This is a genomic window from Rhizobium atlanticum (assembly GCF_030182485.1).
Taxonomy (GTDB): Bacteria; Pseudomonadota; Alphaproteobacteria; order Rhizobiales; family Rhizobiaceae; genus Rhizobium.
Map to the genome: position 1 here is coordinate 57,672 of NZ_JAQJCJ010000021.1, position 57,671 is coordinate 115,342.

Genomic DNA, 57,671 nt, shown 5'->3' on the forward strand with positions numbered 1-57,671 from the left:
GTAACGACGGTCACCTTGTCATCCGTCTTGATGATGTTCTTTTCCACCGCTTCGTCGCGAAGCTGCTGGATGGCAATCAGAACATCCTTTTGCTGATTGGTGAGCGCATCCGCCAGCGATTGCGTCCAGTCGAGGTCCTCGCTCATCATCTTGACGATGTCGGGATAGTTGAGCAGCGAAATGACGCTGCCGTCCCAATCGCTCTTCGGCTTGAGATCGGAATTCTTCTTTTTTGCCTCCAGGAAACGCTGTGCCTCGATGATCTGCAGCGGAAAGAGCGAGGCAGCCGAAATTGCTGCGACCAACTCGTCCGGATAAAGGGCAATGCGCGCCACGAGCACTTCCAGTTCATCGTCCGACAGAAGCGCCGCAGCGGGCTGTTCGGCAGCAGTCTGGGCCGGCGATGCCGCTGGTGCAGCCGCCTGGGCGCGCGCGGGCAAGGCCGGCTGCAACGCGATGATCGCGACAGCCGACAATCCAGCAATGACTTGGCCAGCGAGGAGCTGGCCAAGTGGGAACCGGCCCCCAAACACTTTGCGGGAAATGGCTTTCATCGCATCGACCTCCCTTGGATCAAACAATGACGCATGCCTTTATGAAGACTTCGGCCTGATGAGAGGCGGTCGCCCCAGCACGACGACTTTCGATTGGGCGATTGCCTCCCCCATCTCTTTCAGCAGAGCCTCTAGCAGGCTCGCATATTCCTGCCGCCGCGCCTCTCGAACCGCCTCCGGCAGACCTTCGAGATGCGCCAGAGCCTGGGCGGCGGCCGCGAGATCCTCACACATGCTGTGAAAGGACTCGTTGACGTAGAAAAGCCGCTGTACCAGCCGCGTCTGGTTGGGAAAATAAGTCTCGGCCGTCTCAAGGGCGGATAGATATGTCGAACCTTTATCTCCCGACGCCATCTCCACCCCCGCCGCCGACTGCGCTCAGCAAATGTTAAGACTATACAACAGCCGCACCCGCGGCTGACGTAAAATACGCGATCCTCTACGGTAGCCGGCTGTTGAGTCACCGGGGGAATTCGAGGCAATGGCCGAATGGCAGGAATCTAGACGATCGCGTCGCGCCGCTTCTCAGGCGCTGACGATCACCGCAAGGGCCTGGCGGCTAGCGATCCGATAGAGATTACACGATGCTACGAGCCTCCACGCCGAAACGGGCCTAATATCGACCGTTGATAGAGATAAGGTGAGGCCAGACCGGTCGGAAGGAGCGGCCGTGTTTCGACTATCTTGCCTTGAGCCTCCCTGTTTTCGTCGTCACCATCCTTGTCTGAGACGTGATGGCGATCGGCGTTCAGATCTGATTGCTAACGTATCAAACCACCCTCATCAGCACGCCGCGAACGCTGCCAAACGGGCGGTCTCAACTCGCGGTCTTGCGATTTGGCTATCGTAGTTGACGCCACCGTGCGGCCAAGCGGCGCGACGATCGGGAAGAACAACGGTAAGAGCATAGGAGCCAGCGGTGATAGGTAGCATTCCGATGTTGCGGGGCCTGAGCGGTTTCAGCTGGGATTGGCTTCGCAGCGATATCCCGGCCGGGCTGTCGGTCGCTGCGGTCGGCCTGCCAAGCGCCATCGCCTACCCGGCGATCGCCGGCCTTCCGCCGGAGACTGGCATCTATGCCAGCATTCTTGCGCCGATCGCCTACGCGATTTTCGGTCCGTCGCGGCTGCTGATCGTCGGGCCCGACGCGGCGACGATGACGGTGCTTGCCGCTGCCATGGGCGCCATCATCGCGGCCTTGCCTGCCGGTACCGCTGTCGATCGGGTCGCGATCGCTTCGGCGCTTGCCATCGGTGTCGGCCTCTTCTGCATCGCTGCGAAACTATTGAAGCTCGGCGTTCTCGCGAGCTTCCTGTCCCGGCCCATTCTGGTCGGGTTTTTCGCCGGGGTGTCGCTTTCGATCCTGGTCGGACAGATCGGCCGCTTCACCGGAGTGAAGATCGAATCCGACGGGCTGATCGCGCCGCTCGTCGAAATGCTCGCCAAGAGCGGCCTGATCCATTGGCCTTCGCTCATCCTCGGCCTTGCGATGTTTGCGCTGCTATGGATCGTCCGGGCGCTGCACTTGAAGGTTCCCGGCCCGGTTCTCGTCGTAGTGGTGTCTGTCGTTCTGTCGGCGATCTTCGATTTCCGCGGGCAGGGCATCGCCGTGGTCGGCGACTTGCCAAGCGGCCTGCCGGCCCTCTCCCTGCCCGCGTTTCATCAGATGCCTCTCGACAAGATCGTGCTCGGTTCAGCCGCGATTTTTCTCGTCAGCTTCGGTGCGGGCATAGTGGCGGCGCGCAGCTTCGGCTCGCGCACCGGCGAGGAAGTCGATGCAAACCAGGAACTGATCGGCCTTGGCGCGGCCAATATCGCACCTGGTCTTTTCGGTTCATTTCCGATCAGCGTGTCGGATTCCCGCACAGCCATAAACCTGTCGACGGGAGGTGTCTCTCAACTTGCAGGTCTGGTCTCTGCCGCGACGCTGGTTGCGGCGCTGGTCTTCCTGAATGATGCGCTGCGCATTCTCCCGATCCCGGCGCTGGCGGCCATCCTTGCAACGGCGGCGATCAGCCTCATCGATGTCGATGAACTCAGGAAGATCTGGCGCATCAGCCGCATCGAATTCATCTTCGCGCTGATCGCGATGTGGGGCGCGATCAGCTTCGGCGTCCTCAATGGGGTGATTGTCGCTATCGCGGCGACCTTCGCCTATCTCCTGCGTCAGACGATGTTTCCGCGTGACGACCTTCTTGGCCGCATCGAAGGGCGCCACGGTTTCTTCGATCTGCAGCGCTTTCCGGAAGCCCGTCCCATCCAAGGCGCGGCCATCTTTGCGGTCCAGGGCAGCATCCTGTTCTACAACGCCGATTATGTGCGCTTGCGCATGATTTCGGTGATCAAGGCGCTTCCCCCCGAGACCCGATGCCTGGTCCTCGATGCAAGCGCCATCACATATATCGACAGCACCGGGGCGACCGCACTCGAGGCCGTGGCCGAAATGCTTGCCAAGCGCAACATCCTCTTCGCGATTGCCGATCTTAGCGATGAAAGCCGCGCCATTCTCGGCCGTGCCGGGGTCATCAAGGCGATCGGCGCCGACAATCTTTTCAACGGTAGGGAAGAAGCCTTGCGGGCGCTGATCGGCGATATCGACCAGACCGACCGCACCGTTTCGGCCGGCAACGCATCCCAGTGACAGAAGGAGGGAGAGCCATGGACGAGAATTATGAGCCGAGACAGGCCGAAGTGGAGCCAACCCGCAACGGCAAGGATAAAAAGAAAAAGAAATCTTGGGATTATGAGAAGGAGATCAACCGGCTGCAGGTGGAACTGGCGCATCTTCAGGCCTGGGTGAAAAAGTCGGGCGCAAGGATCGTCATCATCTTCGAGGGGCGGGACGCCGCCGGCAAGGGCGGCATGATCAAGCGGATAACGGAGAGGGTCAGTCCTCGGGTTTTCCGCGTCGTGGCGCTGCCCGCGCCCACCGACCGCGAGAAGTCGCAGATCTACATGCAGCGTTATATCGCTCATCTGCCGGCGGCCGGTGAAATCGTGATATTCGATCGCAGCTGGTATAACCGGGCCGGCGTCGACCGTGTCATGGGCTTCACCAGCGAGAAGAAGGCGCAGCGCTTTCTCGAGCTTGCCCCTCGCTTCGAAGCGGCGATCGTCGAGAGCGGCGTCATTCTGCTCAAATATTTCCTGACGGTCAGCGAGGAGGAACAGGAGCGCCGCTTCAGGCGCCGGATCGACGATCCCCTGCGGCAATGGAAGCTCAGCCCGATGGATGTCGAATCCTACCAGCGCTGGTGGGATTATACGCGCGCCTATGACGATATGCTGCGGATGACCGACTCCAAACACGCTCCGTGGTGGATCGTGCCTTCCGACGACAAGAAGCGCGCCCGGATCAACTGCATCTCGCACATCCTGCAGTCCATTCCTTATGAACGGCTGAAGTTCGACGAGCCCGACCTGGGCAAACGGCAAAAACGGCCGGCCGATTTCACTGAGGATCGCAGCGTCCGCCATGTCGTGCCTGACATGACATCGTAGGGCATGACGGTCCGGCCTGTAACCCGACGGATGCGACGATGGAGCAGACAGCCGATACGACAACGCAAGGGACCGGCGCAGGTCAGATTTCGATAGAGGCGAGAGTAAGCGATCTCGTCCGTCTGGGCATTATCTGCCTTTTCGCTTATTGGACGATGACGCTGATTGCTCCTTTCGCGCTTATTCTCATCTGGGCCGCCATCCTCGCCGTCGCTCTCTTTCCGATGTTTGCGACGCTCTCGCGACTGATCGGAAACCGGCCGGTGATCGCCGCCATCGTCATCGTCGCCGGTTGCCTCGTCCTGATCATCGCGCCGCTCGCCCTTGTCGCGGTCAATTTCACCGACACCGCAGAGGCGTTGATCGGCAAGTTACGAACGGGAGAATTTACCCTGCCGGCAGCGCCTGACGCCATCAGGGATTGGCCGGTTGTCGGTGAGCGGCTCCATGACATTTGGAACCGCCTTGCCGGCGATCTGGCTTCGACGATCATCAAGTTTCAGGCGCCCATCCGAGAGGTCATGGGCGCAGTGGTCACAAAGCTTGCCTCGATCGGCGGCGGTGTATTGAGTTTCGTCGTCTCTATAATGCTCTCCGGCCTGTTCCTCACCCAGTCAACGCGCCTGGCGGCAGCGATACAGATTCTGGCAAGCCGGGTCGCGGGCGACAAGGGCGTTGGTTTCGCCCGGCTGTCGGGAACCACGGTCCGGAATGTCTCACGCGGTGTCATCGGCGTGGCTTTCCTGCAGACCCTGCTTTGCGGATTGTGTTTTGCCATCTTCGACGTTCCAGCGCGTGGAGCGCTCACCTTCGTCGTCTTCATCCTGTGCGTCATGCAACTCGGGCCAGCGCTGGTGCTCCTTCCCCTCGTCATCTGGGCGTGGTTCTCCTGGCCATTCGCCAGCGCCTTTGCCTTTACCTGCCTTGCCGTGCCGATCTCGATCGTCGACAACATCCTGAAACCCATCCTGATGGCGAGAGGCCTCTCGACTCCCATGCCCGTCATCCTGATCGGCGTGATCGGCGGCACTCTGTCCCACGGGCTGCTGGGGCTTTTTCTGGGGCCGGTAGTGCTCAGCGTCTTCTACGAGCTGCTGAGAGCCTGGGCCTGGCCTGCGGCAATGACGGAAGGATCAGAACATGATCGCGCGCCGGCCCTTGAGGTCGAGCGCGCCGGATAGTCTTCTTCGGCGTGTCTACCTGTTGGTACAGTAGACCACGACCTCCTGCTCTATGTCGCGACAGAGCTCCTCATATTCCGCAACGAGCCTGTCTTCTCTCGGGCTCTGGGTCCGGAACCGATCCAGCGCATCGACTGCAAGATCGTAGGCCTCGAACAGTTCTCCGAGGGTCTCGTTGGTTATGTCCGCCAGCAGATGGCGGATATCCGGAAGCCGCAACATCAGTTTTCTGCGGCCGCGTTCTTGGCTCATGAACTAGCTCCGCACTGGTACCGCGTCCTGCAATTGATACGAAGTCAGAAAGGTGCCGGATTGTTCCCGTGGTAACATTAACTGTATCAGAAAGACAACATTAGTTCGGTAGCGGACAATCGGCGCCGCTCATCCGCGTCAAGAACGGTCCGCGCCCAAATTTGGGGCGTTCTGCGCGAATCCCAAAGCAAAACTTGCAACCAAAGGCTGGCGCGGTATGATGTATTAGAACGGGCTTAGATAATGCGTGACTTGTCGTGGGGCGATCATGAGGAACGCAAAGGTCAATGTTTTGGGCAGTCTCGAGCCGACGGTTGATGAAATCTGCCGTCAGGTCGAGCGAATTCTCGCAAGCGAGGAATTTCATGCGCCGAAGCGGGGGCGGGATTTCCTCGAGTTCGTCGTCAACGAGACGCTCGCCGGCCGATCGGGGTTCCTGAAAGCTTTTACGATAGCGAATGTTGTTTTTGGCCGCGAGGCTTCATTTGACCCGCAGAATGATCCGGTCGTCCGGATCGAGGCCGGTCGGATCAGAAAGGCGCTCGAGCGTTATTACCTCGTCGCAGGCCGCACGGACGAGGTCGTCATTACCGTGCCCAAAGGCGCATATGTGCCCCATTTCGAATATGCACAGGAAGTCCCGCCTCCGTCCTCGATAAATCCGGAAGAACCTCAGGCTGCAGAGCTCAACGTCCAAGACAGCCCTCGTAGCACGATGCGTGCTCCGACGCTCTCGGCAGCTCGGGGCTTCGGGATCGTCATATCAGTGGGGTTTGGGGTCTTCGCCTTGGCCCTTGCAATTGCGCTGTCTGTTTGGAACGGGCGACCGACTGCGACGCTGCCGCTGGCGAGCGCCCATCCGAAGGTGCTCGTCGAATTCTTTTCCGAAAGCGGTTCCGCCGGCGCCGGTTCGGACATCGCTCGCGGCCTGAGGGACGATGTAATCGGTCAGCTTGCCCGGATCGACGACATCATCGTCGTTGCCGATCCGCTACGCGGCGGGCAGGCCGCCGTTGCCGACTACTCGCTCCACGGCAATGTCCAGCTCGACAAAAGCAGGTTGCGCGCCTCAGCGAGGCTCGTGCGCCAATCGGATGGCGCGGTCATCTGGGCCAGAAATTTCGATGCCGATCTTCAAGCCGAGAACAAGCTCGTCATCCAAGCCAACATTTCCCGGCAGATTTCCACCGCTATCGCGCATCCTAATGGCGCCATCCTTCAAACCGAGACGGATAAGATCGTCGGACCAGCGCAGAATGGCGACCAGGATGACTATGCCTGCACGCGCGCCTATTACAGCTACCGTCAGGCCATGACCGCGCAAAGCCACGCTGCCGCACTGGAATGCCTCCGGCAGGCGACACAGCGTTTCCCCGATAACGTTGCTCCCTGGACATTGCTTTCCATGGTCTATCTTGATGAGGTGCGGTTTCGCTACAAGCTCAGCACCCCCTCTTCGGTTCGACCGCTCGAAATGGCAAACGCTGCGGTGGAGAGGGCGGCATCACTCGCGCCCAGCGATCCCCGGGTTCTGCAGGCACTGATGTTGGTGGGCTTCTTCCAGGGAGATGTCGACAAGGCGCTGAAGGCTGGCACGGCGGCCTACGCCGCCAATCCCAGCGACGTCGAAGTCGCGGGCGAATATGGCTATCGACTGGCGCTTTCCGGGAAATGGCAGTCAGGCTGCGAACTACTCTCGATCGCCCTCAACAGAGGCGTCGGTCCCAGCGGATATTATGAAGCCGGCATGGCGCTCTGTGCATTCATCAAAGGCGATCTCGAACAGGCGGAGCGCTGGTCGCGAAAATCCGATCTCGGCTCGAACCCTGTCCATCGTCTCGTCCTGCTATCCATTCTCGGGGCCGCCGGCAAGACCGAGGAAGCCGAAGCGGAAAAGCGCTGGCTTTATACCCATGCGCCGGCATTGATGGTCAATATCCGCGAGGAAGTTTCGCTGCGCTTGCAACGGCCTGAAGATCAGGAGCGCTTGCTGAACGGATTGCGTGCCTCGGGGCTTGATATCGACGCCACCGCGGCAAGATAAGGCGCTTATCGATCGGGCGGTGTGGTGCTCTGCTTGCGGCTTTCCGCAATTTCCAGAGCGATTTGCATGGCGATCTCGTCCTCGATATCGAGAATGGTCCGGCCTTGGAGCTCGCGATCATATCGATTTGCCCATATGACCGTGCCGTCGGCGCCATTGATCAGGCGGACATGCAGATGAAGGGCCGATCCCTCGATAACCACGCTTCCCTGCAGATTGAACTGTGGAACGATCGGTTGGGCACCTGGCCGATCGGGCCCGAGCACGACAAGATTTTCCGCTCTCATCAGCTTCGTCAGCAGCTGGTCTGCTAAGCCTTTCGCAAAATTTAAGCCTTCGGAGCTGCCGCCGAGAGCCGCGAAGGGCTCGACGACGATGCTGGCCTTGCTTGCAAGCGTCGACGCGGCGGGCGCCGGCGGCGCCTTTGGCCTTGAAAAATAAGATTCCAACGGGCGGATGATAGCCAGAATCGCGATCACGCCCAACAGCGCCGGTAGGCCAATCGGCAGCAGAAGATCGCGGTAGGCGATCGGCCGATCAAGACCGCCCTGCTTGTTTCCGGGGTTTTGCGAATTCGTTCCAACGCCGGAATTCGAGGTGCCATTGGTGCTTGAAAAATGCGGCGAATAGCCTCCTTTGGGGATGGTTATCCCGATCGGATCGCTTCTTCCGCTGACGAGGTAATATCGCTCGAGCGCGCGGCGAATCCGCCCCGCCTCGATGCGCACGACCGGGTCATTCTGCGCATCGAAAGAGGCGTCGCGCCCGAAAACCGCCTGCGCAATCGTATAGGCCTTGAGCTGTTCGCCGCGTCCTTCCAGCATCTCTTCGACGATATATTGCAGGAAACGCCTCCCACGCTCGGGAGCATGAAATTCGGGACTGGCGAGGATGCGATCGAGCTGCTCGCGAACGGCTGCGGGATCGTGATGTGCGGGGCTGGTTCTTCCCTCATCCGATACCATCGAGCCCTCCCGCGACGCTACCTGTTGCCTTATACACCCGCTGATGGCTCTGGACTTCCGTAGCAATACGTAACTGAGCGGCACTCCCGGGCGCGTCTTGCGCAATGATTGAGAACTAAGTCCGGCCGCCGGCGACGCCGTTGCAATAGCGCAGCAGAGCAGGAATCAAGGCTTCTGGTCGTCCGCATTCAGAGCTTTCACCGTAACGGCCGCGACGACGCCGGTCAGCACGATGCCCGCAAAGCCGATCACCAGCGCCAAAATCCGCGACGTAATATGTTTGGGGGTAAAATCGCCGTAGCCGATCGTCAGGCCGGTGACGAAAGTGAAATACATCGCTTCGTCAATGCGCCAGTTTTCGATACGCCAGATTGCAAGCCCGGATCCGACCATCAGGGAGACGATCCCTGACACGATTGGCCAGATCACACGAAGCTGCGTTGCGAGCGCGATGAAAAACAGGCGCCGCATCCGTCTATGGCTCGATTTTCGGCCAGCTCTTACCGACACCTTCCGGCCTTCCTGCAGTTGGATCAGGGCATTGGTCAGACTTACGCAGCATTATCGCCGGCAACCGAGCCTCACGTCGATCTCGCGCAGTTTGTTTGCCAAGCCATTATGCGGCCTCAAGAGCCCCGATCGGGCAAAACATACAAAGTCGTGGCGAAGATCATGTAAACCATCAGCACCAATATGCCGACGAACCACGCGGAACGCCCGCTGTTGGTGACGAACATCGCCGTCATGGTCGCCAGCAAAACCATGACGACCACGCCCGGAGAAAACTGCAGATCCATCGGCGTCGGCCCGATGACGTAGCTCAACAGCACCAGCACGGGCGCCACGAAAAGGGCTATCTGCGAGGCGCTTCCAAGCGCTATGCCCACGCTCAGGTCGAGGCGGTTCTTGCGTGCACCGGAAAATGCCGAAGCCATTTCGGCTGCGCCGCCCACCAGTGCTACTACGATGAAACCGACAAAGGCGGACGTCATTCCAAAAACCTTGGCAGCCTCCTGCACCGACTCGACGAAGATTTCGCTGACCAGGGCGACCAGTATCGTCACACCGGCGAGTGTGGTCAGCGCCACCCCGATCGGCCACGGGGTTTCGTCGGTCTCGGCGTGCTCGGCGGCAGCAAAAAACTCCCGATGCGTCTTGAGGGTGAACAGCAGTCCCAGCGCGTATCCGACGATAAGCAGGACCGCCAAGCCTAAGCTGAGCTTGTTGATCACTTCCGTAGCCGAGGTCGAATCCATTGACGCAACCGCCGATGGCATCAGCAGGCCGATCGTGGCGAGGAAGAGCAGACCGGCCTGAAGACGCGCATTGGCTCGGTTGAATTCCTGGCTGTGATGTTTGAGGCCGCCGAGCAAAAACGATGCCCCCAGCATGAACAAGGTGTTGGTGACGATCGCACCGGCAACCGATGATTTTACCAGCGTATATTGGCCTGCACTTAAGGCCGTCAGCGCGATGACGAGCTCCGTCAGATTGCCAAGCGTGGCATTGAGCAGCCCGCCAGCGGCGTCGCCGGTTTTCGCCGCAACGGATTCGGTAGCGTGACTGAGGAGCCCAGCCAGGGGTATCACGGCAAGCACCGACAGGATGAAGAGCACCGTATGAGCCTCGGGGGCAACGCCCGCAGCGACGAAGACCACCGGCACCGCGGCGAGCAGCCACAGCATGGGATTGTGACGGATTTCTTTCCAGAGAAGACTCACCCCGTCGCTCCCGTTCAGTTGCTTCAGCCGTTCAGCGGGTTTGCAGATCAATATGGCCCGCTCCGGAGCACGCCACGTGTTTGGCGGCTCGATCCGTCGCAGTGCTATTCCGGCAGCGCTGTTTGCTGGAAAAATGTCACGGTCCCTTCGTCCGGCGGCCCGAACCAGGTTGTGAAGAATGTCCGGAAATCCGGCCCGGCATAGGCCTGGCTGAGCGCGCGATCGACGGCAAGGCGGAAGTCCTCATCGCCGCGCGCGAGCTCAAGGCCGAGCGGTTCGTAGGTGAAATGGCGCTGCAGGACGATCAGATTGCCGGAATTGTCACTGCGGGCGGCGGCATCCATCAGGATCGGCATGTCGCCGAAGAGCACCGCCGAACTGCCATCTACGACGCGCTCGATCCCCTGCTGGTAATTGTCGACCGGCGCAGCCGTCGCAGCGAGTTGAAAAGTCTTGATCCTGTCGCTTAGCCAGCCTTCGCTCGTCGTGCCGGCAATTGAGGAGAAGGTCTTGTGCTCGAGGATCGTGCGCGCCGGTGAACCGCGCCAGACGGGGCGGGTCGAAGGTTCGCCATACTGCAGCACTTCCCGCAAGGCCAGCGGCGAGCTGGCGCTCAGGAGCGCGCCGGTGCCGCTCGGGAAGATCGGGATGGAAAACGACACCTGCTGCCGGCGCGTCAATGTCACCGGCTCCGCACCGCAGACAATATCAGCGGTACCACTCTCTATCGCTCGTGTCTTGACGTCGCCTGAAAGCGAAACCCATTCGACATCGAGCTTCGGCAGGTTCAGCTGTGCCCTCAGGCTATCGGCAATCTTGTTGCAGAGGGCGACGGCATAGCCATCCGGCCGTCCCTGTTCGCCATTGAACGAAAAGGGCCTCGCATCCGGATCGTAGCCGAGCTTCAGCGCGCTGCTTGTTCTGACGCGATCGAGCGTCTGAGCCTGCGTGGGCGTGCTGAGGGCAAACAAAGCCGTTGCGGCGAGGGCAGAGGCTGTGATACCCGCCCACCGAGCATTTTCTCGTGACATGTCTGATCCTCCTCTGTTACTCGGCCGGAAGCCGGTTCGTGCCGCTGGCGAAACGCGGGGCGATCAAGCCGTAGATGATGAAGCCGATGCCTGTGACGATCATGCCGCCGAGCACCGCATCCTTTCCGGAGGCATAGATGGCGAAGACGCTGTAGGCCATCCCGACCAGGGCGATGGTCGCATTCAGCCGGTATTTCGGCTGTGGCACGCGGGCAGCCTTCATCATGACGAACAGCGACGAAAGCGCGATGATATAGGGCAGTACGTTGGTGACGACGGCGAGGTTGACGAGCGCTGAGAACTGTTCGCTCAAAGTCGGCGATATGGTCATTAAGGCAAGGAATGTCTGCACGATGCCAAGAATGATCATGCCGGCCATGGGAGCCCCCATCTCGTTCACCCGCGAGAATATGGATGGGAACATTCTCTCATCGGCGGCGGTTTTCGCCGTCTGCGCGATCGTAAACTGCCATCCGAGTAGCGAGCCCAGGCATGCCAGCACGGCAAGCGCCATGACGATGGAGCCAATGGTGGAATTGAACATGGTGGCATAGGCGAGTGCGAAAGGTCCCGTTGAGGTAGCAAGATCCGCATTCGGCACGATGCCTTGAATGACCGTCGTCGACAGGATGTAGATGACGGCGGCGCCCAGCGTGCCGAACATGCAGGCGAGCGGTACGTCACGCTTGGGATTTTCGACGGCATCGGAATTCTGCGCCGCGGACTCCATGCCGAGGAAAGCCCAGAGGGTAAGCGAGATGCTCGATCCCATTCCCTGCCCAAGTGTCAAGCCTTGCGGGTTCCAGGCGGCGGCGAAGGTACTGGAGCTGAACCAGAGCCAGCCGAGGATCGACAGCAGGCCGACGGGAAGGATGACGCCCCAGACAGTGACCGAGCCGATGCGGCCGGTAATGCGCGGTCCACCGAAATTGGCGGCCGTGGTCAGCCACAAGAGCACGATCAGCGCCAGGCAGGTCATGATCGGCGTCGAGGTCAGCACCGGAAAGAAACCGGCAAGGTACCCGACGGCCGAGATGCCGATCGCCACATTGCCGACGGCAAGCGACAGGAAATACAGGAAGAACACCATGAAGTAGCCGTCCTTCCCATAGGCATCCTCCGCATAGGCGGACATGCCACCGGGGCGCTGGTTGAACAGCCCGGCCTGGGCGAAGCCATAGGCGATCGCCATCGAGCCGATGGCGGTCACGAGCCAGGAGAGCAGCGAGATCGCCCCGACCTGCGCCATATTGGCAGGCAGCATGATGATCCCCGACCCCATCATGTTGACGGCGACGATAAAGGTGAGCTGCACCAGGTTCATCTTTTTCTTGGTTGTGGCCTCGGCCGCAAGATGCATCGTGTTGTCGGTCATGACGAAATCCTCCCTAAAGCGCGTTGCGATCCTGCAGGTTGGCTTGGCTCACGCTTTAACTCTCTGTTTTCACACATGTCGTTTCCGCAAAAATCGCTTCGCACTTTTCATGACTGCTCCAGCCCTACTCGCGCACGACATATGTGTGGAACTTGATCCGCCCATCGATCCGCTCCTGGAACACGCCTTGGACCTCGTAATTGAAGCCGGGGAAGCGGTTGAAGGATTCTTCGAAGGCGAGGAAATAGTCCCGCATCGGCCGCGCCCTCTCGTCCCAGCGTTCTCCAGGCACGATCACGCCGATACCGGGCGGATAGATCAGCGCCAAGGTTGCCGAGATGCGGCCGGCGGCTTCCGTCAGCGGCACATAGTCGACATTGTTGGCGACGAGTGCCTCATAGGCCTGTTTGGGTGCGATTGCCGGTTCCGGGAAGCTTTCGGAGCGGAAGCACAGGCGCTGCAGCTCCTTGACACCCGCCTCGCGATAGAAGGAATGCATCTCCCTGCAGACCTGGCGGACGCTGTAGCCGGCATAACGCTCGCGATTGGCCGCAAAGACGGTCGGCAGCACTTCTGGCAAGGGTGCGTCGCGATCCCACAGGTTTTTGAACTTGACGAGCTTGGCGACCAGCGTGTTCAGCTTGCTCTCGTCTTCAGCCGGCGTCAGCAAAAAGAGCAGGCTGTTCAAGTCGCATTTTTCCGCCACGACCCGCTGCTCGCGCAGATAGTTGGCGACGACGGTCGCCGGAATGCCGAACTCGCGATATTCGCCGGTCTTCCGGTCGATGCCGGGTGTCAGTATTGCAAGCTTGTTGGGGTCGACCATGGTGTAGCCGGGCGCGTAACCTGAATAACCGTGCCAGCTCGCCTCTGGATCGAACCGCCAGCATTGCTGCTCGCGTTTCAGCACCTCCGTCGGGACGTCTTCCCACTTGGCGGCGGCAAGATCGCCGGTGTGCTTCGAGCGCGAAACCGTCACCCTGTCCGGCACGAAAGGATCGAAGAACCACTGCTCTTCCGGGTGCGCGGCCTTGGTTTCGTAATGCTCCACGAAACCGCGCAGCTTCTTGCGAACCTCGATCCCGAGTTCGATGCAGCGGTCCCAGAGCATCTCGCCAGCCTTGCCCTCATGCACCTTGGCATTGACATCGAGCGAGGCGAACAGCGGGTAGAAGGGAGACGTCGACACATGCATCAGCAGCGATTCATTGAAGCGCTTATGTTCGACGAAGCGGCGCTGGCCGCTGATATGTTCGTCGCGTTTGTGGATCTGCGATGCCTGCGAGAAGCCGGCGCCCTGCTTGTGCACCGATTGCGTGGAGAACAGCCCGGGCATGTCAGCCCTGAGATCCTTGAGACGCATCGGGCTGTGACCCTCAAAGAGGGGGTGGAAGGCGTTGTAGCCGATCCAGGCCTCGTCCCACAGCACGTAGTCGCAGAGATGGCCGAGCTTCTCCATCACCTGGGCGACATTGTAGATCGTGCCGTCATAGGTCGCGAGCTGGATGCAGGCCAGACGGAAAGGCCTCTCCGCCTGCGCACGGCTCTTGTCGGTGACGAGTGGATGTTCCTCTATCTTTTGCCGCAGCCAGGCCTCGTCCCAGGCCGCCCAGTCGACAGCGCCGATCATGCCGAAGGAGTTGCGGGCGGTCGGCAGAAAGATCGGGATTGCGCCGGCCTGTACGAGGGCACCCTGGTGCAGCGACTTGTGATTGTTGCGATCGAAGAGCACGAGATCGCCGCTGCGCAAGACCGCGTTCGCTACCACCTTGTTGGAGGTGCTGGTGCCGTTCAGGATGAAATAGGTGCGGTCGGCGCCGAAGATGCGCGCCGCCGCTTTCTGAGCTTCGACGGCAGGCCCTTCATGGATGAGCAGATCGCCGAGATCGACATCTGCATTGCAGAGGTCGTTGCGGAAAATGCTTTCGCCGAAATATTTGAAGAAGAGCTGGCCGGCCGGTGACTTTCGATAGAACTGGCCGCCCTGGTGCCCTGGGCAATCAAAGGCGATATTGGCTTCGCCATCATAGGCCATCATGCCGCCGAAGAATGGCGGGAGCAGCGATTTGCCGTAGTTGACGGCGCTGGACACGATCTGCTTGGCATAGAAGACTGGTGTCTGCTGACCGAGATAGACGAACCCATCCACTTCGCCAGCCATTTCCACGACATCCATATCCGCGATGGTCAGCGTATCGGCCATCGCCCAGATCGGCGTGCGAAAACCGATCCCCCTGACGCAGCGAAGGAAGCTGCGTGCCGAGAGCAGCCGCCCGTCCTCGACCGAGCCGATATAAGCGCCGACGTCGGCATCCTCGGATACATCGGCTGAATAGTCGCCCCGCACTTCCACCTCGAAGCCCTGGGCGGTGATCTGCGCCACGAGCTCCTGCGCCTGGGGATTGTCGCGGTCGACGACGGCGACGATTTTCAGCAGCTTGTGGAACGGTATGGCGACCGTTGGAGACTTCACATCGCGCGGGATCATTCTGGCGCCTCCTCTGCAATGCAATCGACGAGATAGCGGCGTCCGCCGTCGCCGGGAGCGAAGCGAAGACCATGGATATCGGTTTCGAAACCGGGGAACTTGCGATCGAAATCGCGGGCGTAGAGCAGGTAATCCTGAATCGATTTCGTCGATTGGGTGATCCTCTCGCCGGGCATGATCAGCGGAATTCCCGGCGGATAGGGAACGATCATCACGGCGAGGATGCGGTTCATGAGATTGTTAATCTCGACGCTCTCGATCCTGCCTTTGACCAGCCGGTCATAGGCGTCCGCCGGACGCAATGCCATTTCGGGCAGGGCAGTGTACATCGCGCGCTGCGCCTTCGGGACGTCATCTTTGCGGTAGATCGCATGGATCTGCGCGCAGAGATCCTTCAACCCCATGCCGGCATAGGCTTCCTGATGCGCGGCGGCGAGCGCGGGCAGCGCTCGCGTCAACGGCGCGTTGGCATCATAGAGATCCTTGAAATTGAGGAGCTCAGTGATCAGCGTGCTCCATTTGCCGCGGGTAATACCCATCGAGAAAAGCACGAGGAAGGAATAGAGACCGGTTTTTTCGATCTCAATGCGCCGCGACGACAGGAACTTGGTGATAACGGCAGCCGGTATGCCGTGCTCATCCATCACTCCGCTCGCCGACAGGCCCGGCGACAGGATTGTGACCTTGATCGGGTCGACCATGACATGGTTTTCGGCAAGGCCGGCAAAACCATGCCAGGCATCATCCGGCTTCAGGACCCAATCGGCACGGGTATCGCTCGGCGTCTGTCCGGCAGCCGTCGGCTCCCAGACGTCAAACCACCAGGTGCCTTCCGTCTGTTTCCTCACCGCGTTCATCGCCCGGCGGAAGCTGATCGCCTCATCGATCGTCTCCTGCACCAGGGCGCGGCCGGCTGGCTGTTCCATCATGGCGGCCGCGACATCGCAGGAGGCGATGATGCCATATTGCGGCGAGGTCGAGGTATGCATCATGAAGGCTTCGTTGAAGCGGGTGATGTCGAGACGCTTGGTCTCGGCATGCTGGATATGGATCATCGATGCCTGGGAAAGGGCGGCCAGCAGCTTGTGCGTCGAGTGCGTGGCAAAGGTGATGGCGTTCTTCGACCGTGCCGGCTGGTTTGACGATATCCCGTGGAAACCGTCGTAGAATTCGTGGAAGTTGCCATAGGCGTACCAGGCTTCGTCGAAATGCAGCACCTCCACCGCGTCGCCGAGCGACGCCTTGATCGCATCGACATTGTAGCAGAGGCCATCATAGGTCGAGTTGGTGATGACCATCAGCCGGACTTTGCCGCTGGTCTGTCCGGCAAAAGGGCTGGCGGCGATCTTGCCGGCGATGGCTTCAGGCGTGAACTGATCCTTGGAAATCGGACCGATGATGCCGAGCCCGTTGCGCGACGGCGTCAGATAGATTGGCGTGGCGCCCGTCATGATGAGGGAATGCAGGATTGATTTGTGACAGTTACGGTCGCACAGGACGAGATCGCCGCGCCCGACCATGCCGTGCCAGATGATCTTGTTGGCAGTCGACGTGCCGCCGACGACGAAGAGGGTTTCATCGGTGCCGAAGATGCGCGCGGCATTGCGCTCGCCCTCGGCGATTGGCCCGACATGATCGAGAAGCGAACCGATGCTGCCGACCGATACGGAAATATCCGATCGCAGCGTATTTTCGCCGAAGAACGTGTAGAAGAGCTGGCCCACCGGACTCTTGCGAAACGCAATGCCGCCGCCATGGCCGGGCGTATGCCATGAATAAGCGCCTTCGAGCGTATAATCCATCAACGCCTTGAACATCGGCGGCGGTAGCCGGTCGAGATAGTTGCGGGCAGCCTGCGCGATGGCGCGCGCCATGAATTCGGCCGAATCCTCGAACAGCCGAAAGAAGGCATTGGCATGGCGCAATACCGGCGTCGGCACGTCTTCCGCCGTCGTGTCGTCGCCGAAGAGGAAGATCGGCAGGCGGTCGTTCCTCTGCCGCTTCGCGGCGAGCACCTCTCCCAGCACCTGCCAGCGCGTTGTCTTGTCTTCGGTGCCGTCGACGGAGACCAGCCAGCAGGACTCTGTGTTGAAGACATGGACGAGACGGCGGGCATCTTCATAGGAAACGCCGGAAACGATCCGGAACCCTTCCCTTTCGATGGCGGCAGCGAGGTCGCGCATACCGCGTCCGGCAGCGCTCTTGCCGTCAAAATCCTCGTCGATAACGGCTATCGGAAATGCCATCTGGAATTCCATGCGTTCCTCCAGAACCGGACGTCAAAGGCTGCGGCCGCCATGCAGCCCGCGTGCATCTCAGGTTGGAGGATCGTACATGACGGGTCGTGCAGCGTCCTTGATTGCAATCAAGGTGACCCGAAGCATTTCGACGTCGTCGGGGGAACTTGGATTTTGATTAGGCTATTCGGCCCACTCCGCATCGGCGGTGAAGGCGATCGTCAGCCAGCGATTGGCGCTTTCGTCGCCGATCGCGTTCCCTATCTCGTCGCGGAGCGCGTCCCACTCCTCCACGGTCTTTGCAGGAAGCCCTTGAGGGACGATGAAATAAAGTTCGATCTGCATCGCGCGGCCGACCCGGGCAACATAGGAGCGGTGGTAGAGGAAGCCGAGGCGGCGGACCGTTTCCGAGGCGACACGATCGACGTGCTCCTGGAGGTCGACAGGGGCGATCAGCAGGATCTCCGTCAACGACCTCCAAACGACGCCAATCGGAAGCGGAATCATGATGAGGCAAACCAGCGCCAGAACCGCCGGGTCCATATAGCTAGCAAGCCAGGCAGCCGGGGTCGCCTGCACGGCCATGCCAATCAGGAATGCAATGAGCAGGGCAAGCGCAATGCCGCCCGACATGATCCAGGCCTTGATGTCGAGCGAGATGAAATCGGATTTGGTGTGGGCATTCACTCTGACGCCGAGGAAGGCCATGGCGGCGCAAACGAGCAGGGTCGCCGCAGAATAGGCGATCGCCACGCCGAAGCGCAGTTCGTGACCGCCGTTTAAGATGCTGATGATCGCGCTGATCAGCGCATAGATGCCAACCGTCATCAACAGGCAGCCGTTGAGCATCAGCACGATGGGCTCGAGATGCCAGAATCCCATGGTGAAACGGTTCCGGATTCTGCCGGATCGAGCGTCGCTCTGCGTCGACTTCAGGATCAGGCTGGAAACCCAGAGCGCCAGTCCGGTCATCGCCGCATCAGCCAGCGAATAAACGCCGTCGAAGGCGATCGAGAAGGAGCCGGAAAAAATGCCGAAGACGACGCCAAGCGTGGCGACCACGACGGTCGCTGCAATCGATGTCCGGAGAAACCCTTGCTCGCTTAACACTTGCCCCGCCTCGACATCCGCAGCCCCAATACTCAATCTAAGCATCGGCCCGAAAACCGGAAGCGATTTTCGAGCCGAGCGCTAGTACTTACGCTGGTCGCTGAGGCGCGGTTTGAAACGGTGGGGTCGACAAGGAGGCCGTGTGGCCTGCTGCAGCCTGAAGTTAGCCTGGCGGAGACCGGTCATTTTGTGTAGAAAGTCATGTTGCCATTGCGGGCCCGCGAAACCCATTCGATGTCGTTCGCAGTGAGTTTCTTCGTCTTGAGCTGCGCTACGAGCCATTTGTTCGAGCGAATCGCGTCTCTTATGGCTTTGACATGCTCTTCGCTTCCCGGTGTAGGATGTGAGCCGGTCTCTGAAAAATCTGCAACTCGATAACTGACGATCGTGAATCGCCTGTCGTGGTAAGCTCGCACCGCGTCAGGCAGGTTCTCGCTCCAGTTCATCCTCCGATATTCACGTCGAGTCTGTTGAGCCTCGACCGGCGCAATCCCAGCGACGGCAGTTACTACGGCAAGTCCAATTATCATGGCCATCTTCATCACTCTAACTCCCGAGGACTGATTGATGTTCGGTTGCGGAAGATAGCTCATGCGCAGGAGCTCGGCATTGAGTAGGATCAATGATCCTCCAACAACTGGACTACGGACAGCAACCAGATTTTCCGAAAGCGCGACGCCTGAGGTCAACGCAACTGTTCAGGCGGTCGCCCCACTACGCATTGAACCGGATTGCGGCGCCCATCCTTTGAGTGGAAGATTGTCACCGAGAGCCGATGTCCGAGGCGACATCGGCACCGGAAAGGGCATCTCTCGGAGGGAACCATGACAACCTCGCCAAATGGCAAGAGCCTCGGACTTGCTGCCTGCACCGCCATTGTCGTCGGCAATATGGTGGGATCGGGCTTTTATCTTTCACCGGCCGCGGTTGCGCCCTATGGCAACCTTGCGATTGTCGTCTGGATCATCATGGGCGCCGGCGCGATTTGCCTGGGTCTGACCTTCGCGCGTCTGGCGAGCCTCGTGCCCGCTGTCGGCGGCCCCTACGCCTATACCAGACTCGCCTATGGCGATTTCGCCGGCTTTCTGATCGCCTGGGGTTACTGGATCTCGATATGGACATCTCTGCCCGTCATCGCGATTGCCTTTGCCGGCGTGATGGTCGATCTCTTCCCTGCTCTCGCCAACCGCTTCGCCGCGACCGTGTTGACGCTCGGTGTGATCTGGGCGATCGTGCTGGTCAATCTTCGCGGCGTTCACGCGGCGGGTGTCTTCGCGCAGGTCACGACTTACGCCAAGCTGCTGCCGTTCGGCGCCGTTGCCATTATCGGCCTTCTCTACATCGATACGTCGCATTTCGCCGAATTCAATCCGAGCGGTCAGCCGCTACTGCAGTCCTTTGCGACACTGGCGCCCCTCACCATGTTTGCTTATCTGGGGCTGGAATCGGCGACCGTTCCAGCCGGCGACGTGGAGAACGCGGAGCGGACAATCCCGCGATCCACCGTGCTCGGCATTTCCATCGCCGCTGCCCTCTATGTGCTCGGCACGATCGTGGTGATGGGCCTCGTACCGCGAGAACAGCTCGCTCAGTCTGTCGCGCCATTTTCCCAGGCGGCGGGGATCATGTGGGGACGCACCGGCGAGTTGGCGATCTCGCTTGCAGTTCTGGTCTCCTCGATCGGCGCGCTCAACGGCTGGACCCTGATGATGGGGCAGGTTCCGATGGCTGCTGCCCGCGACGGACTGTTTCCGCCGCTGTTTGCCCGGCTCTCCCCACGAGGCGTGCCGGCGTGGGGCATGATCATCTCGGCCTCCTTCGCAACGCTCCTCGTGCTCGTCCAGGCGCTCGGTTCCGAAGGCTTTGCCGCCGTCTATCGGCTGATGGTCGGGCTCAGCACCATGGCCGCCGTCGTTCCCTATGCTTTCTGCGCGCTTGCCGGAAGCCTTGTCGCGGGCATGACTGATGGGCGAATGCCGCGAGTGAGCGTGATCGAACTCATCGCGTTCCTCTTTGCGATCTTCACCCTTTACGGCTCCGGCGCCGAGCCGGTGCTCTACGGCCTCGTGCTGCTGATGCTCGGCATCCCCGTCTATGTCTGGCAAAGACGCAATGCGGCTGGCGCGACAGACAAGGAGACGGCAGCGAGCGCCGTAACGCAACCGCTGCCGTCTCAGGATAAGTTTGCCTGATCGACCAGGCCCTCAGGCATGCCAGCTCAGGGTGTCAAAACGCTCGTTGATGATCGTCCCGCGGTCGCCGCGCACCATCCCGGCGATTTCGGCAAGAGAGCCGATTGCGGCCGTCTTGCCGTTTGCCCGGGCAAAATGGCAGGCAGCATCGACCTTCGGGCCCATAGAGCCGGCCGGGAAGGTGAACTGGGCGAGATCGTCAGGACGAGCGCGGTGGATCGCCTTCTGTGACGGCTTGCCCCAATCGATGCACACAGCCTCGGCATCCGTCGCCATGATCAAAAGATCGGCCTGGAGTTCTCGCGCCAGCAGTTCCGAGCACAGATCCTTGTCGATCACGGCCTCGACGCCGATCAGTTTTCGATCGGCGCCCTTTTCGTACATCGTTGGAATTCCGCCGCCGCCGGCACAGATGACGATGGTGCGCTGCTCCAGAAGCCAGCGCACGGGCCGGATCTCGAAGATGCGCTTCGGCGCCGGCGAGGCGACGACACGTCGCCATTTTTCGCCGTCCTGCTTGAACACCCAACCCTTCTCCGTGCGGATCCGATCCGCCTCGCCCTTGTCGTAGACCGGCCCGACGAATTTGGTAGGGTTCTGGAAACCGGGATCCTCGGCGTCGACTTCAACCATGGTGAGAAGCGTTGCCAAGGGCTGCTCGAACGGCAGGAGATTGCCCAGCTCCTGCTCCAGCATATAGCCGATCATGCCCTCGGTCTCGGCGCCGAGAACATCGAGCGGATAGGCCTCTTCTGGTTTGTAGGCCGCCCCCTGGAGCGCGAGCAGCCCGACCTGCGGCCCGTTGCCGTGGGTTACGACGATCTCGTGTTCGGCCGCCAGGGGCGCGATCGCCTCAGCGGCGATGCGCGCGTTCCGCCTCTGGGTATCGGCGGTCATCGCTTCCCCGCGCCGGAGAAGCGCGTTGCCGCCAAGCGCAATGACCACACGCATGCTAATCTCCCAAGGTTGCAACGAGTAGGGCCTTGATCGTGTGCAGGCGGTTTTCTGCCTGTTCGAAGGCGACGTTGGCTTCGGATTCGAAGACGTCGTTGGTCACTTCGAGCCCGTTCTCCATGCCGTAATCTTCGGCAATCTGCTTGCCGAGCGTTGTCTCGGTGTCGTGGAATGCCGGCAGGCAATGCATGAACTTGGTCTGCGGATTGCCGGTCGCCTTCATCAGGTCCTGATTGACTTGGTAAGGGGTGAGCAGCTTGATGCGTTCGCGCCAGACGTCCTTCGGCTCGCCCATCGAGACCCAGACGTCGGTGTGGATGAAATCAACGTCCTTGACCGCCTCTCTCGGATCTTCGGTAACCAGGAGCCGCGCGCCCGAGGCCTGCTGCAAATCCCTGGCGATCTTCATGTATTCTTCCGAAGGCCACAGCGATCTCGGGCCGCAGATGCGCACATCCATGCCGAGTAGGCAGCCCACGATCAGCAGGGAATGCCCCATATTCGAGCGGGTGTCGCCGACATAGGCATATTTGATCTCAGCGATCGGCTTGTCGCTGTGCTCGCGCATGGTCATGACGTCTGCGATCATCTGCGTCGGATGATACTCATCGGTCAGGCCATTATAGACCGGGACGCCGGCGTATTTTGCCAGCGTCTCCACTCCCTTCTGGGCGGAGCCGCGATATTCGATCGCATCATACATGCGCCCCAGCACCCGCGCCGTGTCCTTAAAGGATTCCTTGTGGCCGATCTGTGAGCCGGACGGATCGAGATAGGTCACGTTGGCGCCCTGGTCCGAGCAGGCGACTTCGAAGGCGCATCTCGTTCTTGTCGAGGTTTTCTCGAAGATCAGGCAGATTTCCTTGCCCTTCAGATGCTCCTGCTCGGTGCGGGCATATTTGGCCCGCTTCAGATCGCGGGCGAGATCGAGGAGATAGCGGAATTCCCGCGGCGTATAGTCCTGCACGGTCAGAAGCGATCGATTGCGCAGATTGAAACTCATGGTCTTGCTCCGTCGTCTGGTTCGTGGATGGAAGGTCAGTAAGCGGGGTCGCGCCAGATTGGGCACGTCATGCAGTGCCCGCCACCACGGCCACGTCCGAGTTCGGAGCCGCGAATGGTGATGACCTCGACACCCGCCTTGCGCAGCAGCGTATTCGTGTAGGTGTTTCGGTCGTAGGCGACGACAACGCCGGGTTCGAGTGCAACGACATTGTTGCCGTCGTCCCATTGTTCGCGTTCGGCCTGATAGGAATTGCCGCCGGTCTCGACGGTTCGTAGCTTCGGCAGGTCGAGCGCTCCGGCGACGACATCGAGCATCGGCGTATTTTCGGGATGGATCTCGAATGTGCCGTCGTCGTCCTTGGGATGCATGCTGTAGCAGCGGATCTGGTCGACCACCTCGGCAAACAGCGTAACGACGTCGCGGTCGCAGAAGCTGAAAACCGTATCGAGATGCATTGCCGCGCGGCTCTTCGGCATCAGGCAGCCGATCACCCGTTTCGCCGCCTTGCTTCTGAAAAGGGCCTGAGCCACCTGGCCGACGGCCTGATAGGTGGTGCGCTCGCCCATGCCGATCAGCACCGTGCCGTTGCCGATCGGCATGACGTCGCCGCCTTCCATCGAGGCGTTGGCGAATTGATGGTCGGCATCACCCCACCAGATCTGGAAACCGCCGCCCTGGAAGATTGGATGAAATTTGTAGATGGCACGCTGAACCAATGTCTCGGCACGCCGCGCGGGCCAAAACATTGGATTGCAGGTCACACCTTTGTAAATCCAGCAGGAGGGGTCGCGTTGGAACAGCGTGTTGGGGATTGGTGGGATGACGAAATCGCTTTCCGGCAAGGCGCTGAGCATCAATGCCTTGGCCTTGACATCGGGGAGGTCGGAGATTGCGATGCCGCCGATCATGAATGCGGCAAGCTGTGTGGCCGGCATTTCGTCGAGCCATGGCCGCATCGCCTCGGCAACCTGCGAGCCAAGCACGTTCGGGGTTATCCGCCGATCGAGAATGAAATCGCGCGCCTGCTTGTTTGAGAGCGTCTGACCAAGCAGATCGTGGAGCTCGAGAACCTCGACTCCTCTTTCCTGCATCTTCAAGACGAAATCGTAGTGGTCCTTCTGCGCCTCATGGACCCAGAGAACATCGTCAAAAAGAAGATCATGGCAGTTTGCAGGCGTCAGGCGCTGATGAGCCAGGGATGGTCGACAGACCATGACTGTTCTCAGCTTTCCGACCTCAGAATGAACACCGAAACCACGCATGTAGTCCTCCTTCCAGCCATAGGGGATAGCGGCCGCGCGGCCGGCTCTTTGAACCGCATCAGAATATTTTGGCCGGTCCACTCATGTCATTGATTGCAGACAAGGTGCGGTGCAGCATTTGAGCCTGGCGCCGCCCAGCACCTGGAAGCGCTCAGTGAAGATCGGACAGATCATTTCGCGGTATCTGCCATGGGCGCCAATGGGTGGGATGAACGTCCAAGATCTCGCCCGTCAGGGCATTGGCCCATCCGCTTGTGAAGCGCTGGCAGGGAAAAACCAGGGCATGGATACCATCGCCGTCTATGACGGCGAGCTCGATATCCTCGTCGAAGGGCGCTTCGACCACCAACCGCCACATCACCGATCCCTCCCCGATGATGCACGAGCGTCGATCGGATACGGTGCTATTCTTAGGCAACCCGGTTGCTCGTCCGGAACAGCTTTTCCAGCTGGCGTTTTGCGGGCGGCGGCGTAACAACATCATCATCCCGCCCTTCCGATCTTCCTGCTCATTGGTGGCCGTGTACCAATCGCCTATAAGAGTAGCGGAAGAATGAGGCCGCGGCATTGAGCCGGATCAATGCAAGCAGCCGATCAAAACCGAGGCAGGTCAGGCCTTTCGACCGGTCATTTGCACGGAGATACCCATAGAGGCTACGCGATACTACACCGACCCTTTTTCCAAAAGTGGTAATCTCAAGTCTTGTGAGAGGCAAAAAGCCCGTCAAGGGGCTGACCGGCTCAAAGGGCGGAGGAAACCATCGTGACTATCAAGATGGAGGCGCCGCATGTTGACGAATGCGATAGCACTGAACCGGACGTCGCGGGAAGGACCTCGTTCATAGAATCTCGCATGACGCGCCGCGACCGGCCAGGCGCTTTGGGCGAGGAGGATGACGGACCGTCGACGGACTGGATCCGGCAATTCTATCAACAGCTGCCTGACGCGGTATTCTTCGTCACCGATTGCCACCGAATTTCGGCCTGCAACAGGGCTGCTGTGGCGTTGTTCGGTTATGAGGAAGACGAATTGCTGGGTCAGAGGATCGACCTTGTCTGGTATCCGACGCCGGATGTACCGTTGAAGGGACGTTGGGCGGACCGCGGAGTGGTGCGGGCCGGTATGGCGATGACCAGAAGCGGCGTTCAATTTCCAAGCGTCCTGACGATCATCAGAGAGCAGGGTGGCAAAGGACACTTCTCTGCGGTGATCTTCGAGGACTTCCGCACCGAGCGCGAGACTTTGCAGCGTGTTCAGGAGCTTCAGCGTGAGCTTGCCCGTGTCGCCAGAATAGTTGCGCTCGGGGAGATGGCATCGACCCTGGCTCACGAACTTGCCCAGCCGCTGACATCGATCGCGGCATACGCGCAAGGTTGCGAGCTGCTTGTGAGGAAGGATCGTCGTGGCCACGGCGAAGAACTCCGTGAGGCCTTGTCCGAGATTACGCAGCACGCCCTGTGGGCGGGAAAAATCGTGCAGAACATCGGGGAATTCGCGAAGCGCGGCGCCGAAGAGAGAAAGATTGAGGCGATGCACGCGCTCATCCATGAGGCGACGGCTTTCGCGCTTGCCGGATCACAGCGAAACGGCCTTTGCGCCGATTTTCGGCTCGAAGCGGAGCGGGATGTCGTGCTTGCCGACCGTGTCCAGATCGTGCAGGTGCTGACGAACCTTGTTCGCAACGCCGTGGAGGCTACCGACGGTATTGCGCGGCCGCATATCACCATCCGAACCAGAACCGACGATTTATCCCGTCTCATTGTCGACGTGTCCGACAACGGCTGCGGAATTGCGGCCGATATCGAAGAGGCGCTGTTTCGTCCCTTCGTAACCAGCAAACCGCGCGGCCTCGGCATGGGCCTGGCACTGTCCAAGCGCATCATCGAGGCGCATGGCGGCCGCATAAGCGCGCAAAATCAAAGGGATGGCGGTTCCATCCTTTCGTTTTCCCTTCCGCTGCTGGAGACAACAACCAATGGCAAACGACCTTACGATCCATCTCGTCGATGACGAGGAGTCGCTCAGGCGATCTTTGACGTTTCTGTTGGTATCGGCAGGTTTCGCCGTTCGGACGCATAGTTCTGCCAAAGCCTTTCTGGAACTGTTGCCGCTTTCGAGACGAAGCTGCCTCGTGACCGACCTGCGCATGCCCGAAATTGATGGCATCGAGCTGCTCCAGCGCCTGCGCCGTTTGAGACTGAACGTTCCGGTCATTGTCATTACCGCTCAGGGCGACATCGCCGCCGCCGTCCGGGCAATGAAGGCCGGCGCATCGGATTTCCTTGAAAAGCCCGTCAGAGAAGAGGCGCTGATAGCGGCGATCAACGCGGCGGTAGGACAGAAGCGCTCGGGTGGGATCATCGCAGATTCCGAGAGCGTCGCAGCACGGCTTCGCCAGCTCACGGAACGCGAACACCAGGTTCTGGCCGGCGTTCTTGACGGCTTGCAGAACAAGATGATCGCGTATCAGCTTGGTATCAGTGCACGCACCGTCGAAGTCCACCGCGCCAATGTGATGGCGAAAATGGGCGCCCGTAATCTGGCGGAACTCATGCGAATGGCCATTGCGGTAGCGCAGCCTATCGAAAACGCCAAGGCCCTTTCCGGCCACGGTGCTTGGGCGCCTGCCCGATAGGCCAGGCGCCGCGGCAGAGAGCTGTCGGTGACCAGGCTTCCGTAGCGATACTTAAGGGGTTTCTCGAATATCGGGGCAGGCGGCGATTGGTTATGTTGCCAAGCGGATTTGGGGGGCAACGCATATGCTTCAACACCACGCGACCATAAGGCAAACGGCAATTCCGGCCAGTCGACACGGAACAGCTGTCGGAACAACCAAAGATCAGTCGATCAAGCTCAAGGCCAACGAGACAATCTACAGCGAAGGCGAACATGCACTTGCGATCTATCAGGTCGAAACCGGTGCGGTGCGAATTTATCGCCTGATGGCCAGTGGACAGCGATATATCCTAGCATTTTGCGGCGAGGGCGAATGGTTCGGCCTTGAAACGAATGTTCGAACCGACTTCGCGGAAGCCGTCTGCGAGACCTCCATCAAGCCCTTTCGAACCAATCAGAACGCAGTCGTTCCTGTCGATCTTCTTCACATCGCGCTGACGAACCTCGCAAAGGCGCAGCACAAGCAGCTCGTCATCACTGAGCAAAGTGCGCTGAAGCGGGTCGCGGCTTTCGTTTGTGAAATGGCCGACCGTCATCCGAAAGATCTGGAATTCGACATGATGATGTCGCGCAGCGATGTCGCCGACTATCTCGGGCTGACAGTCGAGACGGTTGCCCGCTGCTTCACGAAACTCCGCGAAAAAGGCGTCCTTTGCCTGAAAGGCAAGCTGCAGCGTGTCGTTCGCCTTCTGGATCGTGATGCGCTCATCGCGCTCACCACCTGACGCATTTCGCCCGGACGTCGGGGGCGCTTCGGGAACAAGGTAATGCAGAAGCACGGAAGCAAAAGCCGCGATGGATTGATCGTTCAAAGAGGGGTTAAACAATGAGATATTTATTCGGCCGGAGATCGAATGCCGCGGTCACTACATGCGTTGCGGGTCTGCTGTGGCTGGTGACCTTTCTACTCGCCGTACAGGCGCAGGACGATCTGTTTGAGCAATTTCCTTTGGTCATCCAGTGCAAGTACAATGAAACCTACCACACCTTCTACTTGTCACGCATCTCGCAGGATGGCGTTGCAACCTATCAGGCGTCCGAACGCATCGCCGGCACGATCACCCTTGACGGCAAGGCCAAGGCGATCGGCGGCGAAGGTGGAGGCACCTGCGTCGGCAAAACCTTGGCGGAGCTTCGCGCATCCCATCAAACATATGATCTGAAACGCTAGGCCATGGAGACATCCTTGATGGGCTTCGTCAGACTCCAGGAAAGGCCGATCCCTCGATAACCACGCTTCCCTGCAGATCGAACTGTAGAACGATCGGTTGGGCACCCGGCCGATCGGGTCCGAGCACGACAAGATTTTCCGCTTTCATCAGCTGGTCTGCTAAGCCTTTCGCAAAATTTAAGCCTGCGTGCACCGGAAAATGCAGCCATTTCGGCTGCGCCGCCCACCAGTGCGACGACGATGAAACCGACAAAGGCGGGCGTCATCCCAAAAACCTTGGCAGCCTCCTGCACCGACTCGACGAAGATTTCGCTGACCAGGGCGACCAGTATCGTCACACCGGCGAGTGTGGTCAGCGCCACCCCGATCGGCCACGGGGTTTCGTCGGTCTCGGCGTGCTCGGCGGCAGCAAAAAACTCCCGATGCGTCTTGAGAGTGAACGGCAGCCCCAGCGCGCATCCGACGATAAGCAGGATCGCCAAGCCCAGGCTGAGCGTGTTAATCACTTCCGTAGCCGAGGTCGATCCATTGAAGCAGCACACATAGCTGTCGCAAATCGACGGCTCCTCAAAGCCCGGAAAATTTGCCTGCATGGGAGACAGTTTTCAGCTACGCGGCAGGCGGCGCATCGCCTCGTCGATCAGCAGATTGGCGACCATCATGCGCCTGTTGGCATTGTCGCGGAAAGGCGCTGCGACACCATCAGGATGATTGGCCTTGGCAAAGGCGCGCCGCTTCTCGTTCAGCGTCTGTTGCGTATCGGCGGCAGCGATCGCCAGTTCGATGGCGATCTCTTCGGGGGCAATGCGGGCGAGATGGTTCGGCATGACGGGCTCCGGCTGCGGTGGGGGAGCCTCCTCGGCCGCAGGCCCGCCGCCCAGATTATCGAAATAGGCTTCGCCAATCCGCTGCGAGGCGACCGAGATGCCTTGCATGACATCGAATGCGAGGCCGGTGGCAAGCCCGGAAACGCGGTGGGCAGCCGGCGCTTGCGTCTCTTCGGCCGGTTCTTCTTCCGCCCTCAGCCGCTCGAGCACTGATTGAAATACCGATTGTCCGAACAGCATGCGCCTTCCTCTCGAAGACATTAGATCCTGGCAAGATGGCGCAGGGCTTGCCGGGTTAAATCGGTGGAGCATCTGTCGTCCGAGAACCGCGGCCCGGCGCCGGGATCTAACCGCCCTGCTTGCGGCTCTCCTCGATGATGATGTTATAGAGCAGCTTGGCGCTCGGCGGCAGCGCCCGTTCTCTCGCGGTGATCAGGCTGTAGGGCTTGACGTTGATGTCGAAATCGATCGGCAGCATGCGCACATCGGACGCCCTCGCGCCTTGGCTTGCGAGGAAATGGGCGACGTCGACGGCGACGGGGGCGATCGCATCGGTTTCGCAGACGATGGCGCAGGTGAGCAACAGCGACGAGGTGTTGACGATGTTCTCCGGCAGCGCCACGTCGTGTGACAGGAAAATGTCCTCGATCGTGCGGCGCAGCAGAGTGCCCGGCGGCTGGAACACCCAGTCGTAATCCCGGACATCGATAAGGCTGCTCGTCTTCTTCCTTTTCAAGAGCGGATGGCGGTTGCGCACGATCAGGCAGGCACGTTCGATGCCGATCTCTTTCACCTCGAACAGGCGCGGGTTGAGGTCGTCGGGAATGCGGCCGATGATGAAGTCGTGGCGGGCGGCAAGCAACTCGCGGGCGAGCACGTTGCTCGTCTCCACCTGGATGTTGATCTCGATTCCAGGATAGGCCTTGCGCACCCTGTCGATCGCCGGCACGACGAGGCTCATGGCCGGCGCCGTCACCGCGCCGATGAAGACCGAGCCGCCCTTGCCGCTCTTCAATTCGCCGATCTCGCGGCTCGCCTCTCGCAACTCCAGAAGGATCTTGCGGGCGCGTCTGGCAAGCGCCGCGCCGAAGGTCGTCAGCACCACGCCGCGGGCGACGCGCTCGTAGAGCGATGTCTTGGTAATCGCCTCCATTTCCGACAGCATGCGCGATGCGGCGGGCTGTGAGATGTTGAGAACTTCTGCGGCTGCGGAAATCTGTCCACTATCTTCGATTGCGACGATAATGCGCAGGTGATTCAGCTTAAGTCCCGAACGGAGAAAGCTGTCGTCGCCAAAATTGTCGCTGTGGATATCGACGTGATCCATCAAAACGGGCTCTGAAACGATCGTCATGGTTGCAGCCTCCCCACTGCGCTCCATCAAAAGTAATACTTTTTAACGATATACCAAAATTGTTATGCACATTACCACTTATTCTATTTGACAGTTATAGGAATCCATACCAGTTTGCCGCCGTGTGCTGGTTGGCACTCAACACGTGTGAGATCGTGGAGGAGACCTACTTCGTTTCTCACCATCTGAAGTAACTATCCAATACGGAACCTGCCACAGTTTCGGGGCGGGCGATTTTTCGTCCGCTGCTCTATTAACAAGGGAGAGAGAAATGAAATCCATTATCTCATTGATGGCTGCGGCTGCCTTCGGCGTCGCTTCATTCGTTGCACCGGCGATGGCCGCGGACAAGGGCACCGTCGGCATTGCAATGCCGACCAAGGCTTCGGCTCGCTGGATCGACGACGGCAACAACATTGTCAAGCAACTGCAGGCCGCCGGTTACGGCACCGACCTGCAGTATGGCGACGATGACATTCCGAACCAGCTGTCGCAGATCGAAAACATGGTGACCAAGGGCGTCAAGGTTCTCGTCATCGCTTCGATCGACGGCACGACGCTGTCCGACGTTCTCCAGAAGGCCCATGATGCCGGCATCAAGGTCATTGCTTATGACCGCCTGATCCGCGATTCGGCAAACGTCGACTACTACGCCACTTTCGACAACTTCCAGGTCGGCGTTCTTCAGGCCAACTCCATCGTTGACGGTCTCGGCCTCAAGGACGGCAAGGGCCCGTTCAACATCGAACTCTTCGGCGGTTCGCCGGATGATAACAACGCCTTCTTCTTCTATGATGGCGCCATGTCCGTCCTGCAGCCCTACATCGACTCGGGCAAGCTCGTCGTGAAGTCCGGCCAGACCGGCATGGACAAGGTCGGCACGCTGCGTTGGGATCCGGCAACGGCCCAGGCCCGCATGGACAACCTGCTCTCGGCCAACTACACCGACGCCAAGGTCGACGCCGTCCTGTCTCCCTATGACGGCCTCTCGATTGGCATCATCTCCTCGCTGAAGGGCGTTGGTTACGGCACTGCCAGCCAGCCGCTGCCGATCGTCACCGGCCAGGACGCTGAAATCCCGTCGGTCAAGTCGATCATCGCTGGCGAACAGTACTCGACGATCTTCAAGGACACCCGCGAACTCGCCAAGGTCACGGTTTCCATGGTCGATGCCGTCATGTCCGGCAAGGAGCCCGAGGTCAACGACACCAAGACCTACGACAACGGCGTCAAGGTCGTACCGTCCTATCTGCTGAAGCCGGTTGCCGTCGACAAGACCAACTACAAGCAGGTCCTGATCGACAGCGGTTACTACACCGAAGACAAGCTGAAGTAAGTTAAGCTGGAGGCCGGAGCCTGCGCTTGCGGGTTCCGGCCTTCGATTTTATGATTACCCACCCATTGACGGGCTGGGGACGCTGGAAATTTGACTATGGACAATACCATCCTCGAAATGCGGAGCATCACCAAGACGTTCCCGGGCGTCAAGGCGCTGGAGAACGTGAACCTCAAGGTTCGCAAGGGTGAAATTCACGCATTGGTAGGCGAAAACGGGGCCGGCAAATCGACCCTGATGAAAGTGCTATCGGGTGTTTATCCCACCGGAAGTTATGACGGCGATATCGTCTATGAAGGCGAGACGCGCCACTTCAAGGCGCTGAGGGACTCCGAAGAAATCGGCATCGTCATCATCCACCAGGAACTGGCGCTCGTGCCGTTGCTGTCGATCGGCGAAAACATCTTCCTCGGCAACGAGAACGCCAAGAATGGCGTCATCAGCTGGGATGAGACCTTCAACCGTACCAAGCAGCTGCTCAAGAAGGTCGGCCTGTCCGAATCTCCGAACACGTTGGTGACCGACATCGGTGTCGGCAAGCAGCAGCTCGTCGAGATCGCCAAGGCGCTGTCGAAGAGCGTCAAGCTGCTCATCCTCGACGAGCCGACGGCCTCGCTCAACGAAAGCGATTCCGATGCGTTGCTCATGCTGTTGATGGAATTCCGCAAGCAGGGCATCACCTCGATCATCATTTCCCACAAGCTGAACGAGATCCGCAAGGTTGCCGACCAGATCACCGTCCTACGCGACGGCATGACCGTCAAGACGCTCGACTGTCACGCCGACGAGATCAGCGAAGACATTATCATCCGCAACATGGTCGGCCGCGATCTCGAAGACCGTTATCCCCCGCGTTCGGTGCCGATCGGCGAAACCATTCTCGAAGTGAAGAACTGGAACGCCTATCACCAGCAGCACCGCGACCGTCAGGTCCTGCACAATATCAACATTACCGTCCGCAAGGGCGAGGTCGTCGGTATCGCCGGGCTGATGGGGGCAGGGCGCACCGAGTTCGCCATGAGCCTGTTCGGCAAGTCCTATGGCCACAAGATCTCGGGCGAAGCATTGATGCACGGCAAGCCGGTCGATGTCAGCACCGTGCGCAAGGCGATCGACGCCGGTCTCGCCTATGTCACCGAAGACCGCAAGCAACTCGGCCTGGTGCTCAACGACACGATCCTGCACAATACGACCCTCGTCAATCTGAAGGCTGTGTCCAATGCCTCGGTCATCGACAGCGTCAAGGAATCGCGCGTTGCGGCCGACTATCGGTCGAAGCTGCGCATCCGCTCCTCCAGCATATTCCAGGAGACAGTCAATCTTTCCGGCGGCAACCAGCAGAAGGTGGTGCTGTCGAAGTGGCTGTTCTCCGGCCCCGATGTCCTGATCCTGGACGAGCCGACGCGCGGCATCGATGTCGGGGCGAAATACGAAATCTATACTATCATCAACCAGCTTGCCGCCGATGGGAAAGGCGTTCTGATGATCTCGTCGGAAATGCCCGAACTGCTTGGCACTTGTGACCGCATCTACGTGATGAACGAAGGACGCATCGTCGCTGAACTGCCGAAGGGAGAAGCAAGCCAGGAAACCATCATGCGCGCTATCATGCGCTCAGGGGAGAAGAAACAATGACGCCGATCAATCAACCCATCGCTGAGCAGGGGCGTGTCGTCTCGATCGGAGACTACATTCGCGGCAACATCCGCGAATACGGCATGTTCATCGCACTCATCGCGATCATGGTGTTCTTCCAGTTCTCGACCGGCGGCGTTCTCTTCAGGCCGCTCAACCTGACCAACATCATCCTGCAGAACTCGTTCATCGTCATCATGGCGCTCGGCATGCTGCTCGTCATCGTCGCCGGCCATATCGATCTGTCGGTCGGCTCCGTCGTCGGCTTCATCGGCGCCATCGCCGGCGTGATGACGGTGCAGTGGCACATGAATTATGTCCTGGCAGGCGTCGTCTGCCTGGCGCTTGGCGCGCTGGTCGGCGGTCTGCAGGGCTATTTCGTCGCCTATCACAAGATCCCGTCCTTCATCGTCACACTCGCCGGCATGCTGGTTTTCCGCGGTCTGACGCTGTTCGTGATGACGGCATCGGGCACCGGCACCAGCATCGGTCCGTTCCCGCCGGAGTTCCAGCTGATCAGCATCGGCTTCCTGCCCAACCTCTTCGATATGGGCGGCATCAACTCGACCTCGATCATCCTGACCGTCGTCGGCGCCGTCACCCTGTTCTACTTGGCCTGGCGCAAGCGCCTGTCGAACGAGAAGCACGGCAATGACGTCGAGCCGATGGGCTTCTTCCTCGCCCAGAACATTATTGTCTCGCTCGCTATCCTGGGGCTCGGCTACCAACTGTCGATCTATCGCGGCTTCCCGAACGTGCTGGTCGTCATGCTCGTTCTCGTCGCCGCCTATGCCTTCATTACCCGCCGTACGACGATCGGCCGCCGCATCTACGCCATGGGCGGCAACGAGAAGGCGACGAAGCTTTCCGGTATCAATACCGAGCGGCTGACCTTCCTGACATTCGCCAATATGGGCCTGCTTGCCGGTCTTGCCGGCCTCATCGTAGCGCTGCGCCTCAACTCGGCGACGGCCAAGGGCGGTTTCGGTCTCGAGCTCGACGTCATCGCCGCCTGCTTCATCGGCGGCGCATCGGCCCAGGGCGGTGTCGGCAAGGTGACGGGTGCGGTGATCGGCGCGCTTATCATGGGTATCATGAACAACGGCATGTCGATCCACGGTCTCGGCACCGACTCGCAGCAGATGGTCAAGGGTGCGGTGCTTCTCGCCGCCGTGTTCTTCGACGTCTACAACAAGAACAAGGGCTGAGCGCCTAAGCGCAGTCCAGGCATTCGCAGTCATATGAATGATGGATTCCGGCTCCCGTGGGAGCCGGACAGGCGGAGCTTTTTCTTAGATTCGCCGAAACGAGAAGGATTGAAGTCGTGCTTATTTCCCAGATCAAGGGTGCCAACGGAGAGATCGTCGTCGCCGTGCGCGAGCAGGGCGGTGCGGCAAGGTCGGTCAAGAATGCCGGCAGTGTCTATGCGCTGGCGATGGAAGCGGCCGACGGCGGCAAGTCGCTTGCCACGGTTATCGAGGCTCATGGTTACGGCGATGCCGTCGATCTCGAAAAGGCCTATGCGGAAGGCCGCTTCCTGCCGCCGATCACCCATCCCGACGCCGCCCACCTGCATCTGACCGGCACTGGCCTGACCCATCTCGGCTCCGCCGCTACCCGCGATTCGATGCACAAGAAGACCAGCGAGGCGGCCGAGGAAACGCTGACCGACTCGATGAAGATGTTCAAGATGGGCCTGGAGAACGGCAAGCCGAAATCCGGTGAAAAAGGCGTGCAGCCCGAATGGTTCTACAAGGGCAACGGCTATGGCACGGCTGCCCCCGGCGCTCCGCTCATCTCGCCCTCCTTCGCGCTCGATGGCGGCGAAGAGCCTGAAATGGCCGGCATTTACGTCATCGCCAAGGACGGTACGCCGTTCCGCATCGGCTTTGCGCTGTCGAACGAGTTTTCGGACCACGTCACCGAACGGATTAACTATCTCTATCTGGCCCACTCGAAACTGCGCCCGGCCGCCTATGGTCCGGAAATCCGCATCGGCGCTGCACCCGACGATATCCGCGGCACTTCGCGCATCAAGCGCGGCGACAAGGTGATCTTCGAAAAGCCCTTCCTGTCGGGCGAGGCGAACATGTCGCACACCTTCGCGAACCTCGAATATCACCATTTCAAATATGGCCTCTTCCGTGTTCCCGGCGATGTCCATGTCCATATGTTCGGCACGGCGACCCTGTCCTTTGCCGACGGCATCAAGACGGAAGAGGACGACGTCTTCGAGATCGAAGTCGCCGAATTCGGCCTGCCGCTCAGGAATCCGCTGAAGATCGCGGCCGAAGAAGAAATCGCCGTCAAGCAGCTCTGATTTTTGAGATCCGGCCGCCTGGTGGCCGGATCGTGATGTAAACGGTAAAGGAGGCTTGTTCAGCCCATGACCATTTATCAAAACCTGATCGCCGGCGAATGGGTCGGCACGAACGCGACGAAGAACATCAATCCGTCGGATACGAACGAGGTCGTCGGCCTCTATGCCGACGGCAGCGCGGAAGATACGAGAAACGCCATCGCCGCCGCCAAGGCCGCATTTCCGGCCTGGTCGCGCTCCGGCATCTGGGAACGCCACGTCATCCTGAAGAAGACGGGCGACGAGATCATGGCGCGCAAGGACGAGCTCGGCGCGCTGCTCGCCCGCGAAGAGGGCAAGACCCTGCCTGAGGCGACCGGCGAAGTCATCCGCGCCTCGCAGATCTTCGAATTCTTCGCTGGCGAGGCTCTGCGGCTGGCCGGCGAGGTCATCCCGTCGGTTCGCCCGAATATCGGTGTCGAGATCACCCGGGAGGCGCTCGGCGTTATCGGCATCATTACGCCGTGGAACTTCCCGATCGCCATTCCCGCATGGAAGATCGCGCCGGCGCTCTGCTACGGCAACACGATCGTCTTCAAGCCGGCCGAACTGGTGCCGGCCTGCTCCTGGGCGATCGTCGATATCCTCAACAGGGCAGGGCTGCCGAAGGGCGTCCTGAACCTCGTCATGGGCAAGGGCTCGGTCGTCGGCCAGGCCATGCTCGAAAGTCCCGACGTTCACGGCATCACCTTTACCGGTTCCACCGGCACCGGCCGGCGCGTCGCCGCCACCTCCATCGAGCATAACCGCAAGTTCCAGCTCGAGATGGGCGGCAAGAACCCGATGGTCGTGCTCGACGATGCCGACCTCAACGTCGCCGTCGAGGCAGCCGCCAATTCAGGCTTCTTCTCGACCGGCCAGCGCTGCACGGCGTCCTCGCGCCTGATCGTCACCGAAGGCATCCACGACAAGTTCGTCGCGGCGCTCACCGACAAGCTGAAGACGCTCGTCGTCGACAATGCGCTCAAGGCCGGTACCCATATCGGTCCCGTCGTCGACGAACGGCAGCTGAAGACCGATACCGACTATATCGAGATCGGCAAGAGGGAAGGCGCCAAGCTCGCCTTTGGCGGCGAGGTCATCTCGCGCGAAACACCCGGCTTCTACCTTCAGCCGACGCTGTTTACCGAAGCGACCAACCAGATGCGCATTTCGCGCGAGGAAATCTTCGGGCCTGTGGTCTCGGTGATCCGGGCGAAGGATTACGATGAGGCGCTTGCCATCGCCAATGACACGCCGTTCGGCCTTTCGGCCGGCATCGCCACTACCAGCCTGAAACATGCGACGCATTTCAAGCGCAATTCCGAAGCCGGCATGGTCATGGTCAACCTGCCGACGGCAGGCGTCGATTTCCACGTTCCGTTCGGCGGCCGTAAGGGCTCGTCCTATGGCCCGCGTGAGCAGGGCAAGTACGCCGCCGAGTTCTACACAACGGTCAAGACCGCTTACACGCTGGCTTGAGATATCCGATGATCCGGGCCGTACGAGGCGGCCCGGCAGTCACCTGAAGGACAGAGATTATGAAGAAGAAAGCGGAATGGCCGCGCAGGCTGAGGTCGCAGGAATGGTACGGCGGCACGAGCCGCGACGTGATTTATCATCGCGGCTGGCTTAAGAACCAGGGTTATCCGCACGACCTGTTCGACGGACGGCCGGTTATCGGCATCCTCAACACCTGGTCGGATATGACCCCCTGCAACGGCCATCTCCGAGAGCTTGCCGAGAAGGTGAAGGCGGGTGTCTGGGAGGCGGGCGGCTTCCCGCTCGAGGTGCCGGTGTTCTCCGCGTCCGAAAACACCTTCCGCCCGACCGCGATGATGTACCGCAACCTTGCTGCGCTGGCGGTAGAAGAGGCAATCCGCGGCCAGCCGATGGATGGCTGCGTGCTGCTCGTCGGCTGCGACAAGACCACGCCGTCGCTGCTGATGGGTGCTGCCTCCTGCGACCTGCCGTCGATCGTCGTCACCGGCGGTCCGATGCTCAACGGCTATTTCCGCGGTGAACGCGTCGGCTCCGGCACGCATCTCTGGAAGTTCTCCGAGATGGTGAAGGCCGGCGAGATGACGCAGGCCGAATTCCTCGAAGCGGAAGCGTCGATGAGCCGTTCGTCGGGCACTTGCAATACGATGGGCACGGCCTCGACGATGGCGTCGATGGCCGAGGCGCTCGGCATGGCGCTGTCAGGCAATGCCGCGATCCCCGGCGTCGATTCCCGCCGCAAGGTCATGGCGCAACTGACCGGCCGCCGTATCGTGCAGATGGTCAAGGACGATCTGAAGCCCTCAGAGATCATGACGAAGCAGGCCTTCGAGAACGCTATCCGCGCCAATGCGGCGATCGGTGGATCGACCAATGCCGTCATCCATCTGCTCGCCATTGCCGGCCGCGTCGGCATCGATCTGACGCTCGACGACTGGGACCGCTGTGGCCGCGACGTTCCGACGATCGTCAACCTGATGCCGTCGGGCAAGTACCTGATGGAAGAGTTCTTCTATGCGGGCGGCCTACCTGTCGTGCTGAAGCGCCTCGGCGAAGCCGGCCTTCTGCACAAGGACGCGCTGACGGTCTCCGGCGAAACCGTCTGGGACGAAGTCAAGGATGTCGTCAACTGGAACGAGGAGGTCATCCTGCCCGCCGAGAAGGCGCTGACGTCGTCCGGCGGCATCGTCGTGCTGCGCGGCAACCTCGCGCCCAAGGGCGCAGTGCTGAAGCCCTCGGCGGCTTCGCCGCATCTTCTGGTCCACCGGGGCAGGGCGGTCGTGTTTGAGGACATCGACGACTACAAGGCCAAGATCAACGACGACAATCTCGACATCGACGAGAATTGCGTCATGGTGATGAAGAATTGCGGGCCCAAGGGTTATCCCGGCATGGCCGAGGTCGGCAATATGGGGCTGCCGCCGAAGGTGCTGAAGAAGGGCATCCTCGACATGGTGCGCATTTCCGACGCTCGCATGTCCGGAACGGCCTACGGCACCGTGGTGCTGCATACCTCGCCGGAAGCGGCGGTCGGCGGCCCGCTGGCGGTCGTCAAGACCGGCGACATGATCGAGCTCGACGTTCCGAACCGTCGTCTGCATCTCGACATCTCAGACGAGGAACTGGCGCGCCGTCTTGCCGAATGGCAGCCGAACCATGATCTGCCGACTTCGGGCTATGCCTTCCTGCACCAGCAGCATGTCGAAGGAGCCGATACCGGCGCCGATCTCGACTTCCTCAAGGGATGTCGCGGAAATGCTGTCGGCAAGGACAGCCACTGAGCGAAAACGCATTCAGAGATTGGAATCTTTGAAAAGGCGGGTGAGAGCCCCGCCTTTTTGTTGCTGACAAGTCGCGTACGCCTCTTTCGTCATGCTCGGGCCTATCCCGAGCATCTGCCTCCGTTCGATAGGGCAGCAGATCCTCGGCACAAGGCCGAGGATGACGTCGAGTGAAGAGCTGAAGGCGGGTAAAGAGCCGCCTTCCCCGTCGCACTTGTTCGACAAGGATATGGTGGCGACGATGTCAGGCGATGGATTGACAGAGCGCTGTCGTTGCCTGGCTTCAGCTCGCGCCCATCGAGCCTCCCATCGCGATAGACAGCGTTCGGCTACCCGGCGAATTTCATGCCGACCCGCCGACCGCATCGTCGTGGCCACGGCCCGTTTCCACCGCGTCCCGCTGCTTACGGCCGATCAGGCGATCTTCAGCTACGGCGCACAGGGCCACCTGCAGGCTTTTGCCGCAGGTTAGCTCATCGGGGCTTAGGCGTGCGGAGCCCTCAGCTCTGGCTCTGGCTTTGCATCTGGCCGCCATCCTCGACCTTCACGGTCACGGATAGCGTTTCGCCCGGCGTGCCGATGCGCATGCCTGAGATCGGGGCGGCGTCGCGATAGCATAGGCCAGAGGCGATGCGGACGTATCGTTCATCCGGGCAGATCTCGTTGGCCGGATCGAAGCCGACCCAGCCGAGGCCGGGAATATGGGCTTCGGCCCAGGCATGGGTCGCCGCCTGTTCGACCTTTTCTTCCATCATCAGATAGCCGGAGACATACCGCGCCGGCACCTGCAGGGCGCGGGCGGCGGCAACGAAGATATGCGCATGATCCTGACAGACACCGCTCTTCTTCTCCAGCGCCTGTTCGGCCGTCGTCGCAGCGTCGCTGGTTCCTGGCCTGTAGATGACGGTCTCGTGAATGGCTGCCATCAGCGCATGCATGCGGGCGAGTTCGTTATCGCCGTTGACGGTTCTGATCAGTTCCTTCACCAGCTTGCCGCTCCTGGTGAGCGGCGTTTCGCGCAGGAAGAGCCAGAGTGGACAGAAACCGGTATGCGGCCCGGTGACGCCGTTCTGATCTATGGTTTCGACCTCGCCTTCGGCGAGAATGCGCGTCACCTGCTGCTCGCCTTCCAGCGAGACCAGGTTGACGTGGTTGCCGAACTGGTCGTCATATTCGACTTCGGGCGTCGCACCCTCGACCTTCAGCGACCAGCCGAGCACAGTCTGGCCATTGTTTGTCGGCGGTGTCAGTCTCAGCCGTTGCAGGGAGAATTTCGCCGGATCGTCGTAGCGGTATTCGGTGAGGTGGCTGATCTTCAGTCTCATATTCTGATCCGCTTAAACGTAGAACCGGTAGCCGTCGGAAATTTCCATGCCGAGCTGGTTGTTGCGCGCGACGAAATCCTCGAGGAACTCATGCAGGCCTTGATCCATGATGTCGCGGATCGCCCGCGTCTGCAGGGTGGTGCGGATCGCGTCCGCCGTATCGTGGGCGGGAAGCCGTTCCTCGTAATCCTGGGCGAGATAACCGAGATTGCTGACGATCTTCTCGTAGCAATAGGCCAGCGAGCGGGGCATCTGCACATTCAGGGTGAGGAAGTCGGCGATGTTCATTGCCCGGTACTCGCCGTCATAGGCCCAGCTATAGGCGCGGTGCGCGGAGACCGAGCGCAGGATCGATTCCCACTGCACGTTGTCGAGTGATGAGCCGACGGCGGAAACCGAGGGCAGCAGCACGTAATATTTGACGTCGAGGATGCGGCTCGTATTGTCCGCCCGCTCGATGAAAGTGCCGATGCGGGCAAAGTTATAGAGTTCGTTGCGTAGCGTCGAGCCGTGGAAGGCGCCGCGGATGAGGCCAGCGCGGCGCTTGATGACGTCGATCACCTCCGGCATGTCGGCGGCTTTCACGCGCTTTTCGAGCAAAGATTTCAGATCGATCCAGCATTCGTTGGTTGCTTCCCAGGTCTCCCGCGTCAGCGCGGTGCGCACCATGCGGGCATTGTTGCGGCCGGAGTCGATGCAGGACATGACGCTTGACGGGTTTGAGCGATCGCGCAGGAGATAATCGATCGCATCGGCATTGGTCAGCTTGGCGTGGCCCTCGTCATAGGCCTCGCGCACGCCGGCACTTTGCAGCACGCCATCCCAGTTGTCGTCGCCGGCGCTGCTGCGGGTCAACGACATGCGCAGCCCGGCGTCGATCAGGCGGGCGATATTTTCGGCGCGCTCGATGTAACGGAACATCCAGTAGAGGCCGTTTGCAGTTCTTCCGAGCATCAGTCCTCCAGTACCCAGGTGTCTTTGGTGCCGCCGCCCTGACTGGAGTTGACCACCAGCGAGCCCTGCTTCAACGCCACGCGGGTGAGACCGCCCGGAATGATCTGGACCTTGTCGGAAACGAGTACATAGGGACGAAGGTCGACATGGCGCGGCGCGATCCCTTTGTTGACGAGGATCGGCACGGTGGAGAGCGACAGGGTCGGCTGGGCGATGTAATTGTTCGGTTTGGCCTTCAGCTTTTCGGCGAAATCTGCGCGTTCCTTCTTCGATGCCGTCGGTCCCACAAGCATACCGTAGCCGCCGGAGCCGTGCACTTCCTTGACGACGAGCTCCTCCAAGTGCTCCAGCACGTATTTCAGGCTTGATGCTTCCGAGCAGCGCCAGGTCGGGACGTTTTCCAGAAGCGCCTTGCGGCCGGTATAGAATTCGACGATCTCCGGCATGTAGGAATAGATGGCCTTGTCGTCCGATATGCCGGTGCCCGGCGCATTGGCGATGGTGATGTTGCCAGAGCGGTAGACATCCATGATGCCGGGAATGCCAAGGGCGGAATCGGCCCGGAATGTCAGCGGGTCGAGGAAATCGTCGTCGACGCGGCGATAGAGCACGTCGATCGCCTCGTAGCCACGGGTCGTGCGCATCTTCACCTTGCCGTCAATGACGCGCAGGTCCGAGCCCTCGACCAGTTCGACGCCCATCATGTCGGCCAGGAACGAATGTTCGTAGTACGCAGAATTGTAGATGCCGGGGGTCAGCACAGCGACGCGCGGCTTGCCGGTACAGCCGGGAGGCGCAAGCGACGCAAGGCTCTGGCGCAAGAGATAGGGGTAATCCTCGACGCGCTGCACCTTGTTCTCATGGAAGAGCTCCGGGAACATCTGCATCATGGTTTCCCGGTTTTCCAGCATGTAGCTGACACCGGAAGGCGTGCGGGCATTGTCCTCCAGCACGTAAAACTGGTCTTCGCCTGTTCGTACGATGTCGGTGCCGACGATATGGGTGTAGACGCCGCCAGGCGGCCGGAAGCCGATCATCTCGGAAAGGAAGGCGACGTTGTTTTCGATCAGTTCACGCGGGATGCGACCGGCACGGATGATCTCCTGCTTGTGATAGATATCATCCAGAAAGGCGTTGAGCGCGATCACCCGCTGCTCAATGCCCTGGGCCAGCTTGCGCCATTCGCGGGCGGAGATGATGCGGGGGATAATATCGAAGGGGATGAGCTTTTCGGAACTGTCGGCATGGCCGTAAACGGCGAAGGTGATACCGGTCTTCCGGAAGATGTTTTCCGCGTCGCGGGACTTGGCAATCAGATGCGACCGGTCTTGGCTGTTGTACCACTCGAAATATTTTTCATAAGGCGGGCGGGGGCTTTCGTCCCCGGTAATCATTTCATCAAATGCCAAAGGTGCGGCTCCCCTTTTTTGTTCATTTGAATACAACGCAAATTGCAATGCAAGAACCATGCGCAGTTCGGGGAAAAGATTTTGCGCTGCGAGAAAACGGTAAAAATCCGGGCATTCGGAGTGAGGTGGCGCGGCGGAGAGGGTGGTCAGTCTGCCGGGGCTGCGCAAAATGCAGGCAGGTGATGGTTTTTCGGTCAAGCGGTTTAAAGGGTGCATGCGCTTCCTCCCTCATTCCTGTGCCTGTCACAGGAATCCAGCCACCGCGCGTCTGCGCGGTGAATGACTCTGTGACGATGATGAGAGTCTCCCGCGCCCTAGGACTTGGGCGCACTGGATTCCTGTGACGAGCACAGGAATGAGGGAGATTGGGAAAGTGCCGGTCATTCTTCGCCGTGGTGGCATGGCCCCGCCTGCCGCCCGCAACATCAGCGAAATTTCACGTAAGCATCAACGCTTCGCCTTTGACTGCGGTGCCCGGGTGCCGTTATCAGCACGGCGAATCTTTCTTGCGAGCCCCCATGTCCCTCGATCGCCTTGCCCCCGCTCTCTTCGTTCTGCTCTGGTCCACGGGATGGGTGGTGGCGAAATATGCGGCGCTGCATTCCGAGCCCTTCACCTTTCTTTCGATACGCTACGCGCTGTCGGCCCTGGCATTCCTGGTGCTCTGCCTGTTGATGCGGGCGCAATGGCCGACAAGCCGGGCGACGTGGCTGCGCGCCATCTATTCCGGCTTCTTCCTGCATGGTTTCTATCTCGCCGGCCTCTGGTGGGCGATTGCCAATGGCGTGCCGGCCGGCATATCGGGGATCATCGCGGCGCTGCAGCCGCTGCTGACCGCAATGGCGGCGCCCTTTCTCGTCGGCGAGCGGTTGCAACAGACACAGAAGCTCGGCCTCGGGCTCGGTTTCATCGGTATCGCCATCGCGATTTCGCCGAAGCTCTTCGATCCGGCGACGGCCGATCTCAGCCATGCGGCGCTGCCGTTGGCGATCAACCTCATCGCCATGGGCTCCGTCACTTACGGCACGCTTTACCAAAAGAAACACTTGCAGTCGGGTGATCTCAGAAGCATCGCGACGCTGCAGTATGTCGGTGCGCTAATCCTCACCCTGCCGTTGTCGCTGATCTTCGAAAACCAGCATTTCGATGGCACCGCGCAGGCCTGTGGCGCGCTTCTCTGGTCGGTCTTCGGCCTCTCGATGGGCGGTGTCGGGCTGCTGCTTTACCTCATCCGCCGCGGACAGGTCTCGCGCGCCGCCTCGCTCATCTACCTGATGCCGCCGGCGGTGGCGTTGGAGGCCTTCGTTGCCTTCGGGGAACCGCTGACGCTGCCGTTGATCATCGGCACCGCGATCGTAGTGATGGGCGTATATATGACAAACCGCAGGGTCGTTCAGCAAGCGCAGGCGAGCGTATAGGCTGATGGCTGGGCCAAGGTCGAACAATCGGATGGCTTGAACCTCAACTGAGCGAGGTCGCCGGCGATTGCCGACGACCTCATGTCTAGAGCGCCCTAGAGCGCTACTCGGCCCATCGAGCAGCAAGCGACGATCAGCTGCGGGGCTGCAGCAGCGCCAAGGCAACCGTCGACGCCGCCAGGAGAGCGGTGAGCGTCAATGGTCCCGCAGCGCCGTAGTGGTCGACGATATAGCCGCCAAAAATCGCGCCGCTACTGATGGCCACCTGAAAGGAGACGACCATCAGGCTGCCCGCCGCTTCCAGAGCGTCGGCGGCCGCGCGGGAAAGATTGGTCGGCAGCACTACCGGCGCCATGCCGAAGGCAAAGCCCCAAAGCGCGACGAGCGCAAACGCGACGGCGGTATGAGCGCCCCAAAGCAACAGAGCGAGTGCGGCAAAAGCCATCAACACCGCCGTGACTGCGAGCGCTATGCGGATGCTCGCGTCGGCCATCCGGCCACCGGCAAGATTGCCGATCACCGAGGCGATGCCAAACCCGAGTAGTGCCAGGGCGATCGATCTGGTTTCAAGGAGCGTCACTTGTTCGAGGAAGGGACGCACATAAACCGATCCGGCAAAATGTCCGGTCATCAGCAAAAGGATAGCAAGCATTCCCAGTTGAACACCGCGCCGTCGTGTCAGCCGGAAAACATCAGCGAGACTGTTGCTTGTGCTTGCCGGGAGCGTCGGCAAGCTGAGCACCTGCAGCAGCATGGCAAGCGCGGCAAGCCCGGCTGTCATCGCCATGGCGCTGCGCCATCCCAGCCAATCGCTGATCAAAGCACCCATTGATGGCGCAGCTATCGTGGCGAGCGAAACGCCGAGGGTGACGATAGCCATGCCCCGACCTGTCGCGTTGGCGCCGACCAGCCTCGCCACGACCGCCACGGAAAGCGCCCAAAAGCCGCTCAACGCGATGCCCAGCCCAGCCCGGCCCAACAACAAAAGCCAAAAATCGGTCGCTAAAGATGCGAGTATATTGGAGCCGACCGCCAACGCACTGAGACCGACCAGCACCACCTTGCGGTTCAGTCTGCCGATAAGAACATTGCTCAAAAGGGCCGTCACAGCGCCGACGGAAGCGGTGGCGGTGACGACCTGTCCGGCCGTTCCCTCGGAAATGCCGAGATCGCGCGCCATTGGCGTCAACAGTCCCGCCGGCAGGAACTCAGCAGATACCAGTGCAAAGCTGGTGGCCGCCATCGAAACAACGGCAAACCAAGTCGCCGCGCTCCACGCGGATGGTTCAGCCGTCTCCAGGCCAATTGCAGCCTCGTCGAATTGTGATGTTGTGTCCGTCATAGATGGATCTCCTGTGTTCGGAGATTTCATAGACGAAGTTTTCAGGATGATATGTGTCTTAAAATCCGAAATCCATGTCCGTTCGTCCGGAATTTGTGCGACGCACAATCCCCGGTGAAAGGTTGGTGACGCGCTTGAAGGCACGCGCGAAAGACGCCTCGGACTCATAGCCCAATCGTGAGGCTACCTCGGCGACCGACATACCGTTCTGCGCCAACAAATCGCGGGCAAGCTGCATACGCAGACGGGCGAGATAATGTGCCGCGCCTTCTCCCAAGATAGCGCTGAAGCGCTCGGCGAAGATCGAGCGCGACTGGCCTGCCACACCAGCGAGGCTTTCAAGGGTCCAGTTATGGCCGGGATCTCGGTGCATGGCCGCCAGCACACGACCGATCTGGGGATCGCGGATGGCAGCGAGCCAGCCGGTGGTCGAGGCTCCGCTGCAATTGACCCAGCAACGGATAAGCCGCGCAGCGAGCAAGTCCGCCATACGCGACAAGACCGTCGCACTTCCCATCTGGGGTTGTGTCGCCTCCGCCGACATAGCGGCCAGCAGGGGGCCCACGATCGGGTCGTTGCCGGCCACATCGCAGCCCTTGATGATTGGGGGCATCAAGGCGATTAAGGGATTAAGCGCATGGGCGCCCAAAGCCATGGAGCCGCAGAAAAGGGTGCTGGTGGCGCCCGTTCCTTCCCGCACGACGTCGCAGACGTTGCTGCCCAATTTTGTAATCTGGCAACTTTTAAGCGAGTCGCCCTCAACATCAGGCGCGCTCGCCAACCGGTGTGCGTTACCTTGCGGCAGCAGCACCAGATCGCCATCGTTCAACGCCTGCCATCCGTGGGTTTCGGTATGGATCCAGCATGGACCCTGGCTGACGAAGTGAAAACGAAGCAGCTGTTGTTGCGGAAAGGCGATGCTCCATGGATGCCTGAGCTCGCAGCGTCCATAATTGACTCCACTCAAGCGAAAGTCTTGCAGGACTTCGCTCAGGGCATCCATTGGGATAGTTGGCGGCGACAATGGCCGGGACGAATGGTCAAGCATGGAGCTAATTTAGGTCTCAAACGTCCGGGACGCAAGCGGTCCGGCTTCGCGGCGCGGTTCTTTGCGGCGTCACGCTGCCCGTCGACGCGGGTTCACAGCGCATTGATACCGCAAGGCTCCCGCCGGCGCTGCGAAGGGCTTCGATCTCGTCAACTGGGTGAGTTCAGAAACCGGGAAACGTGACCGAGTACTGCCGTCGCAGTGTTGTCGTCACTACAATGAGAAAAAGGCCGGACATTCCACCGGATGCTCCGGCCTCCCAATATTCAAGGCCGAAGGTCCGGCCTTTTCTCCTTTGAATCAATCGGCGCTCAGGCGCGTTCGCGGCGCTGGCCGCCGCCATTGCGAGAGCCCGAGCCGCCGCGGCGGTTGCCGCCATTGCCGTCGCGGCGCTGTTCGCCGCCCTGAGCCTGATGCGGTCCACGGTCTTCGCCGTGCTTGCGGGCCGGGCGGCCGTGAGCGTGGCGGCCGTTGCCGCGGTGATGGCCGCTCGGTTCGCCATTGGCATGATGGCCATTGGGGCCGTTATGCGCAGGGCGCTGCGGCTTTGCCGGGCGGAAATCGGAGGTCGAGGCCAGATCGTTGTCGGGGCCGAAATCCGGGGCTGCTTCGCCGCGGCGCTGACCGCGGAAGTCCTCGTTACGGCCTGAGCGTTCGGGACGAGGACGGCGCTCGCGGCGCTCCTCGCCGCCGGCGCGGATTTCGCCGCCTTCGCCTTCGCGGCGCGGGCGGCGTTCCTGGCGGCTGCCGCGATGCTCCGAGCGGTTGGCATCGCCGCGGCCTTCGCCGCGACCCTGGGTGCCGCCCCGATTGCGGTTGTTGCCATTGCCGTTGCCTCGGCGCGGGCCGCCGGCGCTGATATGTGCCGGCGGTTCACCGCTGGCAACTGATATGTCGATGCCCATCAGGCGCTCGATATCTCGCAGCAGCTTTGCTTCGTCAGGGGCGCAGAAAGCGATGGCAATGCCGTCGCGGCCTGCGCGCGCCGTGCGGCCGATGCGATGGACATAGGCATCCGGCACTTCGGGCAGGTCGTAGTTGTAGACGTGGCTGACGGCCGGGATGTCGATGCCGCGGGCGGCGACGTCTGTCGCGATCAGCGTCTTGATGCTGCCCTCGCGGAAGGCCTTCAGCGCCCGCTCGCGCTGACCCTGGCTCTTGTTGCCGTGGATCGAGGCGACGGAATAGCCGATATTGTCGAGGTGCTTCATCAGCTTCTCCGCACCATGCTTGGTGCGCAGGAAGACGATGGCGCGGCCGTCCGGATTTTCGGTCAGCGATTTGCGTAGCAGTTCCGTCTTGTCGTTCTTGCCGCCGACGAAATGGACATACTGCTCGACCTTGTCGGCAGCCTTGCCGGGAGGCGTGACTTCGACCTTGACGGGATCGACGAGATAGTCGCCGGCGAGATCGGCGATCGCCTTCGGCATGGTGGCCGAAAACAGCATGGTCTGACGCTTCTTCGGCACCAGTTTGGCGATCTTGCGCAGGTCGTGCACGAAGCCGAGGTCGAGCATCTGGTCGGCCTCGTCGAGCACGAGATAGCGCACCGTCGTCAGCGTGATGGCGCGGCGGTTGACGAGATCGAGCAGGCGGCCTGGGGTCGCGACCAGGATGTCGGTTCCCTTTTCGAGCTGCAGCTGCTGCTTGTTGATCGACACACCGCCGACGACGACGTTGATGCGCAGCGGCGACTTGCGGATGAACTTCTTCAGGTTCTCGGCGATCTGGTTCACCAGCTCGCGGGTCGGCGCCAGGATCAACGTCCGCGTCGTGCGGTTGTCGGGGCGGCGCTCGTCAGCGAGCAGCTTTTCGATGAGCGGCAGGCCGAAGGCGGCGGTTTTGCCGGTGCCGGTCTGGGCAAGGCCGATCAGATCGCGGCCTGAAATGAGGAGGGGAATGGCCTGTTCCTGGATCGGCGTCGGCGTTTCGATGCCGAGCTGGAACAAGGTGGCGACGATCGGCTTGGAGACACCAAGCGATTCAAAATTAGTCAAGGCATAACCTTTCGGGGCGCCACAACGACTAGCGCCGGAACGCACCATGCGATCCGGTTTCATTCTGGCGTCAAGAACCCCGCGTGAAGTGGGAACTTGCAAGTTGGAAAAAGCTTTCCAGCGCTTCTGGCCGCTCTTGAGAGTGCGGCGCTCTGTCGAAATGCGCTTTTGTCCCTTCTTCCTGCGTTTCGTATTTTCGAGCAGGGGCACGCTCACGCGGCGGCCGGAAGGGTGAAAGCTGAGCCGCATTTGGGCTAGTTTGCGTGGAAAGTCAAGTGCAGCGCACAAAAAGGCATTAGCCCGGGTCAGGCGACGGCATTCTGAGGACGAAACTTTCCGATGCGCTTTCGGCGCCATTGACGAGCACGGCGATGCGATGCTCGCCGGGATAATAGCGCCGCGTCGTGATCGGCCGCATGGCATGGCGGCGCTCGATTGCGTGGCTCTGCCCCGGCGCGAGCGTGACCGTCTTGCATTTGAAGACTTTGGGCGAGAGCGAGCCGTCGGCCTTCATGTGGTGAATGGCGTAGTCGATCATTAGTGAGTGCGCGGTTTCGCCTGAATTGGTCAGGCGGATTTCAAAATCCAGCCCTTCGCCGAACACCACTTCGCCGTTCTGAAGGCGCAGCTCGCATGTCAGCGCGGTTGCCGCGTCGAAACCGAAATTGGCAAGCGCCTGCGCATGGCCTTTCTTAAGCATCGTGCGAGAGGCGTGTTTCAGCAGCCGGCGGCGCTCGGCGGACGCGCCGTCGATATGGCCGGCGATAAAGGCGGCGACCAGATCTGGATGATCCTTGGCGATGTCGTTCAAGCTGTTGGCGACGGAGCGGCGCACATAATCCTCCGGATCATCCATCAGCGCGGTCAGGATCGGCAGGATCGGTGCGGGGTCTTTCACAAGTTGCGGCAGGCGCATGGCCCAAGGCAGGCGCGGCCGCGTTCCCTCGCTCGCCAGCCGGCGCACATGCCGGTTGGGATCGCCGACCCAGGTGGAAATGATGGCGAGCGCACGTTGCTGGTCGCGATGGATGAATTGCCGGATGCCGAATTCGCCGGTGAAATGCGGCGTCAGCGCCTTGAGGAGGTCGAGGCCGAGATCGAAATGATCGGTGCCGCGGGCGGCGATGAACTGATTGACCGGCAGCAGCATCCAGCCGGAGAGTCCCGGCGTGTCGGCGGCCGGCAGGCTTGCCTTGAGGATAGAGGCTGCTTCAGGAAAATCTCCGGGAAGCGTGGCAAGCAGCGCGTCACGGATCAATGCGGAGCGCTCCATCAGTTCCAGGGCTGCGAGGCCATCGGTCGCCAGAGTTGCGAAACGTTCCCGGTCGAAGGCGGGCGCACGGGCCGCAATGTGATCGGCCATATCACCGACGAGCTCTACATGCAGCAGTTTCTTGAGCGGTTCCGGCATGCTGATCCTCCTGCGGGGGGATTGGACCAGCGCCGCCGGGAGGTCAAGCGGCGCCGGATGCGGTCTTGCTATTCCGGGCAGACTTTCACGCGGTAGGGCTCGCCCCAGCGGTCGTAACGCCATTCGAGGTGGCAATAGTGCGGCCGGTAATAGGTCCGATAGACGGGGTAGGGACGGTAGACAGGGTAAGCCGGATAGACGGGATAGGCGGGGCGGGCGGCCTCCGACAGCAGGGCGCCGCCGACGACGCCGGCGGCAAGGCCGCCCCAGAAGGCATCGCGCGGATGGGCATCGGCAGTGGTGGCAGTGGCGAGCGAGGCGCCGGCAAAGGTCAGCGCGATCAGGCCCGTCGCCATGGTCTTATGAAGAACGGACATGGTATCTTCCTTATCTAGACTGGCTTCTGTTAAAGCCATGCCCAGACTCCGCCCGGATCGCGGCGGAGCGATGGCCGCACAAGGGCTCTCCAGATTAAATTTCGTCCATGATTTCAATAGCTAGCCAAGAGTAAAGGCGGATCGCGGCCGACAGGATTTGCTGCCGATAACGGCGTGCTCTGGATTTCATGCAGGAACGGGGCCTCTTCAGCCTGGTACGCCGATTGTAAAATTCCGCCCTCGAAATTTATGGTTAAAACCTTGTTAAAAGCCTTGGCGTTATAGTCTTTGTCGTTGATATTCCATTCATTGCGGGAGCGACAATTTCTTGAAATCAGCCGGGGACATTCTGGAATTGGCTTGCCGCCGGATCGCCGATCTGGACACCCCCGCCTATGTCAAGAATAGCGAGCTGCGCTATGTCGCCGTCAACGAGGCCTATGCCAATTTCCTGGGCCGCGAGATTTCCGATTTCATCGGCAGGCGCAGCCGCGAACTCTTTGACCGCCCCGAGGAAGAGGATCGCGAGGATAGGGAACGCCGCGCGCTGGTGTTCGGCACCGAGGAAAACGCCATCTGCTTCGATGCCGCAGGCCAGGGCCACGAGCGCGTCCAGATCGAAAGCTTCTCGCCGTCGCCGGACCGGATCTATGTGCTCGGCATCTTCGAAGCCCGCGAGCGCCGCGCCGTTGCCCTTGGGGGGATTGCGGGCAAGCCCGGGATTGCCGGCAGCTCTAAGACTGTAAACGATTTCGGAAGTGCCGCCGATCTCGCCCAAGTGCGCGAGGCACTGGAGAACCTCGATCACCCGATCGGCATCTTTGCAGCCGACGGACGCCCGCTGGTCTTCAACGCAGCCTATCGCAACGGCGCGACGCCTGTGGCCGCCGGGGAATCGGCCTGGGGAGAGAGTGTCAATGAACTCGACGTACTCCGCACCGTCCTGGAGGATCTGCCTGTGGCGGTCTTCGTCCGCGACGACAAGCATCGCCTGGTCTATGCCAACAAATATTATGAAACCTTCAGCGGCCGCGCCCGCTCCGAATATCTGGGAATGACCGAACACGAAATGTTCGGGCCAGAAGGTGCTGAGGCGATCTACCAGGAAAACCTGCTGGCGCTCAGGGACGGCATTTCGGTGGAGCTCGAAAGCGAGATGCCGAGCAATAGCGGCCATGTCTATCCCGTCATTTCGCGCGTCAATCGCGTGGTGACGGCGGATGGGCGAACCTATGTCGTCGGCTCCTTTTCCGACATCTCGCCGCTCAAGGAACGCGAGAAGGCGCTGATTGAATCGCGCAAACAGCAAGAAATACTACATCGGGACATCGAGAGCATTCTGCGATCGCTGCCAATCGGCGTGCTGATCCTCGATAACGACCACCGGATTCTCTACGTCAACGACGAATTCTACAGCATCTGGGAACTGCCGCTCGACGATCGCTTCGATGGCCGCCCGTTCATCGACGTCATCCGCCGTAATGACGAGCTCGGCCGCTATGACGGGACGAAGACGCCGGAAGAGATCTACGCCTTCCGCAAACATCTGTTCGAAGCCGAAGAGCCCGAGCCGATCGAGCTTGGCTGGGCGGGCGGCAAATCCGTGATCTTCGATAGCCGCCGCATCTCCAACGAGCGCATTCTGCTCACCTATGCCGATATTTCGGCGGTGCGCGAACGGGAAAAGGAAATCCACGAGACGCGCGCGGCCCTCGAGCGGCTCGGCGAAATGATGCGGGATGCGACGCATGCCATGTCGCAGGGCATTGCCATCGTCCAGGACGGCATCATCAAAATGTCCAATGAGGCGATGGCCGAGATCCTGCAGATCCCGCCGCACTATATCGAGGCCGGCCAGGGCTGGCTCGGCATGTTCGAATTCTGCGCGGCACGCGGCGATTTCCACGATGCGGTGGATGAGATCCTGCAGGAGTGGCGGGCGAATATCGCAGCCAGGCAGCCAATTTCCACCGTCTTCCATGTCGGCGGCGAGCGCTGGGTGAATATGGATGCGACCGTCAGCCGGGGACAGCATTGGGTGGCGCTGTTCACCGACGTCACCGAGCTCAAGCGCCGCGAGGAGGAACTGCGCCAGCTCCTTTCGCGCGCCGAAGCCGCCGACCGCGCCAAATCCGAATTCCTTGCCAATATGAGCCACGAGATCCGCACGCCGATGAACGGTGTGCTCGGCATGGCAGAACTGCTGGCCAAGACCAATCTCGACACGCGCCAGAAAACCTTCATCGACATTATCGTCAAGTCGGGAAATGCGCTGCTGACTATTATCAACGACATCCTCGACTTTTCGAAGATCGATGCCGGACAGATGAAACTGCGCAAAGCCGCCTTCGATATCACCGAAGCGGTGGAGGACGTGGCGACACTCCTCTCCTCGCATGCCGCCGAGAAGAACATTGAACTGCTGGTGCGGGCTGCACCCGATCTGCCGGCCGCGGTGATCGGAGACGCCGGGCGTTTCCGCCAGATCGTCACCAATCTCGTCGGCAACGCCGTCAAGTTCACCGAGCGCGGCCATGTCTTCGTCGATGTCGGCTTCGAGACGATCGCCGGCGGGGAGATCATGGCGATCATCCGCATCGAGGATACCGGTATTGGCATTCCCCGAGAAAAGCTCGAATCGGTCTTCGACAAGTTTTCGCAGGTCGACACCTCGTCGACGCGCCGGCATGAGGGAACGGGGCTCGGCCTCGCGATCACCGCCGGCCTCGTCGATCTCTTCGGCGGCTATATCAATGTCGAGAGCGAATGGGGCAAGGGCTCGGTCTTCACCCTGAACCTGCCTTTTGCGGTGGCGGCCGCCCACCTTGAACCGAAGCCGCTGCCGATCAATGTGCAGGGCGCGCGCATCCTCGTCGTCGACGACAATGAAGTGAACCGGCGCATCCTGACTGAGCAGCTCTCGCTCTGGGGCTTCGACGGAGTGGCTGCCGAGGGTGGCGGCACCGGTCTGGCGATCCTCGAGGCAGCGGCCGATCTCGGTGTCACCGTCGACGCCGTCGTGCTCGACTATCACATGCCCGACATGAACGGCGCCGACGTCGCGCGCCGGCTGCGCGCCGATCCCCGCTTCGTCGAGCTGCCGATCATCTTCCTGACGTCGATGGATATTTCGGGCACGGAAAAGGAATTCGCCGCGCTGAACGGCCATGCGCATCTGATGAAGCCGGCACGCGCCAACGTGCTGCGCAATACTGTCGTCGAGGTCGTCCGCGCCCGCCGCGTCAAACAGGCCTCTGAAGCCGATATCGCCCGGCTGCGGGCGGAAGCGGCCGGACCGGCGCCTGCACTTGCAACTGCGCCCGAGCCGCAAGAGCGGGCGGCCGAATTCGTCGACGTGCTGGTTGCCGAAGACAACGAGGTCAACCAGATCGTCTTCACCCAGATCCTGCAGTCGACGGGCCTCTCCTTCCTGGTCGTCGACAACGGGCAGGAGGCCGTCGCCGCCTGGGAAAGCCACACGCCGCGCATCATCATGATGGACGTCTCGATGCCCGTCATGAACGGCCATGAGGCGACCCGGACGATCCGCGAGAAGGAAAAGGGCCAGGGCCGCCGGGTGCCGATCATCGGCGTCACCGCCCATGCCCTCGAAAGCGACCGCGAAGCCTGCCTCGACGCCGGCATGGACGATCACATGTCGAAGCCGATCAGCCCGGAACTTCTGGAGGAGAAGATCCGGCAATGGCTCGGCAAGGATGAGCTGCAGCCGGAGCGCACGAGTTACTGATCTCCATCGCAGTCGTAGGGCTTACCGTGCGGGCGCCCTGACACCGCAGAGCATTTCGCGCTTGCCGGCGAAGCCCTTGCGGCGTTCGACGGCAAAGCCGGCGGCGATGAGGTTGCGGCGCACGAAGCCGGCTGCGGCGTAAGTTGCGAAGGTGCCGCCGGCCACAGTCTTTTCGGCAACCTCACGCATCAGCTCTTCCGACCACATGTCGCCGTTGCGCGAGGGCGCGAAACCGTCCAGATACCAGGCGTCGAAGCCGGGTTTTGCCGCGGCGACGCCTTCGAGTGCCGCACCGCAGACGACTCTGAGCCGCGTTTGGGCATCGAGATCGAGCGAGACGGTTCCGGCTGGCGTTTGCGGCCAGGCTGCGGTCAGCGCCTCGCATTCCACATCGATCTCCGGCCAATGCGAGAGCGCCCGGCCGATCTCTTCGCCGCGCATCGGATGGAGTTCGAAGGAGATGAAATGCAGGTGCTGGCCGGGTTCACGGTGAAGCTTCCATTGCCGCCAGGTCTCGGCGAAATTCAGGCCGGTGCCGAAGCCGAGTTCGCCGATCATGAATTCCTGCCTGCCGGCCCAGCGCTCCGGCAGGCCGTTGCCGGCGAGGAAGACATGGCCGCATTCCAGCCGGCCATCGGTCTGGCAATAAAAATGATCGCCAAAGACGGTGGAATAGGGCATATCGCCGTCGCGCCATTCGAGCGGCTGCGGCGCGCCCGCGCCAATCTGATCGGGGTTCACGTCTCTCATGGAAAAAGCCGATAGTCCTCAGCCGACGTCCGGTCAATCTTCTTGCGACTTGCTGATCGTCGGCGGCGGCATCATGGGTCTCTGGGCGGCCATTCATGCCGAACGCCGCGGTATCAGCACCGTCCTCGCCGACGCCGGCAGATTGGGCGGAGGCGCGAGCGGCGGACTGCTCGGCGCACTGATGCCGCATATGCCGGACCGGTGGTCGGAGAAAAAGCAATTCCAGTTCGATGCGCTGGTCTCGCTCGAAACCGAAATTGCGGCGCTTGAAGCAGAAACCGGGCTGTCGGCCGGCTACAACAGGTCAGGGCGGCTGATCCCGTTGCCGAAACCGCATCTCAAGCGCATCGCCCGCGGCCATTCCGAAGATGCGGAGCGCCATTGGCGGACCGGCGAACGCCGCTTCCACTGGCATGTCATCGACAGGCCGCCGGTCGATGGTTGGCCTGACGCATCTGCCGGCGAAAGTGGCTTCGTGCACGATACGCTCGCCGCCCGTGTTGCGCCCCGCTCCTTGATCTCAGCGCTCATCGCATTGCTGCGGCGGGCAAAACATGTGCGCATCATGGAAAATGCTGTTGTCGCCGATCTCAATCCCGATCGCGGGACGGCCGAGATCGGCGGCGAAATCATCACGTTCGGCCGCTGCATCCTGGCCGCCGGCCATCAGTCCTTTCCCGCGCTGCAGCGGCTGACGCCGGGCTTGAAGCAGCCGCTCGGCCAGCCGGTGAAAGGGCAGGCGGCGCTGTTGAAAGCAGATGTCGACCCGGCGTTGCCGACGATCTTCCTCGATGGACTCTATGTCGTCGCGCATGAGGGGGGGCATGCGGCGGTCGGCAGTACCAGCGAGAACCGTTTCGACGACCCCCTCTCGACCGATGCACAGCTCGACGCGTTGATCGAGGCGGCGCGGGCAATCGTGCCGGCGCTCCGCAGCGCCCCTGTCATCGAACGTTGGGCGGGGCTTCGCCCGAAAGCCATCGACCGCGATCCAATGATCGGCCGCCATCCCATCCATCCCCGACTAATCGCACTGACCGGCGGTTTCAAGGTCAGCTTCGGGCTGGCCCATCGGCTGGCGGAGGCTGCGGTTTGTATGGCAGGCGACACAGATTGCGAATTTTCGCTGCCGGAAAGCTTCGCGATATCAAGCCATATCGCTGTCGCTTCACGTTAAACGTGAATTAGATACAGCTGCGTTTCGTTATTCTGTCATGCAAATCACCTATCTGCTTGCGCATCGGCAGCGCCGGATTTTCCCGGCGCTCACTTCCTTCATGGAGGAAATTGCATGCGCTATGCCATTTGCTTCACGCCTCCGGCGAGCGACCCCTTGTCGCTCGTGGCCGCTAATTGGCTTGGCCGAAACGTGTTTTCAGGCGATATGGTGGAGCCTCCGGCCGTCCGCGGCCTCGGCATTCATGAGATCGCCTTTTATACTGCGGTGCCGCGGCGCTATGGTTTTCACGGCGTTCTGAAAGCGCCTTTTCACCTCTCCGCCGAGACGTCCGAATCGCAACTCCTGCGCGACCTCATGCGTTTTGCCGGAACATATGCTCCCTTCCAGATCCCAGGTCTCGAAATCGCCCGGCTCGGCAATTTCTACAGCCTGGTGCCGAGCGCCCCCTGTGAGCGGATCCAGTATCTGGCTTCGGCGATCGTTCAGGAGTTCGATCGTTTCCGGGCGCCGCTGAGTGAAGCCGATATCGAACGCAACGATCCCGACGGATTGTCGGCGGCGCAATTCGCCAATCTGCATCGTTGGGGCAATCCCTATGTGATGGAGGAGTTCCGCTTCCATATGCCGGTGACAGGCCCCATCAACACGATCGACATGCCCCGCATCGAGCCAGTGCTGGGAACGATCTTCGAGCCCGTCTTGAGGGAGCCGGTGATCGTTTCGAATGTGGCTTTGATGATCGAGGAGGGCACTGGCGGTCCCTTCCGCGTTCACTCGCTCCACCCGATGGGCAAGGTCAGCGCGCGCAGGATCGCCTGAGCAGATGTCGATCTAAGTTGTTGTGTTGAAAAGGGAAATTCTGCTGTGCAGTTTCCGTCTCGACATTCCGGCTGCGGATGATACCGTTCCTTCGTCTTTTCAGAAGGTGATTTGATGGTATCCGAGACCTACCCGCGCAATCTCGTCGGCTACGGGCGTCAGACGCCCGATCCGAAGTGGCCTGGCGACGCCCGCGTCGCCGTGCAGTTCGTCATCAATTACGAGGAGGGCGGCGAAAGCTGCATCCTCGAAGGCGATCCGGCTTCCGAAAACCTGCTGTCGGAGATTGTCGGTGCGGCGGCCTGGCCGGGGCAGCGCAATCTCAACATGGAATCGATCTACGAGTATGGTTCGCGCGCCGGGTTCTGGCGGCTCTGGCGGATGTTCACGGGTCTCAAGGTGCAGGCGACCGTCTATGGCGTGACGCTGGCGATGGCGCGCAACCCCGAAGCCGTCGCGGCCATGAAGGAGGCCGGTTGGGAGATCGCCAGCCACGGTTATCGCTGGCTGGAATACAAGGATTTCCCCGAGGATCTCGAGCGCAAGCATATCCTCGAAGCCGTGCGCATGCACACCGAACTCACCGGCGAGCGGCCTTTCGGGATGTATCAGGGAAAGCCTTCCGACAACACGCTGCGACTGGTGCAGGAAGAGGGCGGTTTCCTCTATTCCTCCGATTCCTATGCCGACGACCTGCCTTACTGGGTGAAGGGCGTCGACGGGAAACCCTTCCTGATCATCCCCTATACGCTCGAAACCAATGACATGCGTTTTGCCACACCGCAGGGTTTCAATGCCGGCGACCAGTTCTTCACCTATCTCAAGGACGCTTTCGACACGCTTTACGAGGAAGGCAAGGACGGCAGCCCGAAGATGATGTCGGTCGGCCTGCATTGCCGCCTCGTCGGGCGTCCGGGCCGGGCAGCCTCTCTGAAGCGCTTCATCGAATATGTGTTGAAGCATGACAAGGTCTGGATTCCGCGCCGCATCGAGATCGCCGAGCACTGGCACAAGAATCATCAGCCGGATGCGCTCTGATGTTGTCGCGCGAGGATTTCGTTTCCCGCTTCGGCGGCGTCTTCGAGCATTCGCCTTTCATCGCCGAACGCGCCTATGACGCCGGGGGTCTGAGGGAGCCTTTGACGGCATCAGCTGTGCATGCAGCTCTTGCCGCCGTCTTCCGTGCGGCAAGCCGGGCGGAGCGTCTCGGCGTGTTGCAGGCCCATCCCGATCTTGCCGGGCGTCTGGCGATAGCGGGTGAACTCACGGAGGACAGCCGAAAGGAGCAGGCCGGCGCCGGTCTCGATCGGCTGAGCCCGCCCGAACATGCCCGCTTCACCGAACTTAATGCAGCTTATGTCGAAAAATTCGGCTTTCCCTTCATCATCGCCGTCAGAGGGC

48 protein-coding genes and 1 pseudogene (2 of these 49 cut by a window edge) are annotated in these 57,671 nt (G+C 60.7%); 21 read left to right on the forward strand and 28 right to left on the reverse strand.

Going from position 1 to position 57,671, the window contains the following annotated elements; all coding sequences use genetic code 11:
- Both PH551_RS26260 and PH551_RS26265 read right to left on the reverse strand, forming a co-directional pair.
- Window positions 1-554, reverse strand: partial view of a DUF3300 domain-containing protein gene (locus PH551_RS26260; protein ID WP_483315445.1) — the start only. 886 nt of this gene lie to the left of the window's left edge; 554 of the gene's 1,440 nt are visible here — the first part of the coding sequence; the start codon lies at window positions 552-554; the stop codon falls past the left edge of the window.
- A gap of 39 nt (window positions 555-593) precedes the next feature.
- Complete coding sequence (locus PH551_RS26265; protein WP_285195626.1) at window positions 594-908, reverse strand: hypothetical protein; 315 nt, start codon at window positions 906-908, stop codon at window positions 594-596.
- Between the two features lie 565 nt (window positions 909-1,473).
- Here PH551_RS26265 and PH551_RS26270 point away from each other — a divergent pair.
- From PH551_RS26270 to PH551_RS26280, 3 genes are read left to right on the forward strand one after another with little or no spacing between them, the layout of a single operon-like run.
- A complete protein-coding gene (locus PH551_RS26270) occupies window positions 1,474-3,195 on the forward strand; it encodes a SulP family inorganic anion transporter (RefSeq protein ID WP_285195627.1) in 1,722 nt (573 codons plus the stop codon).
- Between the two features lie 17 nt (window positions 3,196-3,212).
- Entirely contained in the window at window positions 3,213-4,055 is an 843-nt protein-coding gene (gene ppk2, locus PH551_RS26275) for a polyphosphate kinase 2 (protein ID WP_285195628.1), read from the forward strand.
- A 38-nt stretch (window positions 4,056-4,093) separates the two neighbouring features.
- Window positions 4,094-5,236 (forward strand): AI-2E family transporter, encoded by a 1,143-nt coding sequence (locus PH551_RS26280; protein ID WP_285195629.1) that lies wholly within the window; start codon window positions 4,094-4,096, stop codon window positions 5,234-5,236.
- Between the two features lie 15 nt (window positions 5,237-5,251).
- On the opposite strand, the gene PH551_RS26285 is transcribed toward PH551_RS26280, so the two are convergent.
- On the reverse strand, window positions 5,252-5,488 hold the full coding sequence (locus PH551_RS26285; protein WP_097597054.1) for a hypothetical protein: 237 nt from the start codon (window positions 5,486-5,488) through the stop codon (window positions 5,252-5,254).
- A gap of 268 nt (window positions 5,489-5,756) precedes the next feature.
- On the opposite strand from PH551_RS26285, the gene PH551_RS26290 reads away from it, so the two are divergent.
- The gene (locus tag PH551_RS26290; RefSeq protein WP_285195630.1) at window positions 5,757-7,532 is read left to right on the forward strand and encodes a hypothetical protein; all 1,776 of its coding nucleotides are present in this window, start codon (window positions 5,757-5,759) and stop codon (window positions 7,530-7,532) included.
- A 5-nt stretch (window positions 7,533-7,537) separates the two neighbouring features.
- On the opposite strand, the gene PH551_RS26295 is transcribed toward PH551_RS26290, so the two are convergent.
- The 9 genes from PH551_RS26295 to PH551_RS26335 form a co-directional block, all read right to left on the reverse strand.
- The gene (locus PH551_RS26295) at window positions 7,538-8,497 is read right to left on the reverse strand and encodes a hypothetical protein (protein WP_285195631.1); all 960 of its coding nucleotides are present in this window, start codon (window positions 8,495-8,497) and stop codon (window positions 7,538-7,540) included.
- A 165-nt stretch (window positions 8,498-8,662) separates the two neighbouring features.
- Window positions 8,663-8,968, reverse strand: a complete 306-nt coding sequence (locus PH551_RS26300) for a potassium channel family protein (protein ID WP_285195632.1) — start codon at window positions 8,966-8,968, stop codon at window positions 8,663-8,665.
- A 155-nt stretch (window positions 8,969-9,123) separates the two neighbouring features.
- Window positions 9,124-10,218: a calcium/proton exchanger gene (gene cax / locus PH551_RS26305; protein ID WP_085780154.1), complete on the reverse strand. Its 1,095-nt coding sequence runs from the start codon at window positions 10,216-10,218 to the stop codon at window positions 9,124-9,126.
- Between the two features lie 104 nt (window positions 10,219-10,322).
- Window positions 10,323-11,249: an amino acid ABC transporter substrate-binding protein gene (locus PH551_RS26310; protein ID WP_085779035.1), complete on the reverse strand. Its 927-nt coding sequence runs from the start codon at window positions 11,247-11,249 to the stop codon at window positions 10,323-10,325.
- Between the two features lie 16 nt (window positions 11,250-11,265).
- Window positions 11,266-12,624: a putrescine-ornithine antiporter gene (gene potE, locus PH551_RS26315; RefSeq protein ID WP_285195633.1), complete on the reverse strand. Its 1,359-nt coding sequence runs from the start codon at window positions 12,622-12,624 to the stop codon at window positions 11,266-11,268.
- 124 nt (window positions 12,625-12,748) lie between these two features.
- Window positions 12,749-15,112 (reverse strand): ornithine decarboxylase, encoded by a 2,364-nt coding sequence (gene speC, locus PH551_RS26320; RefSeq protein ID WP_285195634.1) that lies wholly within the window; start codon window positions 15,110-15,112, stop codon window positions 12,749-12,751.
- On the reverse strand, window positions 15,109-17,370 hold the full coding sequence (locus PH551_RS26325; protein WP_285195635.1) for an Orn/Lys/Arg family decarboxylase: 2,262 nt from the start codon (window positions 17,368-17,370) through the stop codon (window positions 15,109-15,111). The genes speC and PH551_RS26325 overlap by 4 nt, the downstream gene beginning before the upstream one ends.
- A gap of 162 nt (window positions 17,371-17,532) precedes the next feature.
- Window positions 17,533-18,459, reverse strand: coding sequence for a cation diffusion facilitator family transporter (locus tag PH551_RS26330; protein ID WP_085779031.1), 927 nt, complete (start codon window positions 18,457-18,459; stop codon window positions 17,533-17,535).
- Between the two features lie 182 nt (window positions 18,460-18,641).
- Complete coding sequence (locus tag PH551_RS26335; RefSeq protein ID WP_350223863.1) at window positions 18,642-18,989, reverse strand: hypothetical protein; 348 nt, start codon at window positions 18,987-18,989, stop codon at window positions 18,642-18,644.
- Window positions 18,990-19,283: 294 nt separating this feature from the next.
- Here PH551_RS26335 and PH551_RS26340 point away from each other — a divergent pair, with 294 nt between their 5' ends.
- Entirely contained in the window at window positions 19,284-20,651 is a 1,368-nt protein-coding gene (locus PH551_RS26340; RefSeq protein ID WP_285195636.1) for an amino acid permease, read from the forward strand.
- Window positions 20,652-20,663: 12 nt separating this feature from the next.
- On the opposite strand, the gene arcC is transcribed toward PH551_RS26340, so the two are convergent.
- The 4 genes from arcC to PH551_RS26360 form a co-directional block, all read right to left on the reverse strand.
- Window positions 20,664-21,602: a carbamate kinase gene (gene arcC / locus PH551_RS26345; protein ID WP_285195637.1), complete on the reverse strand. Its 939-nt coding sequence runs from the start codon at window positions 21,600-21,602 to the stop codon at window positions 20,664-20,666.
- Between the two features lies 1 nt (window position 21,603).
- Window positions 21,604-22,608, reverse strand: a complete 1,005-nt coding sequence (locus tag PH551_RS26350; RefSeq protein ID WP_097597043.1) for an ornithine carbamoyltransferase — start codon at window positions 22,606-22,608, stop codon at window positions 21,604-21,606.
- Window positions 22,609-22,643: 35 nt separating this feature from the next.
- A complete protein-coding gene (gene arcA, locus PH551_RS26355) occupies window positions 22,644-23,873 on the reverse strand; it encodes an arginine deiminase (protein WP_285195638.1) in 1,230 nt (409 codons plus the stop codon).
- Between the two features lie 151 nt (window positions 23,874-24,024).
- Window positions 24,025-24,231 carry a hypothetical protein gene (locus PH551_RS26360; protein WP_085779026.1) on the reverse strand — a complete coding sequence of 69 codons (207 nt, stop codon included), beginning with the start codon at window positions 24,229-24,231 and terminating at the stop codon, window positions 24,025-24,027.
- Between the two features lie 405 nt (window positions 24,232-24,636).
- Here PH551_RS26360 and PH551_RS26365 point away from each other — a divergent pair, with 405 nt between their 5' ends.
- The 4 genes from PH551_RS26365 (at window position 24,637) to PH551_RS26380 (ending at window position 27,721) form a co-directional block, all read left to right on the forward strand.
- On the forward strand, window positions 24,637-25,884 hold the full coding sequence (locus PH551_RS26365) for a two-component system sensor histidine kinase NtrB (RefSeq protein ID WP_285195639.1): 1,248 nt from the start codon (window positions 24,637-24,639) through the stop codon (window positions 25,882-25,884).
- On the forward strand, window positions 25,850-26,509 hold the full coding sequence (fixJ, locus tag PH551_RS26370; protein WP_285195640.1) for a response regulator FixJ: 660 nt from the start codon (window positions 25,850-25,852) through the stop codon (window positions 26,507-26,509). The genes PH551_RS26365 and fixJ overlap by 35 nt, the downstream gene beginning before the upstream one ends.
- A gap of 124 nt (window positions 26,510-26,633) precedes the next feature.
- Window positions 26,634-27,275, forward strand: coding sequence for a helix-turn-helix domain-containing protein (locus PH551_RS26375; RefSeq protein WP_085779023.1), 642 nt, complete (start codon window positions 26,634-26,636; stop codon window positions 27,273-27,275).
- Window positions 27,276-27,376: 101 nt separating this feature from the next.
- Window positions 27,377-27,721 (forward strand): hypothetical protein, encoded by a 345-nt coding sequence (locus PH551_RS26380; RefSeq protein ID WP_085779022.1) that lies wholly within the window; start codon window positions 27,377-27,379, stop codon window positions 27,719-27,721.
- 182 nt (window positions 27,722-27,903) lie between these two features.
- Here PH551_RS26380 and PH551_RS26385 read toward each other — a convergent pair.
- The 3 genes and pseudogenes from PH551_RS26385 to PH551_RS26395 all read right to left on the reverse strand — a co-directional run.
- Window positions 27,904-28,227 (reverse strand): annotated as a pseudogene (locus tag PH551_RS26385) (calcium/proton exchanger); the annotation flags it as partial.
- Between the two features lie 99 nt (window positions 28,228-28,326).
- Window positions 28,327-28,788, reverse strand: coding sequence for a hypothetical protein (locus tag PH551_RS26390; RefSeq protein ID WP_285195641.1), 462 nt, complete (start codon window positions 28,786-28,788; stop codon window positions 28,327-28,329).
- 106 nt (window positions 28,789-28,894) lie between these two features.
- Window positions 28,895-29,902 (reverse strand): LysR family transcriptional regulator, encoded by a 1,008-nt coding sequence (locus PH551_RS26395; protein ID WP_085779019.1) that lies wholly within the window; start codon window positions 29,900-29,902, stop codon window positions 28,895-28,897.
- Window positions 29,903-30,173: 271 nt separating this feature from the next.
- Here PH551_RS26395 and chvE point away from each other — a divergent pair, with 271 nt between their 5' ends.
- From chvE to araD, 6 genes are all read left to right on the forward strand, one after another.
- Complete coding sequence (chvE, locus tag PH551_RS26400; RefSeq protein ID WP_085779018.1) at window positions 30,174-31,238, forward strand: multiple monosaccharide ABC transporter substrate-binding protein; 1,065 nt, start codon at window positions 30,174-30,176, stop codon at window positions 31,236-31,238.
- Window positions 31,239-31,334: 96 nt separating this feature from the next.
- A complete protein-coding gene (mmsA, locus tag PH551_RS26405) occupies window positions 31,335-32,873 on the forward strand; it encodes a multiple monosaccharide ABC transporter ATP-binding protein (RefSeq protein WP_085779017.1) in 1,539 nt (512 codons plus the stop codon).
- Window positions 32,870-34,081, forward strand: a complete 1,212-nt coding sequence (gene mmsB, locus PH551_RS26410; protein WP_085779016.1) for a multiple monosaccharide ABC transporter permease — start codon at window positions 32,870-32,872, stop codon at window positions 34,079-34,081. The genes mmsA and mmsB overlap by 4 nt, the downstream gene beginning before the upstream one ends.
- A 116-nt stretch (window positions 34,082-34,197) precedes the next feature.
- Complete coding sequence (araD1, locus tag PH551_RS26415) at window positions 34,198-35,193, forward strand: AraD1 family protein (RefSeq protein WP_285195642.1); 996 nt, start codon at window positions 34,198-34,200, stop codon at window positions 35,191-35,193.
- A gap of 66 nt (window positions 35,194-35,259) precedes the next feature.
- A complete protein-coding gene (locus PH551_RS26420) occupies window positions 35,260-36,693 on the forward strand; it encodes an aldehyde dehydrogenase family protein (protein ID WP_285195643.1) in 1,434 nt (477 codons plus the stop codon).
- Window positions 36,694-36,752: 59 nt separating this feature from the next.
- A complete protein-coding gene (gene araD, locus PH551_RS26425) occupies window positions 36,753-38,492 on the forward strand; it encodes an L-arabinonate dehydratase (protein ID WP_285195644.1) in 1,740 nt (579 codons plus the stop codon).
- 500 nt (window positions 38,493-38,992) lie between these two features.
- On the opposite strand, the gene PH551_RS26430 is transcribed toward araD, so the two are convergent.
- The 3 genes from PH551_RS26430 to PH551_RS26440 are packed head-to-tail and all read right to left on the reverse strand — an operon-like array spanning window position 38,993 to window position 42,180.
- A complete protein-coding gene (locus PH551_RS26430) occupies window positions 38,993-39,817 on the reverse strand; it encodes a transglutaminase family protein (protein ID WP_285195645.1) in 825 nt (274 codons plus the stop codon).
- A 12-nt stretch (window positions 39,818-39,829) separates the two neighbouring features.
- Entirely contained in the window at window positions 39,830-40,771 is a 942-nt protein-coding gene (locus PH551_RS26435; protein ID WP_085779010.1) for an alpha-E domain-containing protein, read from the reverse strand.
- Complete coding sequence (locus PH551_RS26440) at window positions 40,771-42,180, reverse strand: circularly permuted type 2 ATP-grasp protein (protein WP_041678724.1); 1,410 nt, start codon at window positions 42,178-42,180, stop codon at window positions 40,771-40,773. The genes PH551_RS26435 and PH551_RS26440 overlap by 1 nt, the downstream gene beginning before the upstream one ends.
- A gap of 518 nt (window positions 42,181-42,698) precedes the next feature.
- Here PH551_RS26440 and PH551_RS26445 point away from each other — a divergent pair.
- Window positions 42,699-43,598: a DMT family transporter gene (locus PH551_RS26445; RefSeq protein ID WP_285195646.1), complete on the forward strand. Its 900-nt coding sequence runs from the start codon at window positions 42,699-42,701 to the stop codon at window positions 43,596-43,598.
- 133 nt (window positions 43,599-43,731) lie between these two features.
- Here the strand turns inward: PH551_RS26445 and PH551_RS26450 are convergent, their stop codons facing one another.
- The 5 genes from PH551_RS26450 to PH551_RS26470 all read right to left on the reverse strand — a co-directional run bounded on the left by PH551_RS26450 (window position 43,732) and on the right by PH551_RS26470 (window position 49,773).
- Complete coding sequence (locus PH551_RS26450) at window positions 43,732-44,940, reverse strand: MFS transporter (protein ID WP_183699406.1); 1,209 nt, start codon at window positions 44,938-44,940, stop codon at window positions 43,732-43,734.
- Window positions 44,941-44,998: 58 nt separating this feature from the next.
- A complete protein-coding gene (locus tag PH551_RS26455; protein WP_285195647.1) occupies window positions 44,999-45,988 on the reverse strand; it encodes an AraC family transcriptional regulator in 990 nt (329 codons plus the stop codon).
- A gap of 311 nt (window positions 45,989-46,299) precedes the next feature.
- Window positions 46,300-48,033, reverse strand: coding sequence for a DEAD/DEAH box helicase (locus PH551_RS26460; protein ID WP_285195676.1), 1,734 nt, complete (start codon window positions 48,031-48,033; stop codon window positions 46,300-46,302).
- A gap of 247 nt (window positions 48,034-48,280) precedes the next feature.
- Complete coding sequence (locus PH551_RS26465) at window positions 48,281-49,396, reverse strand: DNA alkylation repair protein (protein WP_285195648.1); 1,116 nt, start codon at window positions 49,394-49,396, stop codon at window positions 48,281-48,283.
- A gap of 68 nt (window positions 49,397-49,464) precedes the next feature.
- Window positions 49,465-49,773: a hypothetical protein gene (locus PH551_RS26470; RefSeq protein WP_285195649.1), complete on the reverse strand. Its 309-nt coding sequence runs from the start codon at window positions 49,771-49,773 to the stop codon at window positions 49,465-49,467.
- Between the two features lie 328 nt (window positions 49,774-50,101).
- Between PH551_RS26470 and PH551_RS26475 the strand changes: the two genes are divergently transcribed.
- Window positions 50,102-53,521 carry a response regulator gene (locus PH551_RS26475; RefSeq protein WP_285195650.1) on the forward strand — a complete coding sequence of 1,140 codons (3,420 nt, stop codon included), beginning with the start codon at window positions 50,102-50,104 and terminating at the stop codon, window positions 53,519-53,521.
- 21 nt (window positions 53,522-53,542) lie between these two features.
- Here the strand turns inward: PH551_RS26475 and mnmC2 are convergent, their stop codons facing one another.
- Window positions 53,543-54,271, reverse strand: a complete 729-nt coding sequence (mnmC2, locus tag PH551_RS26480; protein WP_285195651.1) for a tRNA (5-methylaminomethyl-2-thiouridine)(34)-methyltransferase MnmC2 — start codon at window positions 54,269-54,271, stop codon at window positions 53,543-53,545.
- Between mnmC2 and PH551_RS26485 the strand changes: the two genes are divergently transcribed.
- The 4 genes from PH551_RS26485 to uraD form a co-directional block, all read left to right on the forward strand.
- A complete protein-coding gene (locus PH551_RS26485) occupies window positions 54,270-55,448 on the forward strand; it encodes an NAD(P)/FAD-dependent oxidoreductase (protein ID WP_285195652.1) in 1,179 nt (392 codons plus the stop codon). The two genes, mnmC2 and PH551_RS26485, sit on opposite strands and share 2 nt — an antisense overlap.
- 114 nt (window positions 55,449-55,562) lie before the next feature.
- A complete protein-coding gene (locus PH551_RS26490; protein ID WP_285195653.1) occupies window positions 55,563-56,270 on the forward strand; it encodes a DUF1045 domain-containing protein in 708 nt (235 codons plus the stop codon).
- 114 nt (window positions 56,271-56,384) lie between these two features.
- Entirely contained in the window at window positions 56,385-57,308 is a 924-nt protein-coding gene (gene puuE / locus PH551_RS26495) for an allantoinase PuuE (RefSeq protein ID WP_285195654.1), read from the forward strand.
- Window positions 57,308-57,671 carry the 5' portion of a 2-oxo-4-hydroxy-4-carboxy-5-ureidoimidazoline decarboxylase gene (uraD, locus tag PH551_RS26500; protein WP_285195655.1) on the forward strand. It continues 137 nt past the right edge of the window, so only the first 364 of its 501 coding nucleotides appear in the window; the start codon lies at window positions 57,308-57,310; its stop codon lies beyond the right edge, outside the window. The genes puuE and uraD overlap by 1 nt, the downstream gene beginning before the upstream one ends.

What these genes read in the sequence shown, in the direction of transcription:
- PH551_RS26390 (WP_285195641.1), bottom strand. Translation starts at nt 28,788, where the DNA reads ATGCTGTTCGGACAATCGGTATTTCAATCAGTGCTCGAGCGGCTGAGG.
- PH551_RS26420 (WP_285195643.1), top strand. Translation starts at nt 35,260, where the DNA reads ATGACCATTTATCAAAACCTGATCGCCGGCGAATGGGTCGGCACGAAC.
- PH551_RS26435 (WP_085779010.1), bottom strand. Translation starts at nt 40,771, where the DNA reads ATGCTCGGAAGAACTGCAAACGGCCTCTACTGGATGTTCCGTTACATC.
- arcA (WP_285195638.1), bottom strand. Translation starts at nt 23,873, where the DNA reads ATGCGTGGTTTCGGTGTTCATTCTGAGGTCGGAAAGCTGAGAACAGTC.
- PH551_RS26375 (WP_085779023.1), top strand. Translation starts at nt 26,634, where the DNA reads ATGCTTCAACACCACGCGACCATAAGGCAAACGGCAATTCCGGCCAGT.
- fixJ (WP_285195640.1), top strand. Translation starts at nt 25,850, where the DNA reads ATGGCAAACGACCTTACGATCCATCTCGTCGATGACGAGGAGTCGCTC.
- PH551_RS26445 (WP_285195646.1), top strand. Translation starts at nt 42,699, where the DNA reads ATGTCCCTCGATCGCCTTGCCCCCGCTCTCTTCGTTCTGCTCTGGTCC.
- PH551_RS26285 (WP_097597054.1), bottom strand. Translation starts at nt 5,488, where the DNA reads ATGAGCCAAGAACGCGGCCGCAGAAAACTGATGTTGCGGCTTCCGGAT.
- PH551_RS26335 (WP_350223863.1), bottom strand. Translation starts at nt 18,989, where the DNA reads ATGATAATTGGACTTGCCGTAGTAACTGCCGTCGCTGGGATTGCGCCG.
- PH551_RS26455 (WP_285195647.1), bottom strand. Translation starts at nt 45,988, where the DNA reads ATGCTTGACCATTCGTCCCGGCCATTGTCGCCGCCAACTATCCCAATG.
- PH551_RS26290 (WP_285195630.1), top strand. Translation starts at nt 5,757, where the DNA reads ATGAGGAACGCAAAGGTCAATGTTTTGGGCAGTCTCGAGCCGACGGTT.
- PH551_RS26490 (WP_285195653.1), top strand. Translation starts at nt 55,563, where the DNA reads ATGCGCTATGCCATTTGCTTCACGCCTCCGGCGAGCGACCCCTTGTCG.
- chvE (WP_085779018.1), top strand. Translation starts at nt 30,174, where the DNA reads ATGAAATCCATTATCTCATTGATGGCTGCGGCTGCCTTCGGCGTCGCT.
- PH551_RS26465 (WP_285195648.1), bottom strand. Translation starts at nt 49,396, where the DNA reads ATGCCGGAACCGCTCAAGAAACTGCTGCATGTAGAGCTCGTCGGTGAT.
- PH551_RS26325 (WP_285195635.1), bottom strand. Translation starts at nt 17,370, where the DNA reads ATGGAATTCCAGATGGCATTTCCGATAGCCGTTATCGACGAGGATTTT.
- mmsA (WP_085779017.1), top strand. Translation starts at nt 31,335, where the DNA reads ATGGACAATACCATCCTCGAAATGCGGAGCATCACCAAGACGTTCCCG.
- PH551_RS26340 (WP_285195636.1), top strand. Translation starts at nt 19,284, where the DNA reads ATGACAACCTCGCCAAATGGCAAGAGCCTCGGACTTGCTGCCTGCACC.
- mnmC2 (WP_285195651.1), bottom strand. Translation starts at nt 54,271, where the DNA reads ATGAGAGACGTGAACCCCGATCAGATTGGCGCGGGCGCGCCGCAGCCG.
- PH551_RS26295 (WP_285195631.1), bottom strand. Translation starts at nt 8,497, where the DNA reads ATGGTATCGGATGAGGGAAGAACCAGCCCCGCACATCACGATCCCGCA.
- PH551_RS26485 (WP_285195652.1), top strand. Translation starts at nt 54,270, where the DNA reads ATGGAAAAAGCCGATAGTCCTCAGCCGACGTCCGGTCAATCTTCTTGC.
- PH551_RS26310 (WP_085779035.1), bottom strand. Translation starts at nt 11,249, where the DNA reads ATGTCACGAGAAAATGCTCGGTGGGCGGGTATCACAGCCTCTGCCCTC.
- PH551_RS26280 (WP_285195629.1), top strand. Translation starts at nt 4,094, where the DNA reads ATGGAGCAGACAGCCGATACGACAACGCAAGGGACCGGCGCAGGTCAG.
- PH551_RS26450 (WP_183699406.1), bottom strand. Translation starts at nt 44,940, where the DNA reads ATGACGGACACAACATCACAATTCGACGAGGCTGCAATTGGCCTGGAG.
- PH551_RS26265 (WP_285195626.1), bottom strand. Translation starts at nt 908, where the DNA reads ATGGCGTCGGGAGATAAAGGTTCGACATATCTATCCGCCCTTGAGACG.
- arcC (WP_285195637.1), bottom strand. Translation starts at nt 21,602, where the DNA reads ATGCGTGTGGTCATTGCGCTTGGCGGCAACGCGCTTCTCCGGCGCGGG.
- PH551_RS26380 (WP_085779022.1), top strand. Translation starts at nt 27,377, where the DNA reads ATGAGATATTTATTCGGCCGGAGATCGAATGCCGCGGTCACTACATGC.
- PH551_RS26460 (WP_285195676.1), bottom strand. Translation starts at nt 48,033, where the DNA reads ATGGTGCGTTCCGGCGCTAGTCGTTGTGGCGCCCCGAAAGGTTATGCC.
- PH551_RS26360 (WP_085779026.1), bottom strand. Translation starts at nt 24,231, where the DNA reads ATGTGGCGGTTGGTGGTCGAAGCGCCCTTCGACGAGGATATCGAGCTC.
- araD (WP_285195644.1), top strand. Translation starts at nt 36,753, where the DNA reads ATGAAGAAGAAAGCGGAATGGCCGCGCAGGCTGAGGTCGCAGGAATGG.
- PH551_RS26470 (WP_285195649.1), bottom strand. Translation starts at nt 49,773, where the DNA reads ATGTCCGTTCTTCATAAGACCATGGCGACGGGCCTGATCGCGCTGACC.
- potE (WP_285195633.1), bottom strand. Translation starts at nt 12,624, where the DNA reads ATGACCGACAACACGATGCATCTTGCGGCCGAGGCCACAACCAAGAAA.
- PH551_RS26300 (WP_285195632.1), bottom strand. Translation starts at nt 8,968, where the DNA reads ATGCGGCGCCTGTTTTTCATCGCGCTCGCAACGCAGCTTCGTGTGATC.
- PH551_RS26350 (WP_097597043.1), bottom strand. Translation starts at nt 22,608, where the DNA reads ATGAGTTTCAATCTGCGCAATCGATCGCTTCTGACCGTGCAGGACTAT.
- mmsB (WP_085779016.1), top strand. Translation starts at nt 32,870, where the DNA reads ATGACGCCGATCAATCAACCCATCGCTGAGCAGGGGCGTGTCGTCTCG.
- speC (WP_285195634.1), bottom strand. Translation starts at nt 15,112, where the DNA reads ATGATCCCGCGCGATGTGAAGTCTCCAACGGTCGCCATACCGTTCCAC.
- ppk2 (WP_285195628.1), top strand. Translation starts at nt 3,213, where the DNA reads ATGGACGAGAATTATGAGCCGAGACAGGCCGAAGTGGAGCCAACCCGC.
- puuE (WP_285195654.1), top strand. Translation starts at nt 56,385, where the DNA reads ATGGTATCCGAGACCTACCCGCGCAATCTCGTCGGCTACGGGCGTCAG.
- PH551_RS26430 (WP_285195645.1), bottom strand. Translation starts at nt 39,817, where the DNA reads ATGAGACTGAAGATCAGCCACCTCACCGAATACCGCTACGACGATCCG.
- PH551_RS26395 (WP_085779019.1), bottom strand. Translation starts at nt 29,902, where the DNA reads ATGACGATCGTTTCAGAGCCCGTTTTGATGGATCACGTCGATATCCAC.